Genomic DNA, 57,534 nt, shown 5'->3' on the forward strand with positions numbered 1-57,534 from the left:
TTTGACACGGCGATGACGCACGGGACCACGCCCAGCAGTCCCGGTTTTTGGCAAATCACCTCACACACTTGCGCCCAGACCGCCAAAAGGAGCAAGCTAGCGGTGTGGCGGACGCTGACTGTCCATCAAGTCATGATCATTCGTGACGCACAGTCGCCTCCGTCGTGATCCGGGCCGCGTCGCCGGCCCAGCGGAGTCCCGCCCTCCCACCCCCGCGTGGGCGGGACTCCGCTCCCCTTCCGACGAAGCCGAGGCTGTGATGAGCCAGAGCACCACCCGCGCCTCCAGTGCCCCAGCCACCTGGATGGATCTCGACAACGAACGCATCCGGGCGTTCCGGCCCGATCTCCCCCGGGTCACACCGGACCGGAGCGTCCAGCTCATGAGGCTCCGTAAAGAGCAGGTGGGGCGCCGACTCGCGGCATTGAGGGCCTGCGGCCGTACCCCCCGGATCGTCCTGTATGCCCGTACGGTGAACGGACAGACCCCCGTTCGGTCCCTGACCGCCGCCCGCAGCTTCGCGGAGCGCATGGCCTGGCAGGTCGGCCGCGACCAGGAGTTCACCGACTGCCTCAGCCTGACCGAAGTTGAGGACCGTCTTGGCTGGCTGCGCATGAAGCAGCGGCTCGCGAGCGGATTCCTCGACGGCATCGTGGCCATCACCCGGTCCGACGTCAGTCCGCATCTCAACGTCTATGAGCGCGAGTTGGACTGGCTCACTCTGCACGGCGGCTTCATCGCCCTCGTGCACGCCGAGACCGTCGTGCCGCAGTGAGACCGCCCTCCCCGACACAGAGCCGCTTCGAGGGCCCCGGCCCACCGTCGAGCCCCCGCACGTCCTGACCGAAGCCAGACCCTGCGACCACCGGTCCGCGGGCCACTCGCGTCACCTCTCACCGAAGACTCCCGCCCCGGCCTGCTGCCGGACACACCTGTGCCACAAGGGCGCAGGTCACGGGGCGGGGTTCCACCTTCCCGCCCAGGCACGGCCAGGCGACCGCACGACCAGGCTTCTCGCCCCTCGGCGGAATGACAGCCGTGACCTGGCCGGGAAGCAGAAGAGTGCCTCGCCCCGAAAGGCGACACCCTGCGCAGTCTTCTCATCGCCGCTCAATGTCGAAGGGCACGTTCATGGATCCAGCTGCGCAAAAGGTCAAGGGCATCGGCTTCATCGACCCTCTGCGGGACGGGCTGTGCGAGCAACTGGCAGACCTCGCCCAGCAGTGCATCACCGGTTTCAGCGACGACCGCCCGGTCAGTGCCTCGTTGGTCCGCTCCCGGCTGACGAACGCACTCACCGGCGCGCCCCCTGTGCTCGCGGTCGCCCGCGATGACCGGGGAGTCACCGGCTGGTGTGCCGTGCGCCGCCCGGAACCCGGGGAAGGGCTGGCGCGTCTGTGGGGCCCGGTCGTCGCCCCGGGGGCCCGCCGGGCCGGACTGGGGGCGCGGCTCCTGGACGCCGTGGCCGGCGCAGCCCCCTGGCCGCTGGTGACCACGGATGTGCCGGCCGACCGGCCTGGTGCCGCCGCATTCTTCGCCCGGTCCGGGTGGACGGAGCTGGATACCGTCACCGTGCTGCACGGCACACCGGCCAGGGGCGGCTTCGAAGCCGCTACCGCCGACACGTTGCCGGAGCTGGGGGCGTACGTCACGGACGCCGCCCGGCGGTACGCCGGGCATGAGGAGGCCTTCGCCAAGGCCACCTTGCGGCGATGGCAGGACGATGCCCGGTTCCGGCCGGGGAATCTGCTTCTCGACACCTCGACCGGGTCTCTGCTGCTGGCACTGGCCCAGCACACCGCGGTGAGCAGCGAGCTGTTGCTGGCCGAGGTCTGGGCCGCTGACGCAGATGTCCGCCGGCGGCTGATCACGGCGGCGCACACGATGGCCGCCGACCAGCAGTTGGACACCGTCCGCGCCGTGACCCGGCAGGAGCCGGCCGACTTCGTCGCCTGCGGCATGCACATCACCGGCCGCTGCAGCACCTTTGTCCTTCCCGGCGGGCGCTGACCTTTTCCGGGCGCTCCTTCGAACCGACCCCTGACAGGAGGGCTTCTATGCCCGCATCCGTGAAACCGCCGCTCGTCCACGCGGTCGACGTCGTCGCCGGCGCGGACGAAGCCCGCCGCCTGGTCGGCGAACTCGCCTCCCGGCTCGCCGCCCACCCCGAGGTGCTGGGCATGCGGGAGGAGACGCCGGCGTCGTGGGTGTGCACTCTCACCGGCGGAGGCCGCGGGCGGCTGGCCCTGGCCGCCCCTGCGGAACCGGCGTCGGCCGCCCAGAACACCCACCGTCTCATCACGACCCTCGAGCAGGGCACGCCTGCCGCGGCGGAGACCTTCTTCGCGGCCGCACGGCACCTGCCGTTCACCACCACCGAGATCGCCGCGGCGGTCGACGAACTGCCGCTCACCAGCCGGCTGGCGGGCCGCTGGCCCCACAAGCCTCTGGCCGACGTCGGGGTTCTGCTGACGATCCACCACATGCGGGACTTTCTCGTCCTGGTCGACAGCCTGCTCGCTCTCGGGGTCGACCCGGCGCACATGACCGTGATCGACAAGGAATACCCCTACGCCCACACCCACCGGGTGGACGCGCATCTGGTGCAGCGGTACGGCATCGCCGTGTGGCGCTACCGGAAGCTGGGCGAAGGGATCCGGGACCATATCGGCCGGGTGTCCGCGGCGGGCAAGCGGAGCGTCGTGATGGACGACGGTGGCTACGTCCTGCCCACGGTCCTGCGGGATCTTCCCGACGAGGTGGGGCACTTCGTAGGGTTGGTGGAGCAGACCACGTCCGGCATCCGGAAGGTCGAGGGGCTTGCACTGCCGCTGCCGCTGTTCAGTGTGGCCGAGAGCGACATGAAGGGCATGATCGAGTCCTACGGCATCGCCGACGCGTCGGTCCGCAACACGCTGCGGCTGCTGCCGGATGAGAAGTTCGAGGGGCAGGCCGCCCTGGTCCTCGGTTTCGGACGGATCGGCCGTGAAGTCGCCCGGGTTCTGGCCGGCCGGCGGATGCGGGTCGCGGTGTTCGACGCCGACATCACCCGCCTGGTCGCCGCGCACGAGGAAGGGTTCTTCACCGGCCGGTCCCTTACCGACCTGGTGGTGGCCCACCGGCCGCGCATGGTCATCGGCTGTGTCGGCAGCCGCAGTTTCGGACTGGAGCAGGCCCGCCTGCTGCCCCCGCGATCGTTCCTGGTCAGCACGACCAGCAGGAACTTCGAGTTCGGTCTGGAGGAGCTACGGGCGGGCAGCACCGCTCTCACCGACCGGGGTGTGCTGGGCACCAGCTACCAGCTGGCCGACGGTCCGGAGGTCCTGGTTCTCGGGCACGGGATGCCGATCAACTTCCACTACGCCGAGTCCCTGTCCAACCGCTACGTCGACCTGGTCCTGGCCGGGCTCGCCGTCGGCGCGGTGGCGCTGGCCGGCGGGGACCGGCGGCTGCGTCCCGGCCACAACGTGGCGGCCACCAACGCGATCCTCGCGGAGTCGAACATCGTCGACGACTACTACCGCCTCTACGGCCCCGACGGCGGTGGTGAGCGTGGCTGAGCGGATCTTCACGCTCGGGGACCTCACCGGGGTGGGGTCGGTGTGCGGCTGCCTGTCCTGCCGGCTCGGCGCCGTGTTCGCCGAGCACCTCACCGCCCTGCGCACCGGCTATCCCGGGCCGGTCACCGCACTGGGGCACCGCGGGGCCTCTCCCGGAACGACCGCCGTGCCGCACTTCCTGGCCGTGCGGCTGGGCGAGGAGCTGGCGGACGTCGTGGTGTGGGAGGAGATGCGCCCGGACCAGCTGGCCGCCTGGCTCCCGCCCGCCCCGGCACGGGCCCGGGTGCCGCAGCTGGCCGGGCGCGTGCCGCGTCTGGTCCGTATCCGCCAAGCCGTACGTGCCGGCTCGTTCATCCCTTCGGGGGCGCCAGGCGCTGCTCTGGCCGCAGGCCGTTACCCCTCGTTCCGTTTCCTCGTCGAGCACTGGCCCGATCTCGAGAAGGAGTTCACCCCATGACCCCTGCATCTTCCGACTTCGCCGAGGTGGGCGGCGCGTACGCCGCCTACTCCAACGGCGGCCGCGGCCGGCTGCGCCACGACATCACCGCCCGCCGGGTTCTCGCCGAGCTCGGCGACCGTCCGGCGCGGGTCCTGGACGTCGGCTGCGGCGACGGGGAGATGGTGTGGCGCTTGGCTGCCGCGGGACACCAGGTCACCGGTGTGGAGCGGTCAGCCGGCATGCTCACCGCCGCCGCCGAACGGATCGCCGCCGCCCCGGAGCTCGCCGAGCGGGTGACCCTGGCCGAGGGTGACATCTACGCGCTGCCCTTCGACGACGCCGCGTTCGACGCGGTGGTCTGCCACGGCGTCGTGATGTACCTGCCCGACTCCGTCGCCCCCACCGTGCACCTGGCCCGGCTCGTCGCCAAGGGCGGGCTCCTGAGCATCCTGACGAAGAACCAGCTGGCCGTAGGCGTCCGCGAAGCGCTGCGCGGGCAGTACGAGTCGGCCCAGGCGCAGATCGAGAGCGGCCAGGCCGCGAGCGTGGGCAACCTCGGCATCACCACCCGCGGGGATACTCCCGACCACCTGGACGACCTCGCCCGGGCCAACGGCCTCACCCCGCTGCCCTGGCAGGGCGTGCGGATCTTCCACGACCACTGCCCCAACGACTGGGCGCCCAAGAAGGAGGAGTACCAGGCGGCACTCGCCGTGGAATGGGCCGCCTCCACCCGCAGCCCCTACCGCGAGCTGGGACGCCTGGTCCACACCCTGGCCCGACGCGAGGCCACCACATGACCGGCCGGAGCGCGGTCGAACCGCTCACCATCGGCGCCCTCGCCCGGGAACTGAACGCTCGGGCGGGAACACCGATGCAGGCGCTGCGCTGCTACGAGTCCCTGGCCGCACTGTGGATCCGCTGCTGCGACACCGGACAGCCGGGCGCCGAGGTCCTGCAGGAGAAAACCTGGAACGCGGCCAGGGACCTGGCAGCCGGGAAGGACACGGCGGTCGCCCCGGAGTGCGCGAACATCCCCGCCCGGTCGGCCCACGACGAGTCGTTCGTCCGCTTACCGGCCTCCCTGGCCGTCCAGGGTGTGGAGTGGCCGGACGCGATCGCCCTGACCGACCTGTGGCTGGACACCCGGGAGGGCAACGGCCCGATCCTCGTCGCGGGGGTACGCACCGGCGGAGCGTATCTGGCCCCGCTGGTGGCCGCCCAGCTCGAGAGGTCGGGCCTCGACGTAGAACTGACGAGCGTCCGGCCGGGCGAGAAGTGCCACGCAGGGGGCCGGCGGGTGCTGCTCGTGGACGACCCGCCGCTGACCGGCCGAACCCTGCTCGCTCTGGCTCGGGAAATGTCCGGGCCGGGCGGGGCGGAGGTGCTGGTGCCGGTGTTCGACACCGGTGACGTGCAGGGGCTACGCGACGCGGGCGTCCCGGTGACCGTGCTGCCGCGAGCCCAGTGGCAGTCCACCAGCCGCCTGGAGCCCGACACCCTGTCTGCCTACCTGGCTCAGCACGCCCACTGGCCGGGCACGGACCGGCCCGCGGTCGTGGACGGCGTCGTGCCCGGCAGGGAGAACTCCGCCCGGGCCCCGTGGCCGGGGGTGCGCCGCCGCTCCCCCGCCCGGGCCGCGGTCTTCCTGCGTACGCCCGATGGCGTACAGCGCGCGGTGGCGGGATGGGTGCCGCCGGGGGTTTTCGGGGACGCCGCGCGTGCCGCCGCCACCCGGGTGCGCAGCCCCCTCCCGCCGGCCACGCTCGCCGTGGCACCGGCCCTGGTGGTCAGCGAGGACCTCACCCAAGCCGGGGCGCTCGGCCGCAGACCTGGGCGCGAGCGGTTGGAGGAGGCGGTCGACTACGTAATCGCCCGCGCCCGGCACCTTGCGGTGACGGCCCCTGCCGACGGCGGGTCAGTGCCTCTGCCTTCGGTCCTTCGTACGGTGGCCCGGGAACTGACCGGGGCGGGCGGCGATGGGGCCGCGGTGCGGCTGCATCGGCTGCTGTCCGCTCTCGCCCCGGCGCTGCCCGACAATCGGTGCGAGGCGGAGAAGTGGTTCCTCGACGAGGCGGGGCGGCTCCGCAAGACCGGGCACCTCACGCACGCCTACCGGCGGGACAACGAGCTGCTCACCCCGTTAATCGACCTCGCCGCGCTGAGTGTCGCATTCGGCTGTGGGCTCGACGACGTCGCCGAAAGTGTCGCCCGGCGCGTGCCGGGCGGCGCGCCGTGGAAAGCGGCGCTCGCCGTCGCCCTGCTGTGCTACGGCACCGCACGCGGCGAGCAACTGCCGCGCACCTACAACCCGCATCGTGCGGCAGGGACGGCCGTTGAGGCCTACCGGCTCCAGCGCGGCATGAACCACGCGGCCCGGCTGGCGCTGGATCTCCTGCACGAAACGCCCGGCCACCACCCACTGCGGACCGGTGACGGTGAGGACGGCGGCCCCCGCATCGTGGACCGGTGGCGCGAGCCCCCGGGCGCGCTCGTGGCACCCCGGCTGCCCTTCGGCGGCGCCCCCGACCACCAGGTGGTGCCCGGCCAGAGTCTCGAGGAGCGGGAGCTGACGAAGAAGGCCGTCGCGCAGTGGACCGGCCAGCGGTTCCTCCCGGTGCGCGAGGGCCAGATGCTGCTGCTCGCCCCACTGGGCGCACCGACGTCCTGGATCCGCGCCCAGGAGGACCTGGGGGAGCTCGACCGCCGACTTCCCCGGCCCGGGCTGCTCGCCTGGTGCGGGGTGCCCTGCGTATCCCTGGAGGCGGCCTGATGCTCGTCTTCGACTTCGACGGTGTCCTGCACGACTCCCGCCACCGCGCGTGGCGCTGCTACCAGGACGCCCGCCGCGAAATGGAGCTGTGGGCCCTTCCCGACCTCACCGGCCCCGACGACCTTCCCGTCGTCTACCAGGGGGTGCTCAGTGCCTCCCTGACCCGCTGGATCGACTTCGAGGTCGCCGAACGCTTCTGGAAACGGCACGCCGAACTGGCAGCCCTCACTGCCGAGGCCGAGCCCGCCGGGATCCTCCCCGACCTGGCCGGACTTCTGGCCGACTTGGCCGACGGTCCCGGCTACGCGGTCGTCACCGGAAGCCACCACATCACCGTCCGGACCCTTCTCGACCGCGACCTCGCCGCGCACCAATTGCCCCGGGTACTCCTCTCCCGGGACGACCCGGGCGGGAAGACCGACAAGCTGCGCGCCCTGCGCGAGCACCACGAAGCCACGGTGTACGTCGGCGACACCGGCAGCGACGTCCGCCACGCCCACGCCGCCCAACTGGTCTCGGTCGCCGTCGCCTACGGCTACGCGGACCGCGCCGACCTGCGCGCCGCCGAGCCGGACCACCTGCTGGACACCCCGGCCGACCTGGCCACCTGGTGCCGAGCCCGGACAGGAACCGACGCGACCGCCCCTTCCCGCACCGTCTGACCCCTCTCCACGAACGCGCCCGCCGCCCGGCTACCGCCCCCGGGCCGTCGGGCCCTGCCCGGAAGGACTCCGCATGGACGACAGGCACACAGCAGTGCTGAACCGGCTGGACCGCGCCATCACCACGGCCCGTCCCGGAAGCCGCCCGCTGACCGACACCGACCGGGCCGCCCTCACCCCTCTGCTCATCAGCCCCGACCGGGTGCGGACCTGGCTGGAGAACCACCTGAGCGAGACCCCGGGCCGGGTCCGGGTCACCGGCACCCTGGAGCGGCGCCTGGTGCTGCTGGAGCGCCCCGACACCCGATGGGTCGCCGCCGACCTGTCCGGCAGCAACCACGCCGCCCGGCAGTGGCCGGCATGGACCGGGAGCCACCTGCGGCTGCACACCCCCGGCTCCTGGCTCTCGTACGCCGAGCTGACCGAGACCGCCGTCCACCGGCTCACCCGCCCCGACGTGCACCTGATGGCCCTCTACCACCCCGAGTTCTTTCCGCTGCCGCGCTTCCCCCTGGGGATCAGCGACGTGGCCCGCGCCGCCCGCTCCACGCTGATGGGCACGGTCACTCTGTCCGACATGCAGTTAGGCGTCACCCTGGAGGACCTGCTCAAGCAGCTCACCACCGGGGCGCCGGACATCGTCGGTATCTCGGCGACGTTCGGCCAGCACGACCTGATGCTCCAGCTCCTGGACGCGGCCTTCGCCCTGCCCGCACCGCCGCTGGTGGTGGCCGGCGGAAGCCTCACCGCCCGCAACGAACGGCTACTGCTGGAGCGCTACCCCGCCCTGCTCGTCGCCCGCGGCGGCGGCGAGGCCACCATCGAAGGTGTCCTGGCCCACTGGCACGGCGACATCCCACGCGAAGAGATACCCGGCATCGGCTACACCGGCGCCGCTCGCGGCGGCGGCATAGCCGTCGGCCGGCGCCGCACCGCCAAGCCCGTCGCCCGCGACACCGCCAGCGACATCCTGCCCGAGCTCGACCTGCTGCCGGTCACCTTCGCCCACCATGGTGTGGCCCAGCTCGAGACCAGCCGAGGCTGCACCAACACCTGCTCCTTCTGCCCGCGCGGCCACAAGGGCCTGTGGGCCGGCGCTGCCCCCGGCAAGCTGCCGTGGATCCTCGACGAACTGGGCAAGGTCTTCGACCGCCACCCCGACGTCTCCCGCACTCTCTACCTGGTCGACGAGGAGATCATCGGAGGCGACGGCGACGCCGTCAGCCGGGTCCTGGAGCTCGCGCGCACCCTGCACGAGGCCGGGTTCACCTGGGAGTCCAGCTGCCGCATCGACCAGACGGTACGCGTCGACCAAGACGAGGCGTGGCACGTCGAGCGGGCCCGCATGTGGCGCACCCTGGTCGACCTGGGCCTTCGGCGGATGCTGTTCGGCGTGGAGTCGGGCGTCGACTCGATCCTCACCCGCTTCAACAAGGAGACGACCGCCGAGCAGAACGCCCTGGCGATCCGAACCCTGTCCGCGCTCGACGTCCCCACCCGCTACACCTACATCACCTTCGACCCGCTCATGAGCCTGGACGAACTGAAGGCCACCCATGCCTTCCAGGGACGCACCGATCTGCTGCTGCGCCCCCAGCCCGGCCTGGACCCGGGCGACATCGTCCGCGGCGTACGCGACGAGGAGTGGGTGGCGGCGCACACCACCGGCCGGCCGCTGCACACCGGGATCAGCTACATGCTCGTCAGCATGGAGTGCCTAATCGGCGCCGCCTACACCCGGCAGGCGACCGCCGAAGGTCTCACCGGGCAGCCGGAGCCACTCATGGGCCGCGTCGCCTGCCGCTACCGGGACTGGCGTATCGGTGTCGCCAGCGGGTGGGCGCAGCGGTGGGTGGACCGTCACTTCGCCCTCGACTACACCTTCAAGAGCCTGGAGAAGGTCCTGGACGGCCCGCCCCGGCACGCCGTCCGGCAGGCGCGCGTGGTGCTGAAGGACGCCGCCTACGACGTCCTCGGTGATGTGATCGACGCCATCGAACAGGTCGACGTCGAGCGGCCTCAGCACGAGAGGGCGCTGTCCGCGCGCATGGAGGCGGCGCTTCAGGCGCGGGCCGGATTGCTGCGCGACCGGATGGCCGTCACCGCGGCCGAGGTGGGCCGCCACCTGTCCGGCGAGCATGCGGCCACCCTCGCCCGGGAGCACGGCCGGTGGGCGTCGGCGACGAGGTGGAAGCTGATCAACGCGGGCGAGTCCTGTGCGTGAACTCCCGTCCAAGGCCCGGGCGCCCCGTCACGCCGTTGCGGTCGGGGCGCCCGGCACCCCGTGCTCAGGTGCTGGGTTTCTCCGGGATCGGCACCCAGTTGAACTCCGGGCAGAAGCGGGCGTACGTCGTCAGCTTCCACGTCGCGTACTCGTCGGTGCGGCCCGAGCTGCGCAGCAGATGCTTGACCCAGGTGTGCGCGATGCGCTCCTCCAGCGTCATGGTCGTGTCGATCTGGTCGAGCATCCGGCAGGCGACGGCGTAGTCCTCGACCGTCAGGGCGCTCAGGTCGATCTCGATGCCGTCCAGGGTGAAGGAGAACACCAGCCGCGAGGTGGAGAAGCGGGTCTTGCGCTCGCCCAGGAACGTGGTGTGAGGCGCCAGTGCCTCCCGCAGGCGGTCGCGGTCCTCGACCGGGTAGCCGATGCCCAGGTCCAGGTCGGAGCTCTCCAGGTTCAGCCGGGTGCCGAAGGAGCCGACGTCGCGCGGCTTGTGCCCGGTCCACTCGCTGATCATCGCGGCCGCCTCGGCGCGTACCCGCTCCAGACGGTCGTCGTGGACGCGCATCTGCTCGTAGAAGGCGCGCGCCCGGTCGAACTCGGTGTCGGTGAAGTCGCTGCGGTCGACCCACCGCCGCTCTGCGATCGCGTTCAAGTCAAGTTCGGTGAAGGGAGGTTGTGTCGTCACGCGAGGCACCATACTCACTCCCGGACGCGATTCATCAGTGTTTGCTAGTAATTGAGAGGTAAGAGGTACTTCCTGTGAGTGCTCCGCTTTCCCCCGCACGCCGCACGCTCGCCTGCGGCTTGTCCGTTCATCCGATCGGGATCGGCGCCTGGGCCGTGGGCGGTGCTGACGACAACCTCGGGCTGCCGATGGGCTGGGGCACGGCCGACGACGTCGCCTCCCGTCGCGGCCTGGAGAGGGCCTACGAGCTCGGCGCGAACCTCATCGACACCGCCGACGTGTACGGGCACGGGCACTCCGAGCGGATCATCGGCGACTTCGTCGCCACCGTCCCCCGCGACACCGTGGTGCTGTCCTCCAAGGTCGGCTACCACCGCGGCACCGCCCGGCACGCCTACCTGCCCGCGGCCATGCGCCGCCAGCTCGAGACGAGCTTGGAGAACCTGCGCACCGACCGCCTCGACATCTACTTCTTCCACAACGCCGACTTCGGGCCCGAGGACCGCTACCTGGAGGAAGCCGTCGCCCAGATGCGCGACTTTCAGCGCCAGGGCCTGGTCACCGCCGTCGGGATGCGCGGCCCCCACCGCCACGCCACCGAGCGGGTCACCGTCGCCAAGGACCGGCGCGGCGACAAGTACGCCCGGTTCACCGACCTCGCCGAGCAGATCCGACCCGACTACCTCGCGGCCCGCTTCAACGCCCTGACCCCGCCCCCCGTTGCCGGTCGGCCGGACATCTTCGCCCTCGCCGCCTCCCTCGGCGCCAGTGTCCTGATCAACAAGCCGCTCGCCCAGGGCCTGCTCACCGGCAAGTACGACCCCGACCACCCGCTCGTCTTCACCTCCGGCGACCACCGCCTCCGCAAGGCGTGGTTCACCCCCGGCGCACTGCGGATCATCTCCGACGGCCTGCGCCCGCTCCGTGAGCGCTTCGGCGACAGTCCGGCTGATCTGACCCGCGTCGCGCTCCAGGTGTGCCTGCAGCGAGCCGCGAACGCCGCGGTCCTCGTCGGTTTCACGCGCCCCGAGCAGGTCGAAGCGAACCTGACCGCCGTCGGCACGCCGCTGACCGACGAAGAGCTCGCCTTCGTTCGCGCCACTCTCGGCCGCCTCCAGCAGAACCTGGACGCGAACGGCGAGGTCTTCCTGGACGAGAAGGGCGCCGGCCGATGAGCCCCGCCTCCGAGCAGCTGTCCCTGCTCGCCACCGATGAGCCCGCGCAGCGGCCGGCCACCGACGCCGTGCGGCTGCTGCTGTTCAACGCCCAGCACGCTTCTCCGGAGCGCTCGCGCCGCCAGGCCGCATGGATCGCCGGCCAGGAGGGCGCCGATATCGTCGTCCTCACGGAGGTGTCGTCCACCCAGGGCGGCGACGCCATCGTCGCCGCGCTCACCGAGCGCGGGTACGCCACGGTGATCGCTCCCCAGCCATCCAGGCCCGACTACCGCACGGTCATCGCCTGCCGCACCAGTGCCGTCCGGACCGTCCCCAGCCCGGTCACCGTCACGCCCCATCGCGCCCCGGCGGCCCGCGTCACCGTCGGCGGTCACGACTTCGGCGTGCAGGGCCTGTACGTGCCCTCCCGCGGCCCGAAGGACCAGCGCAACGTCGCCAAGCGCGCCTTCCAGGAGGCGGTCACCGAGAGCCTGCCACGGCTGCTCGCCGCCTTTCCGGACATGCCCGTCATCGTGGCCGGAGACCTCAACGTCATCGACCGCGGCCACCAGCCCCCGCACAAGGTGTTCGGCGAGTGGGAGTACGCCTTCTACGACTCGTTCCAGGCCGCCGGTCTCACCGACGCCTTCCGCCACATCCACCCCGACCAGGTCGCCCACTCCTGGTTCGGGCGCAGCGGAAACGGCTTCCGCTTCGACCACATCTTCGTCTCCGCCTCCCACGCCGAACGCGTCCTGGCCTGCGCCTACCACCTGGAAGCCTGCGAGGAGGGGCTGACCGACCACGCGGTCATGACGCTGCGCCTGGGCCTGCCGTCCACCCCTGGCGAGCCGAGTTCAGCCCGAGCGACGAGGGCTTGCTGACAGCTGGCCGCCGCAGCGACGGAAGGTCGGCGTTTCGGCCAACCTCCCCCGAGTCGCACGTCCTTGCGCGGCAAGGGTCGATGCACTGCGCACGCTCGGAAAACCGCTGAATCACAGGGCGCACAAGGCGTCCGAAAGGAACAGGTGCTCGAAATCATGCGGCGTCGTTGAGCACGGAGACACCACCGCCACGTCCACGAGGGGGAACACATTGACGTCAGTCGAATCCGGCAGCGACGAGACCGCGAGCGGCCCGAGGACCGAGACCACGGACAACATCTCCGACGCCGAGCGGGAGCTGTACGGGGGACGGCTGCGCTACGACCAGTCCTACACCCGCCATGAAGGCCCCCTGACCCGGCTGAAGTTCGGACACATGGCAGCCGCGCTGCCGCACATGGTGGGCATGGTGCTGCGCACCGGCTGGCAGGCTGACCGGCGCGCGCTGATGGGGGTCGTGGCGGCCGAGCTCGGGCAAGGAGTCACCGCCGCGTGGGGACTGGTGGCGGTCAACGGCGTCCTCGCGCAGCTGTTCGCCGCCGGGCCGACCGTGGACAAGCTCCGCGACGCCCTGCCGTCCCTGGTGGCGCTCGCCGTCGCGGCAGTGGCCGGCGCCGTTCTGGCCGCGTGGTCGACGGCCATGTCGGGCCGGCTGGAGCCCCAGGTGGAGCGGGCGGTCTCCGCGCGGTACTACAGGGCCGTCACCCATGTGGAGGTGGAGGCGACCGAGAGGCCGGAGGTCCAGCGGATCCTGGAGGCAGGGAAGTTCGGCACGGACTCGGCCCGCAGCATGCTGCGGCTGTCGGTCGGCGTCGGCAACGTGGTGATCGGTATGGCGGCAGCCGCGGTCGTGCTCGCCGCGCTCCACTGGGCGTTACTCCCGATGCTGCTGGCGATCGCCCTGCCCAAGGGGTGGGGCGCCGTCCGTTCCGCGCGCCGCGACTACCTCTCCCGGATGAACTGGGTCGACCACCGCAGGGCGATCGCGTCCCTGCTCGCCTACCTGACTCGCCCGCACGCCGCCGGTGAGCTCCGCGTACACGCCGCCGGCAGGAAACTGCTCTCCAGCTACGAGGAGATGTCGAGGCAGACGGAAGCCGAGCAGCGTCGCCTGGCCCGCGCCCAGGCATCCACGGACCTGGTCGCGGGCGGATTCGCCGGTATGGCGTCGCTCGCCTGCTACGGGGTGCTGTGGTGGCTGCTGTCGACCGGCGGTCTGCCGCTCGCGGTCGGCGGGACGGCGGTGATCGCCATCCGTACGTCGACGGCGCGGCTGACGTCGCTGGTGCAGCAGGTCAACCGGCTCTACGAGGAGCTGCTGTTCCTCACCGATACCGAGGACGCCATCAAGGTGGCGGGCGAGCACGCGATCCCGCTCACCGGTGCCCCGCTGCCCGCACCGGTGCGGGAGGTGCGGACGGAGGCGGTCTCCTACACCTACCCGGGTGCAGATGGCCCCTCCCTCAAGGGCGTGAGTGTGCGAGTACCGCGGGGCAAGGTAACCGCCTTGGTGGGCGCGAACGGGTCAGGGAAGACCACCCTCACCAAGGTGCTGGCCGGCCTGCTGCTCCCCACGGACGGGACCGTGGACTGGGTGGGCGAGTCAGGCGCCCACGTCGAACTGCGCGAAGCCGACCGCGCCGAGATCTTCGCCCACGTCGGCCTGCTGGCACAGGACTTCCCCCGCTGGGAGATGACGGCGGCCGCGAACGTCGCCATCGGCGCTGGCGACCGTCCCCGGGACATGGACCGCGTCCGCAAGGCCGCCGGTGAAGCGGACGTCCTCGAGCTGGTCGAGGCCCTGCCGCACGGCTGGGCCTCGATCGTGTTCAAGGGCTACGAGCGCGGTGTCCAGCTCTCGGGAGGCCAGTGGCAGAAGCTGGGGACAGCTCGCACTCGCTACCGGCAGGCACCGTTTCTGCTGGTCGACGAGCCGACCAGCGCCCTCGACCCTCACTCGGAGATCGCCGCGTTCGAAGGACTGTGGTCCCTGGCCGAGGACGGGCACGCGGTCGTCCTCGTCACCCACCGGCTCGCGGCGACCATGCACGCCGACCACATCTACGTCCTCGATCAGGGCAGCGTCGTCGAGGACGGCACCCACGAGGACCTCATGGCCATCGAGGGCGGCCGGTATCAGGGGATGTTCACCGCCCAGGCCGCGCAGTACGGGATCGCGCCGACACCCCGCCACCTTCCCGGCCCCCGCGGCGTCCAGCCGTCCGACAGCGAGACGCCGAGCTGATCCACCCGAGCGCCCCCGTTTGCCCGGCTTGACGGCCACCCGCCCCCACCATCGAAGGACGACGCCTATGTCTCCCAGCTTCACCGCGATCCGCAGAACCGTCGAGGCGTATCTCGACCGGCACCCTGGGGAGCGTGACGCCTTGGCCGAACTCCTTGCCGCGGTGAACCGGCCCGTTGAGGCGACCGCCCGGACGGCATTGCCCGGGCGCATCACGTGCAGCGCCGTCGTCATCGACCGGCAGGGCCGGGTCCTGCACATCGGGCACCGTGCCAACGGCGGCCTCATGCTCAACTCCGGAGGCCGCATCGAGCCCGAGGACCGCACGCTGCTGGCCGCTGCACTGCGGAAGGTGTCGGAGGGGGCTGGACTCGGGCCGGGCACCCTGTGCCTGACCCGGCAACTGCTCGGCTCTCCCCTCCACATCACCGTCCACGACATCACCTCGAACGCGGCGGAAGGGGAGCCGGCCGGCTGCCACTACGACTTCTGCTACGCGTTCAACCTCGCCGGCGAGGAGCCGCCGAGGATCGTGTTGCAGGACGAGGAGGTGTCCGGCGCCCGGTGGCTCCCGCAGCCGGAGGTCACCCCGCCGGCCCTGCGAGCGAAACTCCTCGCGGCATGCCTGGACGGCAGGCCGGAGCCGGTGAACGCTTCGGCGCTCATCCACGACGGGCATAACCGGTATCTGCTCCATCTGCGCGACCACAAACCGGGCGAAATCTGGGAGTCCGGAGCTTTTGCCCTTCTTGGCGGCGGTCGCACGCATGACGACGAGAGCCTGGAGGGGACGTTGCTGCGGGAGCTGTCCGAGGAGGTGCCCGGCCTTCGGCTCGAGGACGTGAAGCCCTACGCGGTGGAGGCGGCCAGCAGCATCGACGGCCTCAGCGTCCCGGTCCAGGTTTTCGCCGGCCGGTGGCGCGGCAACCCCGACCGCCTCGCGCTGCATGAGGGTGTGCTGCTGCGCTGGTTCACGGTCGACGAACTGGACCGGCTGCGCCTGAGCCCAGCAGCCCGGGATCTGATTCGCCGACACGCGGCCGAGAACCCCCCGGTCAGCGAACCGGCCCCGGCTCCTCCTGTGTGGGACGGGGGCAGCCAGGTGGTGCTGAACGGAATCGGGGTTCACCTCCACATCGAAGACGCCGAAGGCCGGGTGCTGCTCGGCCTGCGGCACCCCAAGTCGAAGTACGCGGGGAACACATGGCACTACCTCGCCGGGAGGTGCGAGCAGGAGCCCGCCCTCGCCTGCTTGGTCCGCGAGGCCCGGGAAGAGGCAGGACTGGTCATCGACCCCGCGGACGTAGAGCTCGCGCATGTCGTCCACGTCGTCGACGCCCCGGGCAGTCTGCCCTTGATGCAGCTCGTCTTCCGGGCCCGCCGTTGGGAGGGCACCCCCGAGGTCCGCGAGCCCGACAAGTGCCTGACGTGGCAGTGGTGGCCGCAAGATGAGCTCCCGGACCGGCTCGTTTCCTACACTCGCACGGCCATCACCGCGATCGCCGAAGGCCGCCCCTACTCCCAGCTGGGCTGGTGAACAGGGTGAGCACACCCACCGATAGCGGCGCTGGCCAGCGGGCTAGGACCGAACCCACGCACGCGCTGCCCCGGCCTCCGGCGAAGCCGAGGGAGGTGATCCGTGCCGTCCTGCGCTGAAAACCCCTCCATCGCCGGCACGTCACTGTGGAGGCACCGGGACTTCCGCCGGTACCTGACCGGCCAGACCGCGAGCGTGACCGGCAGCTCGATCGCGCAGATGGCACTGCCGGTACTGGCCGTGCTCCACCTGGACGCAACCACCGCCCAGGTCGCCTGGCTGGCGTTCCTCGGACAGCTCCCGCCCGCACTGCTCGCCCTCCACGCCGGCGCGCTCGCCGACCGGCACTCCAAGCGCCGACAGATGATCACCGGCGACCTGGTGAGCGCGACCGTACTCGCCACCGTGCCGGTGGCGGCCGCGCTGGGCACCCTCACCCTCACGCAGCTCATGATCGTCGCCGCGGTGCAAGGGGCGGCGAGCGTGCTCCACGACGCGGCGGCCATCAGCCTGCTGCCCAGCCTCGTCGACCGGTCCCTGATCCAGCGGAGCAACAGCCGGGTCGGCGCACTGTTCGCGGTCGCCGCGAGCGCCGGAAGCCACCTCGGCGCCGCGCTGACCGCGCTGCTCGGCCCCTCCCGGGCCCTCCTCGGGGACGTCGCCTCCTACCTGATCAGCGCCGTGTGCACCGCCCGCATCCAGACCGCCGAACCCGCCCGCGTACGCCCGGAGACCCACCGGCTGCGTGGCGAGATCGGCGAGGGCCTGCGATACGTGCGCGGCGATGACCGGCTGTGGACCCTGACCCTGGTCAACGCCACGACCTCGTTCGCCCTCGGGCTGCTCAACACCCTCTGGGCCCTCTACTTGCTGAGGTCCTTATCGATGAGCGCGACCGCGTTCGGCGTGGTGCTGGGCCTCGGCGCGCTGGGCGCGGCCGCCGGAGCGCTCACCGCACCGGCGTTGGCCCGCCGGTGCGGCCCGGGGCCGATGATGCTGGCCGCGCTCGCGATCACCCCGCTCACCCAGCTCCCGCTGCTGCTCGCCTCCCCCGGCCTTGCCTGGCAGATCACGATCGGTGCGGCGCTCTTCCTGCAGCTCGCCTGCGCCGGCGCCGCTGGGACCACCCAAAGATCCATTCGGCAGATCGTCACCACGGCTGGGATGCAGGCGCGGATGCAGGCGGTAAGCACCTGGCTGACGTCCGGCGCCCGCCCCGTGGCCGCGCTCCTCGCCGGCGCCCTGGGCACGTGGATCGGTGTCCGGCCCGCCCTGACCGCCGGAACCCTCCTGCTGCTGATCCCGCTCGTCGTCCTCGCCCGCTCCCCGATCCGCGCCCTACGGCAGATGCCGGACCCGCCCTCCGCCCCTCTGCCTTCACCGCCCGCAGCCCGGACGTCTACTCCCGCCGTGCCCTCCCCGGCGCGCACGGACGACGCCCGGCACGACCGCGCACATGGAGGCGATGCCTCGTGAACGAAGTGCCGAACTCGGCGGCGACGCCCGCCGCCGCACCACCCGATCTTCTGGAGTGCACCGTGCTGAGCGACCCCACTGCGCCCGCCGCGCCCCTCCTTCCGGCGCAGCCCGCCAGCGACACCTCCGGGGCCGCGGCGGCCCGGGCGGCGATGGTCGCCCGGCTCGAAGACAGCGGAGCGCTCGGCCCGGGACCGGTGCGAGAGGCGCTGCTCGCGCTGCCGCGCCAGATCCTGATGCCCCAGGCGTACGTGCGGCGCAGCGCCCCCGACGAGACGCCGCCGTGCTGGGATCTGCTGGACTTCTCCCGTCCGGCCGACCGGGCGGAGCTGCTGGAGCGGCTGCACAGCGGGAACAGCGTCTCGATCCAGCACGACGGCGAGGCGATCCTCGGCCGCGTTCCCGGGCCGCGCCGCGGCGGCGCGATGACCGCCATGTCGAGCACGATGAGCCTGACCGCGGACCTGCTGCAGCAGCTGGACCTGCGGCCCGGCCAGCGGGTGCTGGACGTGGGAACCGGCGCCGGGGTGAGCGCGGCGGTGGCTTGCTTCGTGTGCGGCGACGAGGGGGTCGTCACCCTCGACATCGACCCGCACGTCACCGAGGCCGCCCGCGAGCACCTGTCCGCCCTCGGCTACCGGCCGGCCACGGTGACCGGGGACGGCACCACCGGATGGACCGCCGCCGGACCGTACGACCGGGTCTTCGTCTCCTTCGCCGTCCGCCACGTCCCGCGGGCCCTGGTGGGGCAGTTGGCACCGGGCGGGCGCGCGCTGATGTCGCTCGGGACGTCGTCGCCCTCGTGGCCGGGCCTGGCCGTGGTCGAACGACGGCAGGACGGGAGACTGGAGGCCCAGCTGCGGGCTGTCGAGTTCGGTCACCGGGCCGGTGCCGGCTTCGACCGGCTGTTTCTGTCCGCCGCGTTCCGCGAGGAGATCGCCACGGCCGACGGGTGGACGCAGCGCAGCCTGCTCGCGCCGCCGGAGGACTCGGCGCGCGGCCTGTGGCTGGCCTTGGACCACCTGTATCCGGGCCTGGTGCGCAACTTCGGCGCCGCAGACCTGACGATCGGCGCGCCCGAGTGCCGGTCGTGGATCCGCGTGCGGGCTGTAGGCCGCTGCCGGTTCGACGTGACGACGTCGGGGCCGCGGGACATCTGGGCGGAGATCCAGGATGTCGCCGGCCGGTGGCGGGCGTCCGGTTCACCGGACGTCTTCCGGATCCACTTCGACACCGACGGCGGCCCGCGGGCCACCAGCCCCAACGGCGCCTTGAACTGGCGGCTTTCCCCTGATGAGACTGGAGATGCACGATGATGCGCCCCGCACAACCGGCCTCTGCGGCGGTCTCGGACGATGCCCTGTTCGGGCCCGAGGCCGCCGGGTACGCCCGCTACCGTCCCGGCGTACCGGATGCCGCGGTCCACCTCCTGGCCGCCACCCAGCACGGTGTGCCCGCCCCCGTCCTGCTGGACCTGGGGCCCGGCACCGGCCAGGTGCCCCGAGCGCTGCTTCCCGTCCTGCGCCGACTGGTTCACATCGACCTGGTCGACGTGAACGTGTCGATGCTGGATGCGGCCCGCGCCGTACTCGAACCGGTCCGCGGAGCGTGCACGGTCGACGTCTTCACCGGCGCCGCGCACACCTTCGCCCCCGCCGCGCCCGGTCGGGCGCCCACCCTGATCACCTGCTGCCGTTCCTTCCACTGGATGGCACGCCCGGAAGTCCTGTCCATGGCCGACCGGGTCGCCGCGCCGCACGCGGTTGTGGCGATCATGGTAGACGGCAGCCTCTGGACCCACGAGGCCGACTGGACGGCCGCCCTGCGGGAGCTGATCCAGAGCTACCTCGGCGAAGACCGGCGCGCGGGCACCCGCGGCACCTACGCCGAACCGAGCGACCGCTCCTACGAAGACGACCTGGCCGACTCGGCGTTCAGCGAGGTGACCGAGCACCACTTCCCCCTCTCCCGCGCCTGGAAGCCCGAGGACGTGATCGGCTACCTGCGCACCACCAGCTTCGCCCGCCCCACCCTGTTCGCCGACCGCCATCACGAGTTCGAGGCCGCCGCTCTCCATCTGCTCCAGAACCATGCCGACGGCGGCGTCCTGAAGGAGGACGCGGTGTTCACCGTGCTGCTCGCGCGCCGCTCCGGCGGCGCTGCGTGAGCGGCGCCCAGCGGCACACCGAGCCGCTCGACGTCCACCTGATCGCCGTACGCGACGGCGCGGATGGGCCGGAGGTACTCCTGTCCCGGCGGGCCGGTGGCGTGTACGCGGCGGGCTGCTGGCATCTCGTGTCCGGGCATCTGGACGGCCCGTGGGAGGACACGGTCGCCGCCTTGGTGCGCGAGGCCAGGGAGGAGTCCGGTGTCGTCATCGACCCGGCCGATGTCCGGGCGGCTGTCACTGTGCACCACCGCTCCCCCGTCGGCGATGCCCGGATCGGGATGTTCTTCGAGGTGCGGCGGTGGAAGGGCGCCCCGGGGGTTATGGAGCCCCAGGTGTGCGACGCCATGGGGTGGTTTTCCTTCGACGCCCTGCCGGAGCCGATGGTGGCGTACTGCCGGGCCGGGTTGGATGCCTACCGAGCCGGCGCGCGGATGGCCGTGCACTTCCAGGAGCCCGGCGACCCGATCGCCTACGACCGGTCCGTCGACCGGCTGGTCCTGGTCCCCGAACCCGCCGCACGCGGAACGGCCCCGGAGCAGGCGGTGCGAGCGTTCGCCGAGCAGGCGGTCGGCCGGATCACCGCGTGGACGGACGTGTCCTGGGCGAGAAAGGAAAGCCGCGTGTGGCGGGCGACCGGCGCCGAGGGCGGCGAGTGGTACGTCAAGATTCACCAGAACGACCGCTTCCACCAGCGGGAAGTGGACGCCCTGCGCAGCTGGGTCCCCGGCATCGGGGCGGCCGCTCCCCGGCTGGTAGCCGTCGACCCCGCGCTGCGGGCCGTCGTGCTCACCGCGGTGGGCGGCCGAACCCTGCACGGCGCTGTCCACCCGCCCGAACAGCAGCGCCTCATCTTCCACCGTATCGGGCAGCTTGCCGCTTCCATCCACCGCAGCACTCCACCCCGGCCGGCCGCCGACAGTCTGCCGGTGGCGAAGTTGGAGCGGCACCTGGCCGGTGCCCTGCCTCGTCTCGCGCCCGGCGACGAGAAGTTCATCCGCGCCACCGCCGAGCGGGCTGCCGGCCTGGCCCCCTTGGAGACCGTGGTTACACACGGTGACTTTCAGTACCGCAATCTGCGCTGGGACGAGAAGGCCGACACCCTCTACGTGATCGACTTCGAGCGGTCGGAACCCGGCCCGGCCGTGCGGGACTTCGTGCGGCTCTCCGATGCCTGGCACGGGCGGCCCGACCTCTTCCAGGCACTGATGGACGGCTACGGCCGCCGATTCACGCCTGAGGAAGAGGCCCAGTTCACGGTCTTGTCCGTCCTGGATGCCGTCTCCGGCATCGCCTACGGGGATCCCGAGCTGGTGGAGCGCGGCCTGCGCACCCTGGCCCGGCTGCGCACCGCGCAGCGCCCCTGACCCACCCCATCCACCACGAGGAGCAGCACGTTGACGTACACAGAGCGCGACGAGTGGGAGCAGCACTACGGCGAGGGGAAGGGTTGGCGCCGGCTCGGTGAGCGCGAGCAGCAACTCCTCGCCGAGCACGCCCCGGTTCCCGAGGGCGGGGGCCGGGCCCTGGACGTGGGCTGCGGGACCGGGGAGCTGGCCACCCACCTGGCCGGCGTCGGCTACACCGTGGACGCCGTCGACTTCACGGACAGGGCGATCACCCGGGCCCGCGAGGAACACGCTGGTATCGACGGCGTGCGCTGGCTGCGGCTGGATATCGAGCGCGACGACCCGGCTCCGTTGCACGCCGAGGGGTACGACCTGATCACGATGCGGCTGGCGTATCCGTTCATGAGGGACCGCGGCCGGATCGTTCACGGGCTGGGCGAGCGGCTGCGCGACGGCGGCGCGCTCGTCGTCATCACCCCGACCGTCGAGAACACCCCGTCGGAGCGGCGCGGAATCGCCCTGGATGAGGACGAGCTCACGCTGCTCGGCGCCGGCTGGGAGACGGTGGAGCGGCTGGACGCGGACGGGCTGGCCTTCCTGGTTCTGCGCGGGCCGTGCCACCTCGACACCCGGGCCGTCGAGAAGCGGCCGACCACCGGCCACGCTCTGACCGGCGCCCTCGCCGTCGTCACCGACGACGCCGGCCGGGTCCTGCTGGGCCGCTCCCGCCTCGGCATGCTGGAGCTGCCCGGCGGCAAGACGACCGGCCCTGAGGACTTCGCCGCCGCAGCGGTGCGTGAACTCGCCGAGGAGACCGGCCTGGTCGCCGAACCGAGCGACGCGCACGTGGTGACGATGCTCGTCGACGACAGCCACAGCATCCCGAGGCTCACGGCCGTCGTCCGCATCACCACGTGGACGGGAACCCTGAGCAACCCCGAGGCGCACAAGTTCGACCGCTGGGAGTTCTACGACCTGCACGCCCTCGCCTGCGCCGGAGACGTCTTCGCCCCTGCCGCGCTCGCGATCGACAGCGTGTGGCCCGGCGTCATCCCCAACCTGCCGCCCGTGGTGTCCTATCCGCTCGCTGCCGAGCGGCCGCCCGCGCCGGGTGAACCGGATGAGGCCGTCCGGCTGCGCCAGGAGATGGCCCAGACGGTGATCGACGGCGGCTGGGCCCCGTCCGAAGCCGTCCGCGATGCGCTGCGGACCGTGCCCCGCCACCGGTTCGCCCCGGAAGCGAGCCTGGCGGCCGCGTACGACGGCGGCGACCGGGCCGTCATCACCCGGCGCGACGGCACCGGGAGGGCTATCAGCTCGGTGTCCGCGGCCTGGCTCCAGGCCGACATGATGGAGAGCCTGCGTCTTCGGCCGGGTGCGATCGTGTTCGAGGCGGGGTCCGGCGGCTACAACGCGGAGCTCATCGCCCACGCCGCCGACGGTCGGGTGGTGAGCGTGGACATCGACCCGTGGGTCGTCCGCCGTACGCGCGCCTTCCTCGCGGAGGCCGGCAGCGGCCGTGTCACTGCTGTCGAAGCAGACGCAGCCCTCGGTGCGCCCGCCCATCTCGTGCCGCGCGGCGGGTTCGACGGCAGCGTGATCACCTACAACTGCTGGGACATTTCCCCGGCTTGGCGCGATCAGTTGGCCGAGGGCGGGCGCCTGGTCATGCCGCTGGAGATGGGCGGCTACACCCGGGCGATCGAGTTCGAGCGGCGCGGCGAGGTGCTGCACGCCCGCCACTTCACCTACTGCGGCTTCGTCCGCGACCAAGGGCAGCAGGCCCGCCCGGCCCCTTCCGCCCCCCTGCTCGACGGAGCGCTGGCCCTGCGCTTCGACGACGGCCCCGCCGCCGACACGCAGGGCCTGGACGAGGCGCTGCGCGGGAGGCGGCACGAGATCGCGACCGGAGTGACCATGAGGGCTGCAAACTCCTACTTCGGCTCCCTTCAGCTGCTCGCGGCCACCACGTTGTCGGGCTTCTGCCGACTGGCTGCCCACCAGGAGTCAGCCGAGGCTGTGACCGGCATCGCGAAGGACCGCGACGCCCCCGCGATCCTCGGTGATGCCTCGCTGGCCTACCTCATCCATGTCCAGACCAAGGACGGCGATCGCCGGGAAGACAAGGAGTGGGAGTGGATGGCGTACGCCTTCGGCGAGCAGGGGCCCGAGCTCGCCGAGCGGCTGGTAGCCACGGTTCTGGACTGGGACCGGCACATCCGCGCCGAGGCCAACGACGAGCACTCCGATCCCGTCCTGACGGTCCACCCGGCCGGCACACCCGACGACGCCCTGCCCGCGGGCGGCGTCCTGGACAGGGTGAACTGCCGCTTGGTGTTCCGGTGGCCGGGGCGTGACGTGCTGCTTCCCAGCCCCGTTGAGCGTCCTGCGGCCGACGTCGTGGTGGAAGGGGTCTGACGGTGGAACAAGCCGTACGGCAGCCGGTGTTCATGGCCCCGGTGGAGCGCGAGGACCGGGACCGGATGCGGCGCGCCCACGCGGCCGCCGCCCGGCAGTTCCAGGTGGCTGCCTCGGGGCCGGAGATGTGGGGGTGGCAGGGCCGCACCCTGGGGCGCCGGGCCGGAGACTGCTGGCTGCGCATCGTCTCCGCCGAGGCGGGGAAGGCAGGCGGACGACTGTGGGAGGGGACCGCGACCGCGGACACGCGCGTGCCCCGTTCGGTGCCGCGGCCGAGGCTTCGCGGCGTTCTCGACTGGACCGCGCCGGCCGTCGCCTACCGGGCGGAGCTCACCGAGTACGTCTCCATCCCTGCGCTCACCAGCGGCACGCCCGCGCTCGACCAGGACATCGCTCTGCCCGACTCGTGGTGGTCGGAGCTGAGGTCCGCGCTCGGGACGCTCGCAACGGTGCCCACCGACCGGGAATCGGTACGGCAGAACTGGGTCGACCGGAACTTCCACCGCTTCCTCGGCATCGACCCCGTCCTTATCCGCGAGACGACGACCGGACACGCTGATCTGCACTGGGCGAACCTCACCGGCGCGCCCCTGGTGGTGATGGACTGGGAGAACTGGGGGCGGCTACCCGTGGGCTACGACCTAGGTCTGCTTCACGCGTACTCGCTGGCCGCGCCGGCGACCGCTGCCCGGATCCGTCGCGAGTTCGCTTACGTCCTGGCCACGGACGCCGGCCGGACCGGGGAGCTCATCGCCCTCGGGCAGCTCCTCCAAGCGTGCTCCCGGGGCGTCCATCCTCTCCTCGCCCCGCTCATCGCCCGCCACGCCGAGCACCTGACCGGCACCCCGGTTCCCGCACCCTGACCACAACACGGCCCTGACGGCCTGGAGGAACCCATGTCCCGACCGCGCGTCGACGTCGTCGTCCTGACCATGAACGACCGCCCTGCCCAGGAAGCAGCCGCGCAGGCGACACTTCGTGCCCAGAGCGGCGTCGACGTGCGGGTGGTGGTGGTCGGTAACGGCTGCAAGCCCGAGGTCGTGCCACCTGGTGCGCTCACCGTGTGCCTGCCCGAGAACATCGGCATCCCCGGCGGTCGCAACGCCGGCGCCGCCGCGCTGCACGAGGTGGGCGATCCGGCCGAGTGGCTGTACTTCCTCGACAACGACGCCCGCTTCCCCCGCCCCGACGTCCTGGCCCGGCTCGTCGCCGAGGCCGAGCGGCATCCAGAAGCCGCCTGGGTACAGCCTCGGCTGACCGGCCCGGACGATGTGAGCACGCCACGCCGCTGGGTCCCCCGGCTACGCGCCTCCACCCCGGGGCGGCCGGGGAAGGTCGCCTCGATGACCGAAGGCGTCGTCCTGATCCGGCGCGACGCCTTCGACGCGGTAGGCGGATGGGAAGATCAACTCTTCCTGTATCACGAGGGGCTTGACCTGGCCTGGCGGCTGTACGAGGCGGGCTGGAGCGGCTGGTACGCGGCCGCGATCCGCATGCACCACCCTCTCACCGAACCCGCCCGCCACGCGCTGTACCACCGACTCGCGGCCCGCAACCGGATCTGGATCGCCCACCGCAACCTCCCCGCGCCGCTCCTCCCCGTCTACCTGAGCGCGTGGACCACGATCACCCTGGCCCGGGCCATGCGCGTCGGCGGACTGGGCCAGACCCTGCGCGGCATGCGCGAGGGATGGACGACCCGGCGTACGCAGCGGCGGCGCCCGATGAGCTGGCGCACCGTCTACCGCCTCACCGCCGCCGGACGACCGCCGATCATCTGACCCCTTTGCCCATCCGTCACATCAAGGAGTCCTCTTCGCCATGAACCAGCCGTCGCTGCCTTCGCTGATGGGGGTGTTCGCCCATCCCGATGACGAGAGTCTGCTGGCCGGCGGTGTGCTCGCCCAGCACCACGCCGCGGGCGCCCGCACCACCGTCGTCACCGCCACCTGGGCGCCGACGAGTCACCGAGCCCCCGAACTCACGAACGCCCTGAACGTCTTGGGCGCCGGGGCCCCGCGGCTGCTCGGCTACGCCGACGCCCGCAATCCCGCCTCCGCCCCCGACGGTGCCGTACGTCTCGTCGACGCGCCCCTCGACGAAGCCGTCGGCCGTCTCGTCGCACACATCCGCGAAGTCCGGCCCGACCTCGTCATCGGCCACGATGCCCTGGGCCAACTCACCGGGCACCCGGATCACCGGCGCGCCCACCAGATCACTCTCCTCGCCGTCGAGGCCGCCGGCCTGCCGCACCTGTATCCCGACGCCGGGGAGCCCTGGCAGCCTGCCGCTCTGTACGCGGCTACCCACTCGGAATCCGGGATGGGCCGGCTCGGCCCGCTCCTTCAGAGCGTGGGCAAGACGCTCCTCGCGGTGCCGGACGCGTACGTGACCACCACCGTCGACGTCTCACCGTGGGCCTCGGTGAAGTGGCAGGCGATCTGCGCCCACCGAAGCGAAGTCGCCCGCGAGCGTCCCCTGCCCGGACTGCTCGCCCGCCTGCCCGCCCCAGAACGCAACCAGATCATCAGCACCGAGTACTTCACCCGGCTCTCCCCCGGCCCCGCGCCGAGCGACCCACACCAGCTCGTCGCCTGACCGGCCCACCGTTCGCAAGGTCCCGCCCGCACGATCGGAGACGAAATGACCACCACGCCCTCCCCTGACGCCTCAACCGGTACGCTGATGACCGACGAGGAGTACGGGGCCTTACGCGCCTCGGCCGCCCTCTGGGCCGGAACGTCTGTGCTGATCACCGACCGACGCGGCCGAGTCCTGATCCAGCACGTCGACTACCGCCCGACCTGCCTCCTGCCGGGCGGCGCCGTTGACGCGCACGAGTCCCCGGCCCGGGCGCCGCGCGGGAACTGCGCGAGGAACTCGGCGTCACGATGACTATCGACCGCGGGCTCGCCGTGGACTGGGTCAGCGCTGCGGCGTGGTGTCGGCCCGGTCGTCCGGGCCAGCCCTTGCCCCCCTGTACCGCGTCGCGTCGTCCCGCGGCCTCACCACCGGCGACGTCGCAGTCCTCGAGTTTTGGCTGCGGACCACTTGAGGTTCCACGGTGACCCACATGATCTGACGACTGCTCTGGTCCCCGTTGCCATACCGACTGCTCCCCCACACCGATGTCCACCTGCCACAGCTACTGGATCAGACTCTCAAACTGGATGCGCATGGGGGCGGGGGTCCGGGTTTATGAACACGGAAGAGCTACCGGTCATGCCGCAGCACGCCGTGGCTACTGGCACCCCAAGCCGCGTCTGCGGAAGTCGTCTGATCCCCTTGAGCCGCCGTAAGCGCGTGGACGACCACGCACGGGGATAGCTGTCCGGCTGACCGCCGCCCCTTTGAGGCAGATTCTTGCTACGCGAGTGATCACCGGCCCGGAAGGGCCGGTCGGTCCGCGAGTTCCTCGGCTTCGTCTTCCTTGTGGGAACGGGTGTCCGGACGGTAACCGGACAGCGTCCGGTGAGGTTCCGCCAACGTTTGCCGACGCGCTGCGATCCGGGCGTGTGATCGGCTGCACTGTTCCCCGGCCCCTTGGGGGGCTGCCAGAACAGTGCAGGAGACGAAGGCGGGCGGGAGCGGGAATTCGCATGATGACGATCAACGTGGGGGTGTTGCTCGCGGTCATCGTGGTGATGCGGCTGCGCCGCAGGACTCAGGCCAGGAGCCGCGTCGAGGAACGGAACACCGCCTTCTTCGTCCTGGCTCTGGGCATCGTGATCGCGCCGACCCCGCTGGGCCAGGGCATTTTCGATGTGATTCAGCAGTTGGTGAGCGGCATCTCGCAGGCCGGGACATGAGCCCACGCCCCCGGCCGGGCGCTCGCCGTTCCCCCGCCCCGCGCCGGCGCCGTACTTCTCCCGTCTCTCGACGTCGGCCCACGCCGAGGCGTCGTGCGGCGTCCCGCCGACAGAGGCGGGCCTCCGGCTGGGAGCAGGCCGGTCTGCTGCTCCTGGTGCTCGCCGTGGTGTGGAGTCTGGTCGTCGGCGCGCTGCGGTGGCTGGCCGCGCACCCCTGGGTGCCGGCCGTGCTCCTGCTGAGCGCGGCGGTGGCCGGCGGGGTGTGGGTGCACCGGCGCCGGGAGGCTGCCGCCTGGGACCGGGTGCGGGAGCGGGGACTGCGCTACGCGATGCCGCAGATCGATGCTCTCCACCACCGGCAGTTCGAGGAAGCCGTACGGGATCTGATGCGTCGCGACGGCTGCCCCCGGGCGGTCCAGGTCGGAGGGGCCGGCGACAACGGTGCAGACGTGAAGGCCACCGATCCCTTCGGCCGCCTGTGGGTGATCCAATGTAAGCACCGCGCCGCTGGACTGGCCGGGTCCGCGGTCGGGACCCCGGACCTGCACGTCCTCAACGGCACCGGCCGCCCCGTCCACAACGGCGACGTTGTCGTGCTGGTCACCAACGGCCGCTTCACGGACAAAGCCGTGGCGTTCGCCCGCTCGCAACGACTCCACCTGGTCGACCGCCACCTGCTCGCGCACTGGGCCGCGGGGTCCACTCCTCTGTGGGAACTCCTGGGGACGGTTCCCTCTCCTCGCTGTCCAGCCTCCGGATCTTGATCCTCGCCGAGCACGGCCTGCCAAGCGGCGGCACGGACAGAGCGACTAGTGCCGTCTGACTACCTCAACGCTCCATCCCACGATCCAGCCCGGGGCGGGTGGTGATGAGCGTGGTCAGTGTCCGCCTGTTCGCTCCTTCGTCGTATCGCAGATCGATGGCTTGCCGTGACAGGCGGTTCATGCGCTGAAGCACCTGGCCGCAGGCTTCGGATGTCCCGGCGGAGTTGCCTGCGGTGAAGCCGAACATGTCGGGATACCGATCTTCGTCGGCGGTCATGAAGACGGAGTCGGTGACAGTGGGTGTGGCGTCATCTCCACGGGGCGGGGTCGTGGAGGAGGAGACGGTGCGGGGAAGGAGCACCCGGGTCGCGGTGCCGGTGGTAGCCAAGGTGAGTCCGAACCAGCGGGTGAGCTGGTCGGGCCAGATGTGCGCTTTGAGTTCGCGGCCTGCGGTGGTCCTCAGCGCCCAGGGGCGCCCGGTGAGGAGGGCGTCGGTCACGCGCTGGTCCTGGGTGGGGTGGGGTGGTTCGCCGGCTTGGAGGTGTGAGCGGGCGAGGTCTGTGAAGTGAAGGGCGTGGAGGAGCCCGAGGCCCACGGCGGCCGCGGCGGGCCATGGGAGGAGGTCGAGTGTGCCTGCCGTGTTGGGGCGGGCGAAGCAGCAGTCGTTGGCGAGGAGTCCCGCACCGGCTGAAGCCAGGGTGAGGGCGCTTGTGGTCTTGCCTGCTCCAGAGTTGCCCACGGCGAGCAGGGCCCGGCCGTCGGGCAGTACGACGGCGGAGGCGTGGAGCAGCGCCCATCCGTCGGCGAGAAGTTGGGAGCGCAGCATTTCGCGGGCGAAGCGGGTGGTGGCGATGGCCAGGGGGGTGGGCCGGCCGGGGTGGGTGGTCTCGATGGCCTGTTGGCTGCTGATGTGTAGGTGCTGCTGGGCGGGGTTGTACCGGAAGGCGAGCGGCGGGCCGGCCAGAGTGTGCGCGGTGACGGTTTTGTCGGGGTGGTGGGTGTATCCGATGGGTTCGCGTGCGAAGACGGCATGGTGCGCGTGGGTGGCGGGCCGGTGGTGGTCGCCGTTGGTAATGGTGAGCAGGGGTCCGTTGTGGGTGGTGTTGCTGTTGGCCGGTGTGGTCTTCCAGTAGGGGCCGAAGTACGTGGTGGCCCAGTGAATGACGTCGGAGGTGTCGGAGCGGATGGTGAGGCTCTGCTGTCCGGCGGTGAGGGAGATGGTGTGCGTCACGGCGTGGCCTTCCGGTGGGCCCCCGGCAGGGGCCGGGGGCGGGTTGGCTGCGGCTACGCGCTGGTCCGGGAGGTATCCGGGTGGGTGAGAGCGTCTGGTGCCCGCTCGCGCAGGACTTCGGCGAGCCGCGCGATGCGGCGCAGCGGTTCGAGGTCGGGGGCGGGTGGGGCGGCTTCTGCGAACAGGGCTGCGGCCGCGTGGTGTACGGAGGTTCTGAGCGGGGAGTCGGTGAGGACTTCGTCGTGGATGACGGCGCCGTCGCGTGCTGCGGTGAGTCGGTGGTGGCGGCGTTCGAGTTGCCAGCCGCCGGGTGCGGTGACGGGTTCGAGGTGCAGGGTGAAGCGGGTTCGTCCGGCGTGGACGGTGACGTGCCGGTAGCGGTCGTCGGCCGCGCGTAGTCCCTGGCGCCACGGGGGCCGGGGTGCGGGTGCGGTGTCGTCGGCCTGCCCGGGGCCGAGGATCGAGGAGGTCAGCTCCAGCCGCAGCGTGCCTGGGGCGCCGGGGCGGGGGAGGTCGGTTCGCTCGGTCAGGGCGGCGACGAACAGGGCTGGGTCGTAGGCCGGCTCGGTCGTGGTGGTGGCCGGGTCCGAGGCCAGGTAGTGCTTCCATGCCGGGGCGGGCAGGATGCCGCGGATGACCGCGAGCATGTGCAGCCATTCGTAGCCCAGTACGCCGTAGTCGCGGTCGATGAAGCGCCCCGAGGCGCTGTCGGGGCGCCGGTCCTTGGTGAAGAGCACCGTGACCTTGTCGATGGGCGCGCCGGGTTCCAGTGCGGCGATGAGGGCGGTGAACGCCGGCAGGGTGGTGGAGTGCCGGTACTGGTCGTTGACGATGATCCGGGCGGCGGGGTGGTCGGTGAGCAGGCGGCTGAAGGTGTCGATCTCGTGTCCGCGGCAGGCCGGTTTCTCCATCAGGACGCGGGCGGCCGGGTTGTGCCGGAGGATCGCGCGCAGGACGTCCAGGTGCTCGGCGGTGGGGCAGCACACCGACCACAGGTCGATGCCCGCGGCCACCGCCTCGGGCAGTTCGCTGACCTGGTGGGGGAAGGTCCGCAGGGACGCGGGGAGGTCTTGGTGCTTGGGGTCGATGACGGCCGGGGTGGCGCCCAGGGCGGTGAGGATCTCGGTGTGCAGGCGCCCGGCGACGCCGTATCCGACGATCGCGGCCCGCTCCAGTCGGCCACGGGCAGCGCGGCGCGGGGAGGGCACGGCGGGCAACTGGGTGGCGCCGGTGCCTGGTGCGGCGTACAGGTCGTAGTACGCCTCCCACAGGCCGGCGTCCGTGATGGCGGTGTCGGCCGGGGCGGTGTGCAGTCCGGGGGGAATGCGTCCGGGGTCGGCGCACAGGGCGGCGGCGGCGACGAGGGTGGCGGCCCGGTAGGCGTCGTAGCCCTGGCTGGGGATGGAGTCGGCTTCGAAGAGGTTCATCGAGCGTCCGTTGCCCAGCAGGGTGACCGTCCTCTCGCCGGGCAGGGCGAAGCGCATGCCCACCCCGGGGATGTCGTTGGCGCCCGTGCGGTGTGAGGCGTTCTCGGTCAGGGCGGAGAAGTCGCGGGTGGCGAAGGGCGCGAGGAGCACGCCGTCGGGAAGGGCGTTCAGGTCGGTGTCGCTCAGCGCGATCTCGCCGGTGGTGCCGATGATGAGGAACGGCCGGGTGGCGGCGAGGGCGTCGGCGGCAGTGCGGTAAGTGGTGAAGCCGTGCTCGGCGGCGTCGATGAGGGCCGGGAGGTCGGTGTCGACGATATCGACGCGGCAGCCCAGATCGCGTAACTGGGCGGCGAGGCGGGAGCCGAGGGTGCCGTAGCCCAGCAGCAGGACCTGCCGGCCGATGATCTTGCGGTCCGGGAGCAGGGCGCGCAGCCGGCGCAGGCAGGAGTCGGCGATCTCCCGGTACCCCAGGCGGGACTTGACCTGGGAGCGGGCCATGTTCAGCACGGGGATCGCCAGCTGGCCGGCGGCGGCGATCCGCTTGATGCCGCTGACGGTCAGCTCCAGCGCGGCGTCCACCGCGCGGGGCGCGCCGACGGCTCCGTAGCCGCGGGCCAGCAGGCCGCCGTCGTCGACGACCAGCACCCGTCGGCCGGCCGCGTGCGCGGCGTCCAGGAACGCGTCGATATCCGCTCCGACGCGGGCGAGTTCGCCCCGGTGCGCGTCGGGGTCGTTGACGGCCGTGTTGTCCAGGACGTCGCTGCGGTACCCGCGCGCGGTGAACGTGGCGTGGACACGGTCCCGGTTCCACGTCTGGTCGCCCTTGTCCAGGGCGAAGATCCACTCAGGGGGAATCCCGGCCCGCTCCATCGCCAGGACGAATCCGGTGCTGTGCTCCAGGTAGTGGTCGCGGAAGAGCAGCGCCCAGTTGCCGAACGCCGGCTGCTCGGTGCTGTAGCGCTCCAGCAGTGGCATGGCGGCCCGGATGCCGTCCAGTTCACTCTCGGTGTAGGGCAGGGTGCGCGCGGCCAGGGCGTCGTGGAGCTCGCCGGCGAGCCGGCTTGCGCCGGGTTCGGGGCCGGGGTCGATCAGGATGTCCACGGCGGCCGGCGGCGGAATCTGGAAGCCCAGCGTGTGCGGCGCTTGCGGTGGCAGGCTCTTCCACCGCACCGTGACCAGCAGGTGGGCAGTGACCGGGTCGGTGAGCCGGAGCGTTCCAGATCCCTCGTCGAGTGCGCAGTGCAGCTGGCGGCGCTCCGCGAGCGCGGCGGCGGCTGTGGTGATCGTCTCGGCGCTGATCGGTCCGCGCAGGACCACCCACTGGCCGGCGGCTATGGCCGTCGTGGACATCGGCTACTCCTTCATTCGTGGACCGCCCGGAGGCGGTTTGTCAGCGGTGCTGGGCTGCCCGGGCCAGGGCGCTTTCGACCTCGCCGAGGCCCGCCAGTAGTCGCTGGGCCGCGGCGTGCCGCAGGAGCCAGAACTGGTCCAGGTCCTCCTGGAGGAGGCCGGGCTTGAGGTAGTGCTGCTTGACCCCGTACAGGCTGGTCATCAGCTGCAGCAGCGCCACCCGGGCGCAGGCGGTGACGTCGCCCGCCGGCACGAGCGGGTTGGTTTCCAGGTAGGCGCCGACCAGGTTCACGCCCGCCGCGATCCAGTCCTCGTCGAGAACGACTGTGCGCGGGTCGAACGCGATCCGGCCCAGCTCGTAGGCGACCAGGAACGGGTCGGGGGGCAGGAAGTCCAGTACGGCGGTCAGCTCGTCGCCCTTGAACAGCAGGTTGACCGCCGAGTAGTCGCCGTGCAGAACCTGCGTCGTCAGCGGCGGAAGGCCGTCCAGGAGCTCGGGGATGCGGTGCAGCACCGCGCGCCGCTCGGTCAGGGTCCGCAGCGCCTGCTCGTCGAACGCGTCACGCTGGGCGCGCTCCCCGGCGATGCCCAGCAGCTTGACGGCGGTGGCCTCCAGCTTGTCGATGTCCGGGCGCAGCCACTTCTCCAGCTTCGCCGACGGGCCGGACCCGGCCGGGTGGTCGGCGAACGCGGTGTGGATACGGCCCAGCGTGGTTCCGGCGGCCCGCTGCTGGGCGGGGTTGAGACCGTCTTCGACGACCGCGCCGGGCACCCATTCCCACACCGAGACGGCGATGCCGTCCTGCCTCACGACGGTGTCGCCGCTGGCCGAAGGGCGCACCGAGGCGACCGGAACCTGGTGAATACCGGCCAGTTGCGTCTGATCGACCGCGGCCTGTTCGGCGCTCAGGTCCGAGTCGCTGCCCTGGTAGTGCTTCACGAACAGCACCTGGTCACCCACCCGGGCCCGGTAGTTGACGGTCACCTGGCCGACCGGCAGCCGCTCCAGTACGGCGCCGGGCAGGCCGTAGGCGCTGGCGAGCACCGCGGTGAGATCAGGCTGCGATTTCGGTTCCACGACAACCCCTCCTTGTGACGTGTAGTGATCGAGTGGACACCCTATGGCCTTGGTGGGGGTGGTTTGGAACGCTGCGCCCACCACCGGTCGGCCTCCCGGTACCGGTCCAAGCACGCCTGCGTGGTGCGGGGTTGACCGGTCCACTCGACGGCGACCTCGAAGTCCTGTCCGCTGCCGATCCGGTCCCGGGCCCGTTGCGCCACCAGTGCGCGGCCGGGCGCGTCTCGGCCGCTTCCGTCGTCGGACAGGTGCAGCACCCGAGAGAGATCGAGCACCCGCTCCAGGCCCGCCTCCCCCGTGCTGCCTGCTGAGAAAAGGGCGGCGGCGAGCTGGGCGGTGTCGGCCAGCGCGCGTATCTGTGGCCGGCGTTCCAGCAACGTCTCCAGGGCGTCCAGGGCGGCGGGCGCGAGCCAGCCGGGGTGGTGGAGCTCCACCAGCAGCGGCAGCCGGACCTGCGGCAGCTCGCCGGTGAGCATGGCCGCCAGCAGCGGCCCCCGGGGCACGGTGCGCCCCAGCAGCCGCACCCAGCGGGCACCGATCGCGGCCCCCGCGGCTGCCAGGAGATCCAGCTCGGTCCGGGCCCGGGCCCGCTCGGGGACGGGCGGGGCGAACAGGTCGGCCAGGTCCAGGTCGGCCGTCACCCCGGTGACTGGCACGCATACCTCCCCGCACCGGCGCCAGTGCGCGAGGACCTGCGGTGACTGCCGGGCCAGGTCGAACCCGCGCGGCCCGCCCCGCAGATGCACGAACGGAACATTCTGCGCTCCGGCCCATTCCAGCAGCTCCGGCACGTCCAGTCCGCGTACGCCGATGCTGTACAGCCCGACACCGGCCGCACTCACGCCGACCTCCAGTCCAGCAGCAGGACGGGTTCGGCCGGGCGGCCCGGGGCGTCGAGCAGGGCGAACAGTTCCGGGGCCTTGTCGCCAGGCACCGTCCTGCACCAGAACGTGGCCAGGGCCGGATCGAGATGCCCGGTGAGCCAGTGACAGGCCGTGGTGAACGCGGCCTGGTACGCACCCTCGGCACCAGGGGCCAACTCGTGCATGCCCACCACGCTCCAGCCGCCCCGGTGCACCTGGAGCGCACCGAGTGCGTCGCCGTCGGCGGGAGTGCCGAGCAGACCGAGAATGCCGCCGGGCGCGGTCAACGTGGCCGCGCTCGCCGGGGCGCCGGCTGCGTCGATGACCAACCGGCCCCGCCCGGCGTCCTTGGACGGTACGCGGATGACGCCCGGAGCCCGGCCGATCGCGGCGTGCCGACGCGCGGTCACCACCCGGATGCCGGTGGCGCCGCGGCGGGACAGCTCCAGCACGCAGCCGAGCGCGACCGGCCCCGAGCCGACGACGACCACGTCGCTCAGGTCGTCGGTGGGCACCCGGTCCAGGCCCAGGCAGGCCATCTGCTGGAACCGGGCCAGCGCCACCAGCCCCGGATCCATCCCCGCTGGTGCGGTCACCGCCCCGGGACAGGCCGGATCGAAGGCGGCACCGTGCGGAACCGGGGCCAGCACCCAGCCCCCCGAATCGTCGGCCCGGCCGAGCGTCATGTATCCGGCCTCACGGTCTGGGCCCCCCAGATGCCGCCGCTCGGTTCCCGGGCTGATCACACTGAACCTGCCCACCACCATCCCCACCTCCGGCGCGGCCCCCGCGAGAAGGCGCGCCCGCCCGCCCCCGACATGGATCCGCGCTCCGGTGTACCGGCGCACCGGCTTCTTCCCATGCATCAGCGATCCTCCATCGTCGACGTCGGTGGGGCGGTACCGGCCAGGTCTTCGATCCGGCGGGCGATCGCGTGCGGTGCTCCCCACACCGTGTGCAGTGCGAGGGCGCCGGCCAGCGCCCGCACTCGCTCTTGGCGCCGTGCGGCGGCAGGGTCGTTCTCGAGCTGGCGCAGAACCACCGGGCTGTCATCGAGCAGGCGCTCCAGCAGGTGTCCACTGGCCCGCCACCACACCGTGGCAGCCGTGTGCGTGTCCAGTACCTCAACCACTCCCTGGCGGGCGTGACGGTCGCCGTCCACGTCCACCACGGCCGCCACCGTCACGGGTTGGATCTCGGCCGGCGCCCTCTGCACGCTTGCCACGTGCCCCAGGTCCACCCGGTCTCCCGCAGACCATGGCAGGACCAGCTCGGGGAACCAGCGCCGTGTCGGAGCACGACGGGCGAGGAACGCGGTGGTGCCGCCCAGGACCCGGGGCGCCGGGCGGGCATCGGAGACGTCGAGGAGCGTCACATCCCCGGCGAGGACCTGCCAGCCCCGGCGCGCCAGGGCCAGGGCGACCAGGGTCTTGCCCGCCCCATGGCCGCCGAGCAGCAGCACGCTCCGGCCGTCGGACGGACGGCGCAGGGCGACCGCGTGCAGGCACAGCGCCCCGTGGTCCACATGCAGCAGGTGCAGATGAGCGTTCAGGACCCGCCGCGCGTCCTTGGCCGACATCCCGCGCGGCAGCACACCAACAGCCGGTCCGCCGCCGGGCCGCAGCCCGCCGGGCAGAACCCCGGGCAGGTGCGGGGCGATCGTCTCCCACTGGGCTACCAGGGCCGAATCCGCCTCCACGCGAAGGCCTCGCCCGGCGCTTCGCACCTCGTAGGTATGCCGGTCCGTCCAGGTCACCGGCCCCGCCCCACTCGCGGGATGATCCCCTCGAGGCCCTGCCACACCGGCGCCGACGGCAGATGCCCCACCGCCACCCGCACGACCGCAGCCGGCACACCGGCCAGAAGCCCTTCGGCCGGTGGCGCTGCGGCGGCTTGGTCCGCCAGCCGCGGCCCGCCCATCAGCCCCAGCGGGTCGCTGACGTACAGAAGTTGCTGCGGGACGCGGGCGGCCCGGGCCACGGCCCGCTCCAGCACCTCCGTGCCCGAACGAGCACATGTCCCGGCGGCGTCGCCGTCCACCATCACCACGGCGCCCAGAGGAACGGGCGGCGAGTAGCCGATGCCCAGTGCCGCACGGTGCTGGGCCGGGGTGAACAGGACCCGGTAGCGTTCCACCCCGGCCACGACCGTGCGCTCACGCCGTCCGACGGCGGTGTCATGAAGGAGCTGGGCGGGCACCGCGACGCGGGTCGGCCATCCCATCACCGTGCCGTCCGGGCCGATCAGCACCAGGTCGTCCGCCATGAACAGCGCCCCCAGCTCCCGGACCGCCCGGTGCGCAAGGGTGGACTTCCCGCCGTGACGCCCCGCAAGGAACACCAGCGCGCGGCCCTCGACGGCGACCGCTGAGGCATGCAGCATCCGCCACCCCGCCGCCAGCAGCCTCGACGCGAAGAACACCCGGGCCAGGTAGTCCGCCCACCTCAGCCCCACCGCGTCACCCGCTGCCACCACCAGCCGCGTCACCCGCCGCCGCGCATCGACCTCGATCCCGGCGGGCGGCTGGCCCGGCCGGTAGGCGGCCGCCAGGCGCATCACACCCCCAGTGGCCTCCAGCATCGTCAGGCGGCGCCCGCCATAAGGCAGCTCAAGGACCATCTGGCCCCCGGGCAGCTGACCTTCGTTGTCAGCGCCCGGGCGCTGCTCCTGCACCTGGAGCGTCCACTGTGACACCGCGTGCGACGGAGCGACAGCGCAGGCCGGCACCACCATTTCCAGCACGGACCGGAGCATCGCGGATGCCGGCGCTTCGACACGCAGCCGGAGATCACGGAACTGGACAACCTCGTGCACCTCGTGCGTCTTTGACCGCGAGGTCTGCTCTTCGGGCGCCCCACACGGCATCTCCACCACCATGAGCTTCATCCCTCTCCCGGCGAGAGCATGTGCGCGCGGACGATCCACACGGCCACGGCCGGAACACCGCCGCTCGATTACAGAGCAACAGGCCCCGGCCGCAACAGCGTTCGAGTGTCATCTCCCTGTCATCCCCTCCGGCGAACACGCCTCCGCGAGCCCGGCCCGGGTGCTTCCATGGAGTGATGGACGAACCGATCCGGCACCCGCTGACATACGCACGGTGGCTGCGCGGATTCTCACAGGCGGAGCTCGCCAGACGAGTGAAGGAAGCCGCCCGGCGCCGCGACCGCCGGGCCGGGACCAGCCGGCAACGCGTCTCCCTGTGGGAGAAGGGCGTCACGCCGGACGACTTCTCGCAACAACTCCTCTCCGACGTCTTCGACGTCCCGCACGACCAAGTGGCGGCTCTGGGCTGGCCGCACTGGCTGCCCGGACAGGAGACACCCGTACCCCTCGGGTCAGGCCTGACCATCCCCGTCCTGAGAAAGGCCGCACAGATGGCTGTCGACCGCCGTACCTTCCTCGCCTACACACCGGCTGCCCTGGGCGCTTTCGCACACCAGTGGGCCACGATCGACCCGGCACTGGCCGTCGGCTCCCTTGAAGGACGCCCGGTGGACCCGGCGCTCGTCGACTGGCTGGAGACCGCCGCTCACGGCCTGAACAACCTGCCCACCGCCCACCGCCAGCACACCGGCCCCCTTCTCGACGCGCATCTGAGGACCGTCGTCGACCTCCTCGACCACGGCAGTTACAGCCACGCCATCGAACTTCGCCTCCACTCCCTGGCGGCCGCTCTCAGCCAGACCCTCGGCTGGCACCACTTCGACCACGAACACCACGCCGCCGCCACCCGCTACTGGCACGCAACCGTCCACGCCGCGCACCAGGCCGGCGACATGAATCTGGGCGCCGGGGCACTTTCTGACATCGCCTACCAGAGCATCTGGCTCGGCAAGCCCCACGCCGCCGCGCAGAGCCTGGAACACGCCCTGACGCGCACCACCAACCCGACCGCCAAGGCTCTGCTCCTCCTCCGCAAAGCACGGGCACACGCGATGCTCCGTGAAGCCCGCGCCTGCTACCGCGACCTCGCGCAAGCTGAGATGTTTCTGAACTCCGCCTCCGACGCACCCCCCGAATGGTGCTCATGGATGGGTTTTGCGGACGTCGCGGTGGATACCGGCAGGTGCCTGATCGAGCTAGGGGAACCCGCCCTGGCCCACGCCCAGATCCGTCAAGGGATTGCTCTGCTTCCCTCAGCCCGCGCGAAGACGAAAAGCGTGTTCCTCGGCTATGAGGCGCAGAGCCTCCTCGCCCAGGGCGACATCGCTCAGGCCGCTCAGCTGGCACATCAATCCTTCGGCCTCGCTCAGCAGATCGGAGCCTCACGCTGCATCCAACAGATCCGTGACCTGACCACCGGGTTCACCCCGTACGCATCGGAACAGGGAGTTGATCGCCTGCTGCACGACGTCACACTGGCGGGTCGAGACCCTGGCAAGGCGAAACAGCAGGCCCAGAGTTCCTGATCAACTGCCCAACCGGAAGGACGGAAGCCGACTGCGGTGAAGGCCTGACAGATCATCGGTGAACGGGGAAGATCAGACGCTATGAGCAGCGAAGCGAGGGCTGAGGATGCCCCGATCTACAGCCGACTGGTCAGGGAGCGCGGTGACGTCCTGACCGAGACGAGGAACGTGGCCGATCAAGTACTGCGTCAAGCGCGCGATGCGCTGGACTGGAGCGGGGTTCGGCCTGCCCAGCGGCAGGATGCGGATCGAGCCGCGTTCTCCGCGTTCCGCTGACGGCGGATCACGTCTCCTCGTGCCCCTCGGCCCGGTTCCCCCCTGCCATCCCGCCGCGTAGCGCACCGCTCGTACGGGGCAGCGACCTCCCGTGACCGGCCTGACCCCATACCGCAGCGCTGGAACCGCCCCGGCCATCAGCCCGACCGGTGCGCCCCCGGGCACGGGGAGACCGGAACCCACTTCGTGCTGGATCTCGGACCTCGTCGCTTCGGGGTGGCGGTCGCGGCGGTCCCGCTGCTTGCGTGGCGCAGGGGCGGCGGCCGGCACGCCGACACAGCCCCAGCCCGGTATGTTCCCTGAGCACGTCGAGGAGCGGTGTCGGCTCGGCAACCGTGCACACCGGCTCGTTCTCCAGCAGCAGCCGTACTCCGGCCCGCTCGGCGGCCTGGAGAGCATACGGAAGCAGCGGGTCGTCGAGGAACGACTCCGTCTGCTCGCCCACGGCCAGGTGCGAGAACTCCCGGACGCGGTCGGTGCCCAGGATGCCCGCCACCGCCAAGACGCGGTCCACCCACCGCTCACGGTCCTCGGCGGGCACCTGGGTGGGGAAACCGAAGCTGTCGACCTTGCCCGGCGTGGCACCACTTCCACAGCGGGGAGGCCAACGCCGCGACCCGCAGGCCCCGTTCGTCGGCCAGCTCCGTCGTATCCGTCGTCCGCCATACGACGCCTCCCTCGCACCCTTGCCGTGCGGTGGACCTTGCTGATCAACACCCTTTTCCCCCGTTTGAGGGATATCGTCCCGGCCAAGGGCATCCACATTCCGTCATCTCTCAGCACCAGGGCCGCCCCGCCAATCAGAGGTCTCCGACTCGACGTAGCATCACGCAGTGTGACGTCACCATTACAGGGGCTCTCGATTGTCGTGACTCTCTCAGCGCCGCTGGCCCTCATACCTTCCTTCCCCTCCGTCCCTACGGAGCGACCGAGTCGCGCCGCGGTGGCCCCGGCTCCCTGCATCAGCGGAGAGCGTGAACGCCGGGGCGAGTCCTCCGTCGACGACGGCGAGATCCGCTGGACGGACAAGACCCGCTATGACGGATCCCGCAAACACGCCCTGAAGGCGTGGCAGTACTCCGGTGCGAAGATCAAGCTGCGCCCCGACAGCGCTAGCACCGTCAACGACCTGGAGTTCCGCGACTACAAGGGCGGCACTGCCGATCGGGCGGCGGTGGCCCAGTACGTACGCGACTCCGGAACAGCGGCCACCGACTACATCCGTTTCAACCGGGACAAGATGAGCGGTCGCAGCCGCGCCTTCATGAACTCCGCCGCCGCTCACGAACTCGGCCACGCCCTCGGCCTGTGCCACAAGGGCAGCCGGGTCTTGTCGCTGATGTGGACCGACATCGCGTCGCCGCCCATTACCTCCCCCCAGGCCGTCGACAAGGCCAACTACAGCAACCTGTGGAGATAGTCGTGCGCAAGAGGTACTGGATCATCACCGCGGCCGTGGGCCTCGTCCTCGCAGCGAGCACCGGCACCTACGTCCTCGTCGACGACGGCGAGGTCAGCGTCTCCTCCCTGTGCACTCCGCCGACCGACACCCCCGAGTACGTCGCCGCCTACGCCCCCACCGTCGTCATCGGTACCGTCACCGGCCCCACCCGCTACATCCCCGACGCCGGCGACCCCAGCACCGGCGTACAGGAAGCCACCCTCACCGTCGAGAAGACCCTCAAAGGCCCCCAGCAGCGCGATCTCGACCTCTCCCAGTCCGTCACCCGCACCGCCCAGGGCACCTACACGACCGCCGAGCTCCTCTACCAGCCCCTGGTAACCGGGCAACGCTACGCCGTCGCGGTCCTCGACCGGGCCGAGAACGGAGGCCGATGGGTCTGGGGCGCGGAGCGGGCACCGGACGAGACCGCCGACGAACGGTGGGCCTCCGCGGTCGCGGCCAAGGCGATCCTGCCGAGCGCCGCCTGCGACGACACCCGCATCATCACCTCGACACCAGGCCCGGCATAGGGGAGCCGACCCCACGCCGCCAGGAACGCGGGTTCGGCGAAACACCGCGTGGCCCACTCCGACCCGACAAACTGGCTAGGCTCTCATCACCCGGCAACGGGCGCCCGCAGGCCGCGGTCACCGGCCCCCAGAACACATCGCCTCCAGAAAGACGCATCTCCATGACCGCGCCCTTGCTGCTCGTCGACGGCCACCACCTCCTCCACCGCGCCTGGCACGGCTTCCCGGCCCGCATCACCACCCGTGACGGCCACACCGACCGAACAGGCGTCTTCGGATTCGCAGCGCTACTGCGCAAGACTCAGGCACAGCACGCCGGGCAATTCGAAATCTGCGTGGTGTTCGACGCCGAGGACGGCTCGCAAGCCCGCATCGCCCAGGACGCCGCCTACAAGGCCCAACGGCCAGCCTCCGCGCCCGGACTGATCGACTCGCTCAGGTTGGTCAAGGACGCCCTCAACTACACCGGGGTCCGCTGGATCGAGCACACCGGCTGCGAAGCGGACGACGTCATCGCCACCCTGACCGCCCGGGCCCGCGACCGCGGGCGCGCCGTCGACATCCTGACGACCGACAAGGACTTCATCCAGCTCCTGGCTGATCCCAGCGTCCGCCTGCTGAACACCGGCCTCGCCCTGGAACGCCGCTATACCGCCGGCGAGCACATCCTCCCCCGCTTCGGCGTCCTCGCCGAGCAGTGGCCGGACTACCGGGCTCTGACCGGTGACCCCGCCGACAACATCCCCGGGGCCCGCGGCGTCGGCCCCAAGACGGCCGCTCGCCTGCTGACCGACCGGCGCCGGCTGGAGAGCATCCCGACCGGTGAACTGCGCGCCGCCTGGACGGTGCAGTGGCCGCAGATCCTGCGGTGGAGGGAGATGATCAAGCTGGATGCAAAGGTCGACATCCCGGACGGTGTGCTCACCGGGCGATCCACCCCTCATCTGCCCACGGCTGCTCGTGTGCTGGACGTCCTGGACCTGTGGTGATGCGGGTTGTGCGGTGGGGGCGTTGGAACGGGGGCGGTCGCGGAAGGCAGCGGGTCTGCCAGGTGCCCGTGCTCGTCAGCCGTCCCGCTCTGGGGCATCGGTGAGTTCCAGAACGACGGATTCGCGATGCGGGGAGGCTGCGTTGATGCGGGTGGTGTGCCGGGCTGCGCGCAGGCCCATGCCGGTGAGGTCGTCGGTGGTGTGGAGGGCGCAGAGGAGCGCGGCGGCGGTCTGGAGGGTGAGCGCGGTGTTGGGGCGGTAGCCGAGGAGGGCGGCCGCCTCGGGATCGTGGCGGGCGGCGGTGTGGGCGTGGGTGAGGACCAGGGCGGGGTCGGTGACGACGAGGTCGTCGACCTGGACGCGCTGGACGTGGACGCCCGGGTCCAGAGGGCGGCGCGGAACGATCTGCTCCGGTACGGCGGGCAGGAGGCTGGGGTGGGGACGGCGGGGCATTGAGGTCTCCTCTGTGCGTACGGTGGCAACGACGGTGCCGCTGAGTGGAGGGGGTGGGGGTTGTGGATGTGGTGATCGGTCGCCCGGTGGTTGTGCGGGGTGAGCATCGGGTAAGCACGGACGAGCTCGTGAGGGATCTGGAGCGGCGGTATCTGCGGGTGAAGATCGCCTCGTGGACGCGCATGTTGAAGAACACGGGGGTCGTGCGGCGGCCGTGGTCGGCGCCGCTGGCGGAGACGGCGCGCCGGAGAGGTGTGGGGGTGCGCTCACGGGCCGCGTACGAGGCGTCCCGCGACCGGGCCGTGAAGGTCGCGCAGGGCGCCATGGGGCAGGCGGGGCTGAGCCCGAGGGACGTGGATGTGCTGATCACGACGCACACCACGAGCTGGACGATTCCGGGGATGGACGTGGACCTGGTGGGGCGGCTGGGGTTGCGGCCGGACGTGGAGCGGATCGGTCTGGCGACCGCGGCGTGCGTCGGCGGCGGACACGCGCTCGTGCACGCGGCCCGAGCCCTGCGGCGCGGCCGCATGGGCGGGCGGGCACTGGTGGTGGCGGCCGAGGACCTGTCCACGCTCTACCGTCCGGGGCCCAAGCTGCCGACCATGCAGGACGTCCTCTACGGCGGCCTTTTCGGGGATGCAGCGGCGGCGGTGGTCGTTGCCGCCGTCGAGGAGGCGAGCGCGGGTGACGTGGTGGTGGAGGACGTGTGGGAGCTGGTCCTGCCGGACAGCTCCGACGCGTACTGGGGTGTGGTTCATGAGGAAGGGGTCACTTTCGACTCGGGAAAGGCGGCGACCGAGGCGCCGGCGCGGGCGGTGCCCTACCTGACGGGGTGGCTGGCCGGGCGGCCGGTGGCGTGGGCGGCGGTGCATCCGGGCGGGCCGGGGATCATCTCCGGGACCCTGACCGGCCTGGGTCTCGACCCTGAGATGGCCGGCAAGCACGCCCGGGACTCGCTCGCGGGCGGGAATCTGGGCGGGGTGGCGCTGCTGGACGTGCTGGCGCGGACCATGGCCGGCGATGCGGCCGCGGGGCCAGGTGTCGCGGTGGCTTACGGGCCCGGTTTCACCGCCGCCGGACTGTACGTGCGGGTGGTGCCCGGAGCCGGATTTGAACCGGCACACCTCAGGGGCAGCGAGGTTTAAGCTCGCCGTGTCTGCGTTCCACCATCCGGGCGGGCGGGCGGTCAGGAGGCCGGCGGGCCCAGGCGTAGCTGGGTCAGAACGTGTCCGCGGGCTAGGCCGGGCATGGTCAGGGACCACATGGCGGTGACCTGTTGGTGCAGGGTCTGCCGTTCCGCAAGGGCGAGCGCGAGCAGCTGTACGCCGCTGTAGCAGCCGACAAGCGTTCGGGAGGCCTCCTCCGGAGTGACGTGGTCCTGGAGCTCGCCGGCGGCGCGGGCGGCTTCGAGCACGGCGGTGACGGCGCCCAGAGGGGCCGCGTAGCTCTTGGCGGTCTGATAGGGGCCCGGCTCGATGCTGAGGCGCACGGCGGCCCGCAGGACGGGGTCTTGAAGGATGCTGGCGGTGTAGTGGTGGCTGATGTCGATCAGCGCCTGAAGCCAGAACTGTGGGGCCGGGCCCGAAGCCGCCTGGTCGGCGACCTCGTCGAAGAACGCGCGCTGACGGTCCAGGATCGCGTCGCCGAGCTGCTCTTTGCGCTGGAAGTGGTGGTAGAGGGCGCCGCGACTGGCTCCGGCCTGGCGCAGGATCTCCGGGGTCGTCGCGGCGGCGTACCCGTCGCGGTCGATCACGACTCCGGCGGCCTCGACGAGCCGCCGGACCATCTGCTCACGGCGGTCGCCGTTCTCCCTGCGCTCCTGCATCGCCGTGACGCCTCCCTCGTTCCCGTCCGACGCTACCCAAGGGCTTGACTGCATGCTCTCGGGACGCAGCCCTGTGTCAGGCATCGGCGCACTCCAGCCCCTCCGGCGACGAGACCGCCCACCGCTGTGCCAGAAAGGGGCGGCGGACCAGGGCCCAGACGCACTTTCCGCCGCAGGCGCGCGGGGCCCATCCGTGGTCGTAGGCGATCGCGTCGACCAGAAGTAGTCCGCGGCCTCCGTCCTCGTCGAGGGGGGCAGCGACTGGGGCGTCAGGCAGCGGCAGGTCGCTGGCGTCGGTGACCGCCAGAGCGACGTGGCCCGCCGGGTCGACCACCAGCTCGACCTCGATGTCGTCGTCCGCCCCGGCTGCCGCGTCGGCGGCGACTGCATTCGTCACCAGCTCGGAGACGACGAGCACGACCGAGTCGCGCACGTCGACAGGCAGCAGGGGGGCCGCCCACCGGCGTGCGGCCTCAACGGACGCAGGTACCGGCGGCAGATGCAGACACGTCACGGGCTCCTCCTTCGTTCGAGCACTTGAAACAGGCAGGTCTGCCTGTTTGTCACGTCTAGAGAACGCCCGCGGCGGACCTGAGCGGAAGGGCCAGCCCTGGCCCCGGGCCAAGATTGGCCCGGTCGCAAATGTCGGGAATGGGTACCGTGTGCACTAGCCGTACACCTGGAGGTACGCATGCGTGACGCCGCTCCCGACCTGCCCACCCTCCTCAAGAAGTGGCGGGCCCGCCGCTCCCTGGCCGACCTGCCGGACAGGGACCCCGCGCACGGCGACGGTCCGGTCACCCAGACGGTGATGGCCGAGGAGCTCGGGATCAGCGAGCACCACTACCGGCGGCTCGAAACCGGCCGGCGACCCATGCCCAGCGATGTCATCGCCGAGATCTCACGGTTGCTCACCCTCCACCCGGACGAGCAGCTGGCCCTCTACCGATGGGCCGGCCGGCCCACCCCGCCCCTGCTCTCCCCCGTCGCCCCCGAGGTCCCCGACGACCTCAGAGACCACATCGACCGGCTCCCCTTCGGCGCGATCCTGGAGTCCGGCGACTTCTCGATCATCGCCTTCAACCGCCGGGCCGCCAGAATGTGCCCCTGGACCGCACGGCCCGGTGCGAACGTCATGGTCGACCTGCTCCTGCCCGGGCCCGCCCGTGACCAGTGCGCACAGTGGGAGGAACACTGGGCCCCACCCCTGCTCGCGCAGCTGCGCCAGGGGGCGCTGGCCAACGACTCACTGCGGTCGATCGTGGACCGGGTCTGCGAAGACCCGCAGGTCAAGGAACTCTGGCACCAAACCGCAGACCTGCGCCGCCACGCCTACGGCACGACGCGGCCCATGTACTTAGAAGGCTCACGGCAGCAGCCGGCCTGGATTCGGATCATGGGGTGGCAGCCCCTGCACGAACCCGGTCTGCGCGTCATCACCGGAGAACCGGCTACCGCCCCCGCCCATCCGACCTCCGGAGCCGCTGGCGATGTCTCACCGGCCGAACGGGGCTGACGCGACTGGGGGCCCGCACAACCCGGCGCGCCGATGGATCCTGGGCAAAACTCATTACCGTCGTCGAAGTACGGCATCAGCGGCAGAGCCTGCTCGACGAGCATGCAGGTGACGGCTGCGCTTGCGAACATGCGCCTTCTCCCTCCCGGCCGTCAACGGCGGTACGGCCCCTTCAGCGGTGATCATCCAGGAGTCCGGCGGTTCAGCGCACCAAGCAGGGTGCAATTCGGCCGTCGAGGAGTTGGCCCCGACCACCGGCCCCTTTCAGGAGTTGCTTGCTCAGCGCTCGATTGATCTGTGGGTTCCGTCCGGTGACGTAGGACTGGATCCGGGCGTATCCGGCCCTGGTGTAGAGGGCGAGGGCGTCTCGGTTGTCGACTCCCGTCTCCAGGATCGCCTTGGTCATGCGGTGTTGACGGGCGTCTTCCTCAAGGGCGTTCAACATCTGATGTCCGAGGCCGTGGCCGCGGGCGGCAGGGGATACGTACATGCGTTTGATCTCCGCAGTTCCTGGGCTGGCAGTGCGCCAGCCGCCGCACGCGAGGGGTATGCCGTCCGGGCTGGTGGCGATAAGGAACCTCCCGTGCGGTGGCCGGAACTCGTGGGGCGGTGTAGCGGCGGGGTCGTCAGCGGTTCCGTAGATCGCGGCCTGTTCGCGATACAGGGCGTCGGTGAGTCCTCGCGCGGCAGGGGAGTCATAGACCGCGGTGACGATGGTCCAGGCCGGTGCCGCGATCGGAAGCAGGTCAGTCATACGGTCGATAGTGCCGTGTTGAGGGCTGCGAGCGCATCATCGTGTCCGGCGGCGCGGAGTTGCTTGCCGGCCTTGGTGCGCACGGTGGCCAGGAGCGTGCGGCACCGTATGGACTGCACGTTGGGGACGTGGTGGGCAAGGGCGTTGACCCAGTGTGCGGTGGTTTCGGTGTCGCGGGTACCGATGCTGGCGCGGACCAGGTGGATGCCGTGGAGGATGCCGGAGCGACGGTATCCGCTGTCGGGCCCCTGTGCGGCGATGGGAGCGAGGAGCTCTGCTGCCTCGCGCAGCAGGACGGAGCGTCGCCCGGGGATGTGTGCGGCGAGATCCACGAGGGCCTGGCCGGATTCCGCGTCGACCTGTTGAGGGGTGAGGTAGTACAGGGACGGCGAGTCGTCGCTCCGGCGTAACTCGATCAGCTTCCGGGTGCGGTCGGTGGCGCGGCGGAAGCCGTCGAGGTCACCGGCGCTGGCATGGGCGGTGGCGAGACGCCCCCAGGCTCGGGCCTGAACGAGCGGTGCGGACTTGGCGGCGTGCTCGACGGCTGCATGGGCGAAGCGCAGCGCAAGAGGCGGGCTGCCGGCGGCGGCGTGCTGGTAGGCGAGCATGCCCAGGGCGTTGGAGACGGTGGCGGCCTCGTCGGCGGCGCGGGCGATGCGGATGGCGAGGAGCTGGTAGCGGTGGGCTGCAGGGGCGAGCCCGGCGTCGAAGCTCATCCATCCGGCGAGCTGTGCGGTTCCGGCCGCGTGCTGGAGGAGGCGGTTTCCCGTGGCGGCGGAATACTGGCCGGTATGGAGGAGGAAGAGTGCCTCGTGCAGGGAGATCCGCGCCTGACGCTGGCTGAGGGTGCCGCCTCCGGTTCGGTCATCGAGCCGGCGCAGGGCGGCGAGTTGCTCGGAGAGCATGTCGACGTACTCGGGGGCGACGTGGTCGCCGTGACCGCGGCGTGGTGCGGGGGCGACGGGGGCCTGCCGGGTGGCGTCCCAGACGGCCGCAGTGAGCCGTTCCTCGTCGGCGGGTTGGACGAGTGCGGGTTCGTGGTCGCCGTTGGTCCATTGTGCTGCGGTACGAAGGATGTTCTCCAGGGGCAGGGGGCCGAGGAGTTCAGTCGTTTCCGATGGGTGATCGGTTGGTGTCTCGCGGCCCCACAGCTGGGCGGAGAAGTAGCGGCGGCCGGCGGCCTTGGACAGGACGACGGCCACGATGTCCCGTACAGCGGCGGAGCGGGGGGCGTACCCGTCCAGCCACTTGTAGCCGGCGGTGAGGCTCACTTCCGGCAGGCCCATCGCGTTGAGCCGGGGGTTGATGGCCTTCGCCAGGTCACGCGCCGACCAGCGCGCGTCCGTGAGTGCTTGGGCGAGCTCGGCGTTGGGCTGGCGGGAGAAGGTGCGGTCAGTCGCCACAGGAGGACGGTACGTCACCTGTTGTAGCAATGGGGCGACTTCACGGGACTTCACACTTCACTGCTTGTACTTCACGGAGTTCACGCCGTGGCCCCTGGCGACGGGCCTGGTGCGGTGGTGGGTTGGAGGGTGCGAGAACCTCCGGCGGGCATGGTGCGGTGAACCAAGACGTCGTCATCGGGCCTCGCTGCTGTCCCTTCCACGACTTCAAGGTGGCGCTGTGATTCCTCCGTATGTTGCTTCCCTTCGTGCCGCGGTCGGCCCGGATCATCTGCTGTGGCTTCCGGGGGTGAACGCGGTCGTGCAGCGCGAGGACGGGCAGGTGCTGCTCCATCGCCGCTCCGACACCGGTGAGTGGTCGCTGCTGAGCGGAATTCTGGAGCCCGGTGAGTCTCCGGCGGCCGGCGTCGTGCGTGAGGTGCGTGAGGAGGCCGGTCTGCGGGTGGTGCCGGAGCGCCTGGCGGCGGTCACCGTCTCGCCGCGCGTCCGGCACCCCAACGGGGACCTGGCGCAGTACCTGGAACACCTCTTCCTGTGCCGGCTCGCGGTGGACGGTCAGGAGGCACGCGCGGCGGACGACGAGACGTTGGAGGTCGGCTGGTTCGCCATGGACGCTCTGCCGGCGATGCGGAAGAGCGTCCACGAGCGCCTCGGGCTGGCCTTGGCCGGGCAGCCGGAGGCATGGTTCACGCCGGCCGGGTGACGGTATGGCGTACGACTTCGAAAGCCTCGGCCGCCGGGAACCCGATCTGCGCCCCGCGGACCCGGGCGGCTTCCATGACCGCCCGGATGGAGCGGGTGTGCGGCCAGGGCCGCATCTCCGAGGCGTACACCTGCAGGGCCTGCTCCTTCACCGCGATGGCGCGTTCGCTCAAGGGCTGGAACCAGGTGGGGCGGAACGGAACGCCGGTGCCCCACTCGGTCGCGGAGCGGACTTCCCAGGCCAGCACGGTACTGACGGACACGCCGGGCTGGGGCCGGGTCGCGGCCGCGGTGGCCTCGGCGGTGATCCGGTGGTCGAGTGAGAGATCGCTCGCGCTGTGCGTGTAGACGACCTGCGGTGCGGTGCGGGCGATGGCCGCCTCGATGGTCCGCGTGATCTCCAGGCGCGGCAGGGTGTCGAAGCGGTTGTCGGGGAAGTCGGCGATCTCGGCCGACGCCCCGTAGAGGGCTGCTGCCCGTGTGACGCAGTCGGCACGGTGGGCGCGCACGTCGTCCTGTCCCGTGCCGGGGCGGCTGGTGGCGCTGGCGCTGAGGACCAGGAGGTGGATGCGGTCTCCGGCGTGCGCGTGTTCGGCCAGTGTTCCTCCGGCTCCGAGGACTTCGTCGTCGGCGTGGGCCGCGACGGCCAGAACGCTGTGTGGGATCGGGTTCACGGTGCTGGGGCTCCTGACAGGGGTCGGGTTGCGGATGTGCCCGGCGTACGGCGCCGGGTTTCAGAAGGTGAACGGACAAGGAGAGTGGTTGCGGTGGAGACGAAGGGCTTTCCCGGTGTTGAACTGCGTGTCGGCCGGGCGCGGATCGGGGAGGGTGTCCGGATCGGTGAGGGCACGGTCATCGTCGCGGATCAGCTGGTGCTCAAGGACGGTGCGGTCATCGGTGCGGGGTGCGATCTTCGTTCCGCGCACCTGGAGTTGGGCGCCGGAGCCCATGTCGGGTACGGGGCCCGGTGGTTGGTGGCGGACGCGGTCCGGCTGGGTGCCGGAAGTGTGGTGGACGCGGACTCGGAGGTGGTGTGCCGGGAGTGGTCGGTGGGTGAGGGTTGCTACCTCGGGCACCGGCTGCGGGTGGGCGCGGGCGCGTCGATGGAGGAACGGTCGACGCTCCGGATCGGGGACCGGTGCCAGATCGCTCCGGACGTGGTGGTCAATCCGACGGAGCCGGTCGTCATCGGCGATGAGGTGGGGATCAGCGCCCAGGTGGCGATCTGGACGCACGGCTACCACGCGGGGCACCCGGTCCGGGACGGTCACGGGGCGGCGTTCGCGGGCGTCGAGGTGCAGGACGGGGCCTGGCTGGGTGTGCGGGCGATGGTGCTGCCCGGCGTCCGGGTCGGGGCGGGGACGGTTGTGGCGGCGATGGGCCTGGTGAACCGGTCGCTGCCCCCCGGGGTTCTGGCGGCCGGGGTGCCCGCCCGGGTGAAGCGCGCCTTGCAGCCGCAGGCCCTGGACGTGGCGGGCCGGCGTGAGGCGGTGGCCGTTCTGGTGGAGGACTGGATGGCCCGGCTGCGGTTCAAGGGCCTGATGGTGGAGCCGGCCGGCCTCGGTGAAGGCGGGGGGTGGTCGGTGGCCCGTGCCGGTGCACGGTGGGAGGTGGCCTTGCGAACCGGACCCGGCCAGGGCCCTGGGGTGGTGGAGGTGCGGCGCGCGGGGGCGGGGGCGGTCTTCGACTTCGCGGAGCCGCTGGCGGTACGGGGGACACTGGACGAGCTCGGCCATGACCTGCGGGACTTCCTGCGCCGGGCGACGTGGCTGTTCCCGTATGCGGGCAACAGCAGGGGGCTGGTGCCGGAGCGGTTCGCCCGGCTTCTGGACTGACTGGCGCCCGGACCAGGCCGGGCGGGTTGGGGTCATCGGCGGGCTTCGAGGTAGGCGATGAGGTCGGGGGTGACACGGGCGGCTGCGGCGGCACCGGCCATGCACTGGCGCAGCTGGGTCACGGTGCGCGGACCGATGACCGGGACCACGCGGGGAGCGGCGGCCCGGAGGTAGGCCAGGGCCAGACCGTGCGGGGTCATACGGAGCAGCGCCGCGGCCTCGTGGAGCCGGGCTCGGCGTGCTCGTCCGGTGGGGGTGTCGTAGGTGGTGGCGTGGTGTTGGGCGTGCCGCCCGGAGTGGTGGGCGCTGAGGTAGCCGGCGGCCAGCGTCCGGTAGGGGGTCATGGTCATCCCCTGCTCGGCGGCGCGGTGCAGGTGGGGTGGGTCGGCTTCGACGAGCCAGGGTTCGGGCGCCGGCCTCGCGCGCGGGATCAAGCTCCACAGGGGTGCGGTGACGTCGGGGACGGTCAGGTTCGCGGTCCGGGCGTGGGCGGCCCATCGGGCGAGCCGGGTGGTGGTCCAGTTGGACGCTCCGAGGCCCGATGCGTACCCCGCGCGCACGGTCCGGTTGGCGGCGTCGGCGATCTCGTCGAGGGGGACGGAGGGGTCGTCGCGGTGCAGGACGAGGGTGAAGCCCGTGCCGAGTTGGTCGGCGCTGCGCCGGGCTTGGTCGAGGATCGTGTTCGGGCGCAGGTCGCCGAGGTGGGGCTGGTCGGGGTTCAGGCCGGTCTTGGTGATGACGTGGACGTCGCTGACGCCGGTGGTGCGCAGCCAGGTGGCGATCAGCTGCTCGGCGTGGAAGGTGCCGTTGGTGTGGGGCCCGTAGGTCGGGGCGGTGTCCAGGAGGCGCCCGCCGCATTGGTAGTAGGTGTCGAGGAGTTCGAGGGCCCGGCCGGCGGGGAGGGCGGGGGTGGTGAACTCGAAGGTGCCCAGGGCCGCCGGCCCGCTGCTGGTGCTCAGCGGCGGGCGGGCGGCGTCCGGGGTGGGGGCGGTGGTCATCGTGGGGTGCCGGTCAGGGTCCAGGTGCGGGCGCGTTCCTGGAGGGTGTCGCTCAGGGCCTGGTCGAGCGGGCGGTGCTCGATGGGCCCGTAGGTGCGGGTGAACAGGGTGGTGTCGGCGGTGAAGGAGCTGATCTCGTTGGGCCGGGCCGCAGTGTGGTTGATGGGCCCCCGGCCTGCCCGGCCGGTGGCGCGCAGGACGGCGTCGGCGAGCTCGTTGATCGTGACGGACCGCCCGGAGCCGCAGTTGACGACGGGCAGCAGGGCGGGGGCGTTGATGATGCGGGTGAGCATGGTGACCGCGTCGTCGATGTGCGTCAGGTCCCGGGCCTGGGTGCCGTCACCCTCGATGGTGAGCGGCCGCCCCGTGGTGGCGGCGTCGAGGAACGCGGGCACGACGGCGTCCGCGTCCTCGTGGGGGCCGTAGGTGTTGAAGAAGCGCACGATGCCGAGCTGGCGGCCGCGCTCCAGGCACGGCCGGTAGATATCGGCGAGGTGCTCGGTGGACACCTTCGCCGCCGCGTACGGGGAGCGGGGCGCGTGGGGGGCGTGCTCGGCGAGCGGACCGGTCTGCTGGCCGTAGACCTCGCAGGAGGAGGCGAGCAGGAGACGCCGGGCGGTGGAGGCGGTGAAGCTGTGGATGAGGTGCCGGTCGACGGCCGTGTTGTGCTCGAACGCTCCGACCTCGAAGGAGCGGGGTACGGACTTGTGCGCGGCCAGGTGCACAACGGTGTCGGTGGCATCCAGGTCGCGGGGGGTCAGGGAGCGGACGTCGCGGGCCTGGAGGCCGTCGGGGCAGGGGCGCGGGGAGATGACCGACAGGTCGTCCACCGCGGTGACGGTGTGGCCGCCGGTGCGCAGGGCGTGGGTGAGTGCGGAGCCGATGAAGCCGGCGGCTCCGGTGATCAGAAGCTTCACAGTACGGTGTCCTTGGTGACGGGGGCGGCGGGCGGCAGGGTGTCGAGGAAGGCGGTGAAGCCGCCCACGCCCTGGTAGCGGTGGGCGGCCAGGCCCAGGGTTCGGGCAGCGGCGACGACCTCGGGGATGTCGTCGATCAGGACGAGGTGTTCGCGCGGCACGCCGTGGGCGGCGGCGACGCGGTCGAAGAACTCCGGGGTCGGCTTGGTGACGCCCATCTCGTGGGAGCAGTGGACGGTGTCCAGGACGGGGAGGTGCTCGGCGTAGAGCTCTCGCCAGAAGTCGGCGTGGAGGATGTTGGTGTTGGAGACGCCGACGATGCGCAGGAAGCGGTCGCGGACCGCGGCGCTACCCAGCAGGCTGAGGAGGTCGGTGTTGGCGTGGTCGTAGATGGCGTTCCATCCGGCGGCGAGCTGGTGGTCGCTCAGGTCGAGGGCGAGCAGGTGGCGCAGGTGGTCGAGGTAGGCGGCGGGGGTGATCTCACCGCGTTCGAAGGCGTCGAACGGGGCGTCGATCTGCCAGCGTTCGCGCAGTTCTCCGGCCTCCTGACCGGATGCCTGGGCCCAGGCGTCGAGGGCGAACAGGAAGCTGTAGGTGAAGAACACCCCTCCCATGTCGATGAGAAGGACGGGCTGGGGCGGTTCAGGCCGGGGCATGGGCGGGCTCCTTCAGGGCGGAGGAGGTGGTGGTAGTGGGTGGTGATGTCCTGGCGGCGCGGCTTGCCGGTGCTGGTGACCAGACCGAGCGCGTCCCAGGAGTCGCGGACGACACGGACGGCGTGCAGGTCGGACCAGGGGATCTCGCCATGCCGGCGGGCGGTCTCGGCGGCCGCGAGAAGTTCGCTCTCGAGTGCGGTGACGTGCCCGGGGGGCCAGGCGGCGGTGGCGGGGGCGCAGACAAGGGCGACAGCCCGGGGCAGGCCGTGCCCCAGCAGACAGGCGCCGGTCACAAGAGGGTGGGCCAGCAGGTGTGCTTCCACCGGCTCGGGGCAGATCACCTCACCCCGTGAGGTCTTGAACGCCGACGCCAGACGCCCGGCGAGCTGGACCTCGCCGTCATCGGTGACGCGGGCCAGGTCACCGGTGCTCAGCCACCGGTCCCGGCCGGTGACCGGTCTCAGCAGGGGCCAGCGCTGGACGTATCCGGCGGCCAGGTTCGGCCCACGCAGCTGGAGCTCCCCGTCGCCGGTGATGCGGTGCTCAATGTTCAGGGGCCGTCCCAGGCCGGGCCGGGACGCGTCGCTCTGGTGGAAGGCGGGGGCGGTGGTCTCCGTCATGCCGTACGCGCCGACGATCCGCAGTCCCGTGCGGGTGCGGAGCTCGGCGGCGACGCCGCGGTCCAGGGCGGCTCCGCCGTTGACGGCCGTGGCCACCCCTCCCAGCGCCGAGCGCAGACCCCGGCCCGTCTCGTCGTTCCGGCTCGCCTCGGCGAGCCGGGAGAAGATCTGGGGGACGCCGAGCAGCGTGTCCGGGCGGTGCGCGGCCACGTCTGCGGTGATCCGCTCGGGCGTGGAGACCACGACGGTCGCGCCGTGCAGGCACATCAGGGTGTGCCCCATGATCCGCTGGGCCACGTGGGAGACCGGCAGATAGGACATGGTCCGGGACGGTGGCACGGCCCACTGCCGGGTCCAGGCCCGCACCCCGCGCACCAGCGCGGCCTCGCTCAGGGCGACGGCCCGGGGCGTGCCGGTGGTGCCGGAGGTGAACACCACGGCGCCGGTCTGCTCCAGCCGGGCCCCGGCCCACCGGCGGGCGACCGCCCGCCACTGCGCGGGAGTTCCGCCGGGCCGGCAGCCCGGCTCGTCGATCAGGTGCACCGCCGTGCGGTGCCGCATCGCCGTCTGCGTGAGCGGTTCCGCGCCCCGGCCGGTGGTGTCGATCACCGCGGCCGGGTCGACGACCCGCCAGACCGATTCCAGCTGGGCGGAGGTGAGGTCGGGTACGACGGCGGGCACACCGCCGGCCAGGAGGACCGCCAGGTCGGCGATGCTGAACAGCCCGTCCGCTCCGGTACGCAGGAGCACCACGCGTCCGGCGATGTCACCACGGGCGCGGAGCTGCTGGGCGACGCTCAGGGCACGGCCGAGGACCTGGTCGAACGACCACATCGTGCCGTCCAGGTTCACGATGGCCGCCCGGTCGCCGTTGTGGCGCAGGAAGCTCTCAAGGAGTCGCTCGGTCATCACAGGTCCTTCGCCGCGGTGGAGGTCAGCTCGAACGCGCCGGCCAGCTGGCGGCCGCGGTCGGCGACGAGGGCGTGCCGGGAGATGACCACGGCGTCGCGCCAGCAGGACTCCAGCCCGTTGGCCCGGTGGATGGCGGCGCTGCCGGCGGCGTCGAACAGGTCGCGGCACGCGTGCTCGGCGGCCTCGGCCATCTGGCAGCAGGCCGACCGGAGCAGGGCCCGCTCCCCGGGCGGCACCTCGCCCTCAAGGGCAGCGGCCCACGCGCGGGCGGTCGCGGTCTCCAGCAGCGCCACCGCCGCCGACACCCGCCCGGAGGCGCGCGCGAACGCACCCTGGACGTGGCCCTGTTGGGCGAGGGTGCCGGAGGTGTGCCGGGTGCGGGTGCCTTCGGCCAGGGTGGCGAACGCGCTCAGCGCCCGCTCGGCGGTCGCCTGCGCCACCGCGGCAATGCACCCGGCCATCAGCCCGTAGAGCGGGTACCGGAAGAGCGGGGTGTCCGTGCGCGGCGGGTCCGTGAGGGCGATGCTGTGGGCGACCGGAACGCTGGTGGCGCAGGTGACGACGGTGTGGGAGGCGCTGCCGCGCAGGCCCAGCGCGTCCCAGTCCTCCTCCACCTCCAGGTCTTCGCGGGGCACGAGCCACCAGCGGGTGACGGTGCCCTGGTCGATGGTGTGGGGGGCGGCGAGAGCGGCCAGCGTCATCGCGGGTGCACCGGTGACCAGCGGCCACCGCCCCGACAGCCGTACGCGATCACCGTGCGGGACAACGGTCCCTGCGGGCATCGACGATCCGGCGATGACCGGGCTGCGGCCTGCCAGCGTGCGCGCCGTGTCAGGGTCCAGGCGGGCCAGGAACGCCCCGGCCGGAGCGTGGATCGCCGCGACCCACCCGGCGGCGGGGTCCGCGAGCGCGACCTGGCGCACCGCGTCGAGGATCTGCTGAACCGGCCATTCCAGCCCGCCGCAGTGGGCGGGCAGCGCGACGCGCGGGAGCACGGACTGCTCCAGCGCCGCCCAGACCAACGGGTGCAAAGTGCCGTGCCGCTCACCGTGCTCGCGGTGTTCCGCGGCGCTACGGGCGAGTTCCCCAACGGCCGTACGGTCAGCCGGTGCAGAACGCATCTGGACAGTCGTCATCACATCTCCAGTCGGGCGAAAAGGAAGGGGGGCGGTTGGTCGGAGTGAGCCGTGGTTGCGGCTGGTCAGCTCGCGGCCGGCTCCGGCTGGGTGAGCAGGTCGCGCAGCGCGGCGCCGACCTCGTCGATGAGCTCCCGCGACAGCCAGCCGGGCCCGACACGGTCAGCAAGCCGGGTGCCCGCGGTACCGGTCAGATGACAGGCGAGGGCTGCCGCGTCCACGGCGGGCAGAGCTTGGGCGAGGAGCCCGGCGGCGGCTCCGGCGAGGATGTCGCCGGTTCCGTGGCGGGCGAGCCCTGGGTGTCCGGCAGGAACATCCCAGGTGCGCACGCCGTCACTGATCAGGTCGGTTGTGCCCTTGGCGACCACCACAGCACCGGTCTGACGGGTCAGTGCCGTCAGCGCGGCCGGACCCAGGCCCTGTCCTCGGCCCGGAGCCGGTGCGGACGCAGGGAGGAGAGCCTGCGCCTCATGCCGGTTGAGCAGGACCAGGTCCGGCCCCAACGCCCGGATGCGTCGCAGGCCCGACTCGCCGCCGCCGAGAGACCCGTCGACCACCAGGGCCGCAGACCGGTCCCCGTCGCGGACGTCGGCGAGCGCGGCAAGGACCTCCCCGGCCCGGGGGCTGCCGCCCAGACCCGGCCCGACCAGCCAGACCACCCGCCCATGAGCCCCCGACGCGGTCAGCGTCGCACCCATCCGGGCGGACACCTCCGCGACCAGGCCGACAGCCGCAGCGCCCAGCTCAGGGCCCGTCGTGGCGATCAGATACGCTTCCAGCGCGGCCTGCCGGGCGGCCGCCCCCGGCGGGGCCGCGATCCGTACCCCGTGTACGCCAGTGCGTCGGGCGGCCAGGGCGGCCAGGAACGGCGGTGCCGCATACGTACGGGATCCGCCGATCACGAGCACCAGCCCGCCATCGCCCTTGACCCCGCCTTCCGCCGTCCGCGCGGCCCGCGCTGCCGCCGACCGTGCCCACCGGGCGTCCACCCGGGTCACCGGCGCCGAGCCGTGCGCGAACCGCCCGCGCACGACGCTCCCACTCGCTAGGCTCGAACTCCGCACCAACCCGGCCTGGTTCGGCTCACCAGCCGCGGCCGCATCGAGGAGAACCCCGTGACCGCACCCGTCCGCACCTGGCCCCAGCTCCTCGCGACGCTCCTGCGCGGCGACGACCTGACCGCGGACGACACCCGGTGGGCAATGAGCGAGGTCATGGACGACTCCCACGAGCCGGTCGCCTTCGCCGGGTTCCTCGTCGCGCTGCGCGCCAAAGGCGAAACCGCCAGCGAGATCAGCGGGCTCCTCGGCGCGCTCATGGACCGCGTCACACCGCTGCCCGTCGACGGGAGCCAGGTCGTCGACATCGTCGGCACCGGAGGCGACGGCGCGCACACGGTCAACATCTCCACCATGTCCGCCATCGTCACCGCCGCCGCCGGAGCTCCCGTCGTGAAGAACGGCGGCCGCTCCGTCTCCAGCAAGAGCGGCTCCGCAGACGTCCTCGAAGCCCTCGGCCTGCCCCTCTACCTCAGCCCCGAACACGTCGCCCGGTGCGTCACCGAACTCGGCCTCGGCTTCACCTTCGCCCCCGCCTTCCACCAAGGACTGCGCCACGCCTCCCCCGTCAGGCGCACCCTCGGCGTCCCCACCGCGATCAACTACCTCGCCCCGCTGACCAACCCCGCACACCCCGGCGCCGCCCTGGTCGGCTGCTCCAACCCCCAACTCGCCCCCGTACTGGCCACCGTGCTCGCCGAGCGGGGCGCGAGCGCCCTCGTCGTACGCGGACACGACGGACTCGACGAGATCACCACCGCCGCCCCCACCGACGTGTGGACCACCGACGCGCACGGCGCGGTACGAACCACGACCGTCGACACGCTGCGCTTCGGTCTCGGCCGGCCCCAAGAGGATGCGCTGCGCGGCGGTGACGCCACCTACAACGCCAAGGCCGTCCACACCGTGCTCAGCGGCGCACCTGGCGCGGGCCGCGACGCCGTCCTGGCCAACGCTGCCGGAGCCCTGGCCGCCCACAGCGGCCTCGCCGACACGA

52 protein-coding genes, 1 tRNA gene and 1 pseudogene (1 of these 54 only partly in view) are annotated in these 57,534 nt (G+C 71.8%); 33 read left to right on the plus strand and 21 right to left on the minus strand.

Annotated elements, in window-relative coordinates:
* Positions 1-259: 259 nt before the first annotated feature.
* From PSQ21_RS36150 to PSQ21_RS36185, 8 genes are all read left to right on the plus strand, one after another.
* Entirely contained in the window at positions 260-775 is a 516-nt protein-coding gene (locus PSQ21_RS36150) for a hypothetical protein (RefSeq protein ID WP_274036459.1), read from the plus strand.
* Positions 776-1,131: 356 nt separating this feature from the next.
* Positions 1,132-2,010, plus strand: a complete 879-nt coding sequence (locus PSQ21_RS36155) for a GNAT family N-acetyltransferase (RefSeq protein WP_274036461.1) — start codon at positions 1,132-1,134, stop codon at positions 2,008-2,010.
* 47 nt (positions 2,011-2,057) lie between these two features.
* Positions 2,058-3,560: a hypothetical protein gene (locus PSQ21_RS36160; protein ID WP_274036462.1), complete on the plus strand. Its 1,503-nt coding sequence runs from the start codon at positions 2,058-2,060 to the stop codon at positions 3,558-3,560.
* On the plus strand, positions 3,553-4,017 hold the full coding sequence (locus PSQ21_RS36165) for a hypothetical protein (protein ID WP_274036463.1): 465 nt from the start codon (positions 3,553-3,555) through the stop codon (positions 4,015-4,017). The genes PSQ21_RS36160 and PSQ21_RS36165 overlap by 8 nt, the downstream gene beginning before the upstream one ends.
* The gene (locus tag PSQ21_RS36170) at positions 4,014-4,799 is read left to right on the plus strand and encodes a class I SAM-dependent methyltransferase (RefSeq protein ID WP_274036464.1); all 786 of its coding nucleotides are present in this window, start codon (positions 4,014-4,016) and stop codon (positions 4,797-4,799) included. The genes PSQ21_RS36165 and PSQ21_RS36170 overlap by 4 nt, the downstream gene beginning before the upstream one ends.
* A complete protein-coding gene (locus PSQ21_RS36175; protein WP_274036466.1) occupies positions 4,796-6,772 on the plus strand; it encodes a phosphoribosyltransferase in 1,977 nt (658 codons plus the stop codon). The genes PSQ21_RS36170 and PSQ21_RS36175 overlap by 4 nt, the downstream gene beginning before the upstream one ends.
* Complete coding sequence (locus PSQ21_RS36180) at positions 6,772-7,434, plus strand: HAD family hydrolase (protein ID WP_274036467.1); 663 nt, start codon at positions 6,772-6,774, stop codon at positions 7,432-7,434. The genes PSQ21_RS36175 and PSQ21_RS36180 overlap by 1 nt, the downstream gene beginning before the upstream one ends.
* A gap of 73 nt (positions 7,435-7,507) precedes the next feature.
* Positions 7,508-9,658, plus strand: coding sequence for a B12-binding domain-containing radical SAM protein (locus tag PSQ21_RS36185; RefSeq protein WP_274036468.1), 2,151 nt, complete (start codon positions 7,508-7,510; stop codon positions 9,656-9,658).
* A gap of 64 nt (positions 9,659-9,722) precedes the next feature.
* On the opposite strand, the gene PSQ21_RS36190 is transcribed toward PSQ21_RS36185, so the two are convergent.
* Positions 9,723-10,343 carry a hypothetical protein gene (locus PSQ21_RS36190; RefSeq protein WP_274036470.1) on the minus strand — a complete coding sequence of 207 codons (621 nt, stop codon included), beginning with the start codon at positions 10,341-10,343 and terminating at the stop codon, positions 9,723-9,725.
* 119 nt (positions 10,344-10,462) lie between these two features.
* On the opposite strand from PSQ21_RS36190, the gene PSQ21_RS36195 reads away from it, so the two are divergent.
* The 15 genes from PSQ21_RS36195 to PSQ21_RS36265 all read left to right on the plus strand — a co-directional run bounded on the left by PSQ21_RS36195 (position 10,463) and on the right by PSQ21_RS36265 (position 28,149).
* Positions 10,463-11,518 (plus strand): aldo/keto reductase, encoded by a 1,056-nt coding sequence (locus tag PSQ21_RS36195; protein WP_274036472.1) that lies wholly within the window; start codon positions 10,463-10,465, stop codon positions 11,516-11,518.
* Complete coding sequence (locus tag PSQ21_RS36200) at positions 11,515-12,384, plus strand: endonuclease/exonuclease/phosphatase family protein (protein WP_274036474.1); 870 nt, start codon at positions 11,515-11,517, stop codon at positions 12,382-12,384. Before PSQ21_RS36195 ends, PSQ21_RS36200 begins: the two co-directional genes overlap by 4 nt.
* Positions 12,385-12,661: 277 nt before the next feature.
* Positions 12,662-14,629: an ATP-binding cassette domain-containing protein gene (locus PSQ21_RS36205; RefSeq protein WP_274036686.1), complete on the plus strand. Its 1,968-nt coding sequence runs from the start codon at positions 12,662-12,664 to the stop codon at positions 14,627-14,629.
* 67 nt (positions 14,630-14,696) lie between these two features.
* Entirely contained in the window at positions 14,697-16,166 is a 1,470-nt protein-coding gene (locus PSQ21_RS36210) for an NUDIX hydrolase (RefSeq protein ID WP_274036476.1), read from the plus strand.
* A 102-nt stretch (positions 16,167-16,268) separates the two neighbouring features.
* Positions 16,269-17,642, plus strand: coding sequence for an MFS transporter (locus PSQ21_RS36215; protein WP_274036477.1), 1,374 nt, complete (start codon positions 16,269-16,271; stop codon positions 17,640-17,642).
* Positions 17,639-18,958: a methyltransferase domain-containing protein gene (locus PSQ21_RS36220; protein WP_274036478.1), complete on the plus strand. Its 1,320-nt coding sequence runs from the start codon at positions 17,639-17,641 to the stop codon at positions 18,956-18,958. Before PSQ21_RS36215 ends, PSQ21_RS36220 begins: the two co-directional genes overlap by 4 nt.
* Positions 18,955-19,809 (plus strand): class I SAM-dependent methyltransferase, encoded by an 855-nt coding sequence (locus tag PSQ21_RS36225; protein ID WP_274036479.1) that lies wholly within the window; start codon positions 18,955-18,957, stop codon positions 19,807-19,809. The genes PSQ21_RS36220 and PSQ21_RS36225 overlap by 4 nt, the downstream gene beginning before the upstream one ends.
* Positions 19,806-21,176, plus strand: coding sequence for a phosphotransferase (locus PSQ21_RS36230; protein WP_274036480.1), 1,371 nt, complete (start codon positions 19,806-19,808; stop codon positions 21,174-21,176). Before PSQ21_RS36225 ends, PSQ21_RS36230 begins: the two co-directional genes overlap by 4 nt.
* Positions 21,177-21,206: 30 nt before the next feature.
* Positions 21,207-23,576, plus strand: coding sequence for a methyltransferase, FxLD system (fxlM, locus tag PSQ21_RS36235; protein ID WP_274036481.1), 2,370 nt, complete (start codon positions 21,207-21,209; stop codon positions 23,574-23,576).
* A 2-nt stretch (positions 23,577-23,578) separates the two neighbouring features.
* On the plus strand, positions 23,579-24,439 hold the full coding sequence (locus tag PSQ21_RS36240) for a hypothetical protein (RefSeq protein ID WP_274036482.1): 861 nt from the start codon (positions 23,579-23,581) through the stop codon (positions 24,437-24,439).
* 33 nt (positions 24,440-24,472) lie between these two features.
* Positions 24,473-25,357: a glycosyltransferase family 2 protein gene (locus tag PSQ21_RS36245; protein WP_274036483.1), complete on the plus strand. Its 885-nt coding sequence runs from the start codon at positions 24,473-24,475 to the stop codon at positions 25,355-25,357.
* A gap of 40 nt (positions 25,358-25,397) precedes the next feature.
* Positions 25,398-26,174, plus strand: coding sequence for a PIG-L deacetylase family protein (locus PSQ21_RS36250; RefSeq protein WP_274036484.1), 777 nt, complete (start codon positions 25,398-25,400; stop codon positions 26,172-26,174).
* 45 nt (positions 26,175-26,219) lie between these two features.
* Positions 26,220-26,471, plus strand: a complete 252-nt coding sequence (locus tag PSQ21_RS36255) for a hypothetical protein (RefSeq protein WP_274036485.1) — start codon at positions 26,220-26,222, stop codon at positions 26,469-26,471.
* 704 nt (positions 26,472-27,175) lie between these two features.
* Positions 27,176-27,385 carry a hypothetical protein gene (locus tag PSQ21_RS36260; protein ID WP_274036486.1) on the plus strand — a complete coding sequence of 70 codons (210 nt, stop codon included), beginning with the start codon at positions 27,176-27,178 and terminating at the stop codon, positions 27,383-27,385.
* Between the two features lie 146 nt (positions 27,386-27,531).
* Entirely contained in the window at positions 27,532-28,149 is a 618-nt protein-coding gene (locus tag PSQ21_RS36265; RefSeq protein WP_443334439.1) for a restriction endonuclease, read from the plus strand.
* 64 nt (positions 28,150-28,213) lie between these two features.
* Here the strand turns inward: PSQ21_RS36265 and PSQ21_RS36270 are convergent, their stop codons facing one another.
* Genes PSQ21_RS36270 through PSQ21_RS36300 form a run of 7 tightly spaced genes read right to left on the minus strand, consistent with a single transcriptional unit; the run spans position 28,214 to position 36,840 of the window.
* Complete coding sequence (locus tag PSQ21_RS36270) at positions 28,214-29,380, minus strand: hypothetical protein (protein WP_274036488.1); 1,167 nt, start codon at positions 29,378-29,380, stop codon at positions 28,214-28,216.
* Positions 29,381-29,433: 53 nt separating this feature from the next.
* Positions 29,434-32,157: a Gfo/Idh/MocA family oxidoreductase gene (locus PSQ21_RS36275; RefSeq protein WP_274036489.1), complete on the minus strand. Its 2,724-nt coding sequence runs from the start codon at positions 32,155-32,157 to the stop codon at positions 29,434-29,436.
* A 40-nt stretch (positions 32,158-32,197) separates the two neighbouring features.
* Positions 32,198-33,235, minus strand: a complete 1,038-nt coding sequence (locus PSQ21_RS36280; RefSeq protein ID WP_274036490.1) for a phosphotransferase enzyme family protein — start codon at positions 33,233-33,235, stop codon at positions 32,198-32,200.
* A gap of 41 nt (positions 33,236-33,276) precedes the next feature.
* Positions 33,277-34,077: an AP endonuclease gene (locus PSQ21_RS36285; protein ID WP_274036491.1), complete on the minus strand. Its 801-nt coding sequence runs from the start codon at positions 34,075-34,077 to the stop codon at positions 33,277-33,279.
* Positions 34,074-34,964: a hypothetical protein gene (locus PSQ21_RS36290; protein WP_274036492.1), complete on the minus strand. Its 891-nt coding sequence runs from the start codon at positions 34,962-34,964 to the stop codon at positions 34,074-34,076. The genes PSQ21_RS36285 and PSQ21_RS36290 overlap by 4 nt, the downstream gene beginning before the upstream one ends.
* Positions 34,964-35,797 (minus strand): hypothetical protein, encoded by an 834-nt coding sequence (locus tag PSQ21_RS36295; RefSeq protein WP_274036493.1) that lies wholly within the window; start codon positions 35,795-35,797, stop codon positions 34,964-34,966. Before PSQ21_RS36295 ends, PSQ21_RS36290 begins: the two co-directional genes overlap by 1 nt.
* A gap of 53 nt (positions 35,798-35,850) precedes the next feature.
* Complete coding sequence (locus PSQ21_RS36300) at positions 35,851-36,840, minus strand: hypothetical protein (RefSeq protein ID WP_274036494.1); 990 nt, start codon at positions 36,838-36,840, stop codon at positions 35,851-35,853.
* A gap of 320 nt (positions 36,841-37,160) precedes the next feature.
* On the opposite strand from PSQ21_RS36300, the gene PSQ21_RS36305 reads away from it, so the two are divergent.
* The 5 genes from PSQ21_RS36305 to PSQ21_RS36325 all read left to right on the plus strand — a co-directional run bounded on the left by PSQ21_RS36305 (position 37,161) and on the right by PSQ21_RS36325 (position 41,749).
* A complete protein-coding gene (locus tag PSQ21_RS36305; RefSeq protein WP_274036495.1) occupies positions 37,161-38,510 on the plus strand; it encodes a helix-turn-helix transcriptional regulator in 1,350 nt (449 codons plus the stop codon).
* Between the two features lie 81 nt (positions 38,511-38,591).
* Positions 38,592-38,786, plus strand: a complete 195-nt coding sequence (locus tag PSQ21_RS36310; RefSeq protein ID WP_274036496.1) for a hypothetical protein — start codon at positions 38,592-38,594, stop codon at positions 38,784-38,786.
* Between the two features lie 943 nt (positions 38,787-39,729).
* Positions 39,730-40,206: a hypothetical protein gene (locus PSQ21_RS36315; protein ID WP_274036497.1), complete on the plus strand. Its 477-nt coding sequence runs from the start codon at positions 39,730-39,732 to the stop codon at positions 40,204-40,206.
* Positions 40,207-40,208: 2 nt separating this feature from the next.
* Entirely contained in the window at positions 40,209-40,760 is a 552-nt protein-coding gene (locus tag PSQ21_RS36320) for a hypothetical protein (protein WP_274036498.1), read from the plus strand.
* A gap of 161 nt (positions 40,761-40,921) precedes the next feature.
* Positions 40,922-41,749: a 5'-3' exonuclease gene (locus PSQ21_RS36325; protein ID WP_274036499.1), complete on the plus strand. Its 828-nt coding sequence runs from the start codon at positions 40,922-40,924 to the stop codon at positions 41,747-41,749.
* A 75-nt stretch (positions 41,750-41,824) separates the two neighbouring features.
* Here the strand turns inward: PSQ21_RS36325 and PSQ21_RS36330 are convergent, their stop codons facing one another.
* Positions 41,825-42,202: a hypothetical protein gene (locus PSQ21_RS36330; protein WP_274036500.1), complete on the minus strand. Its 378-nt coding sequence runs from the start codon at positions 42,200-42,202 to the stop codon at positions 41,825-41,827.
* 182 nt (positions 42,203-42,384) lie between these two features.
* On the opposite strand from PSQ21_RS36330, the pseudogene PSQ21_RS37930 reads away from it, so the two are divergent.
* Positions 42,385-42,873 (plus strand): annotated as a pseudogene (locus tag PSQ21_RS37930) (PhlD); the annotation flags it as partial.
* A gap of 424 nt (positions 42,874-43,297) precedes the next feature.
* Here PSQ21_RS37930 and PSQ21_RS36335 read toward each other — a convergent pair.
* From PSQ21_RS36335 to PSQ21_RS36345, 3 genes are all read right to left on the minus strand, one after another.
* Positions 43,298-43,381, minus strand: a tRNA-Leu gene (locus tag PSQ21_RS36335).
* A 10-nt stretch (positions 43,382-43,391) separates the two neighbouring features.
* Entirely contained in the window at positions 43,392-44,030 is a 639-nt protein-coding gene (locus tag PSQ21_RS36340) for a ScbR family autoregulator-binding transcription factor (RefSeq protein ID WP_274036501.1), read from the minus strand.
* A 76-nt stretch (positions 44,031-44,106) separates the two neighbouring features.
* Positions 44,107-44,544, minus strand: a complete 438-nt coding sequence (locus PSQ21_RS36345; RefSeq protein ID WP_274036502.1) for an ATP-binding protein — start codon at positions 44,542-44,544, stop codon at positions 44,107-44,109.
* 177 nt (positions 44,545-44,721) lie between these two features.
* On the opposite strand from PSQ21_RS36345, the gene PSQ21_RS36350 reads away from it, so the two are divergent.
* Entirely contained in the window at positions 44,722-45,546 is an 825-nt protein-coding gene (locus PSQ21_RS36350; RefSeq protein ID WP_274036503.1) for a helix-turn-helix domain-containing protein, read from the plus strand.
* 202 nt (positions 45,547-45,748) lie between these two features.
* Here the strand turns inward: PSQ21_RS36350 and PSQ21_RS36355 are convergent, their stop codons facing one another.
* The gene (locus PSQ21_RS36355) at positions 45,749-46,300 is read right to left on the minus strand and encodes a GNAT family N-acetyltransferase (protein ID WP_274036504.1); all 552 of its coding nucleotides are present in this window, start codon (positions 46,298-46,300) and stop codon (positions 45,749-45,751) included.
* Positions 46,297-47,703, minus strand: coding sequence for a hypothetical protein (locus tag PSQ21_RS36360; protein WP_274036505.1), 1,407 nt, complete (start codon positions 47,701-47,703; stop codon positions 46,297-46,299). The genes PSQ21_RS36355 and PSQ21_RS36360 overlap by 4 nt, the downstream gene beginning before the upstream one ends.
* A gap of 220 nt (positions 47,704-47,923) precedes the next feature.
* On the opposite strand from PSQ21_RS36360, the gene PSQ21_RS36365 reads away from it, so the two are divergent.
* On the plus strand, positions 47,924-48,406 hold the full coding sequence (locus PSQ21_RS36365) for an NUDIX hydrolase (protein ID WP_274036506.1): 483 nt from the start codon (positions 47,924-47,926) through the stop codon (positions 48,404-48,406).
* Here PSQ21_RS36365 and PSQ21_RS36370 read toward each other — a convergent pair.
* Positions 48,390-49,079, minus strand: a complete 690-nt coding sequence (locus tag PSQ21_RS36370) for a PIG-L deacetylase family protein (RefSeq protein ID WP_274036507.1) — start codon at positions 49,077-49,079, stop codon at positions 48,390-48,392. The two genes, PSQ21_RS36365 and PSQ21_RS36370, sit on opposite strands and share 17 nt — an antisense overlap.
* A gap of 93 nt (positions 49,080-49,172) precedes the next feature.
* Here PSQ21_RS36370 and PSQ21_RS36375 point away from each other — a divergent pair, with 93 nt between their 5' ends.
* A complete protein-coding gene (locus PSQ21_RS36375; RefSeq protein ID WP_274036508.1) occupies positions 49,173-50,240 on the plus strand; it encodes an acyltransferase in 1,068 nt (355 codons plus the stop codon).
* Positions 50,241-50,272: 32 nt separating this feature from the next.
* On the opposite strand, the gene PSQ21_RS36380 is transcribed toward PSQ21_RS36375, so the two are convergent.
* The 6 genes from PSQ21_RS36380 to PSQ21_RS36405 form a co-directional block, all read right to left on the minus strand.
* A complete protein-coding gene (locus tag PSQ21_RS36380; RefSeq protein ID WP_274036509.1) occupies positions 50,273-51,238 on the minus strand; it encodes an aldo/keto reductase in 966 nt (321 codons plus the stop codon).
* Complete coding sequence (locus tag PSQ21_RS36385) at positions 51,235-52,155, minus strand: NAD-dependent epimerase/dehydratase family protein (RefSeq protein ID WP_274036510.1); 921 nt, start codon at positions 52,153-52,155, stop codon at positions 51,235-51,237. Before PSQ21_RS36385 ends, PSQ21_RS36380 begins: the two co-directional genes overlap by 4 nt.
* Positions 52,152-52,373 (minus strand): HAD-IA family hydrolase, encoded by a 222-nt coding sequence (locus PSQ21_RS36390; RefSeq protein WP_274036687.1) that lies wholly within the window; start codon positions 52,371-52,373, stop codon positions 52,152-52,154. Before PSQ21_RS36390 ends, PSQ21_RS36385 begins: the two co-directional genes overlap by 4 nt.
* Positions 52,374-52,579: 206 nt before the next feature.
* Positions 52,580-54,340: an AMP-binding protein gene (locus tag PSQ21_RS36395; RefSeq protein ID WP_274036511.1), complete on the minus strand. Its 1,761-nt coding sequence runs from the start codon at positions 54,338-54,340 to the stop codon at positions 52,580-52,582.
* Positions 54,340-55,479, minus strand: a complete 1,140-nt coding sequence (locus PSQ21_RS36400; protein ID WP_274036512.1) for a hypothetical protein — start codon at positions 55,477-55,479, stop codon at positions 54,340-54,342. The genes PSQ21_RS36395 and PSQ21_RS36400 overlap by 1 nt, the downstream gene beginning before the upstream one ends.
* Before the next feature lie 65 nt (positions 55,480-55,544).
* Positions 55,545-56,510 (minus strand): NAD(P)H-hydrate dehydratase, encoded by a 966-nt coding sequence (locus PSQ21_RS36405; protein WP_274036513.1) that lies wholly within the window; start codon positions 56,508-56,510, stop codon positions 55,545-55,547.
* 84 nt (positions 56,511-56,594) lie between these two features.
* Between PSQ21_RS36405 and trpD the strand changes: the two genes are divergently transcribed.
* On the plus strand, positions 56,595-57,534 hold the 5' portion of the coding sequence (trpD, locus tag PSQ21_RS36410; protein ID WP_274036514.1) for an anthranilate phosphoribosyltransferase. 122 nt of this gene lie beyond the right edge of the window; only the first 940 of its 1,062 coding nucleotides appear in the window; its start codon is at positions 56,595-56,597; the stop codon falls past the right edge of the window.

The organism is Streptomyces sp. MMBL 11-1 (genome assembly GCF_028622875.1).
Lineage (GTDB): Bacteria > Actinomycetota > Actinomycetes > Streptomycetales > Streptomycetaceae > Streptomyces.

Excerpts from the sequence above, each read along its gene's own strand:
- PSQ21_RS36310 (WP_274036496.1), top strand. The coding sequence starts at position 38,592 with ATGAGCAGCGAAGCGAGGGCTGAGGATGCCCCGATCTACAGCCGACTG.
- PSQ21_RS36170 (WP_274036464.1), top strand. The coding sequence starts at position 4,014 with ATGACCCCTGCATCTTCCGACTTCGCCGAGGTGGGCGGCGCGTACGCC.
- PSQ21_RS36155 (WP_274036461.1), top strand. The coding sequence starts at position 1,132 with ATGGATCCAGCTGCGCAAAAGGTCAAGGGCATCGGCTTCATCGACCCT.
- PSQ21_RS36340 (WP_274036501.1), bottom strand. The coding sequence starts at position 44,030 with ATGCAGGAGCGCAGGGAGAACGGCGACCGCCGTGAGCAGATGGTCCGG.
- PSQ21_RS36210 (WP_274036476.1), top strand. The coding sequence starts at position 14,697 with ATGTCTCCCAGCTTCACCGCGATCCGCAGAACCGTCGAGGCGTATCTC.
- PSQ21_RS36180 (WP_274036467.1), top strand. The coding sequence starts at position 6,772 with ATGCTCGTCTTCGACTTCGACGGTGTCCTGCACGACTCCCGCCACCGC.
- PSQ21_RS36255 (WP_274036485.1), top strand. The coding sequence starts at position 26,220 with ATGACCACCACGCCCTCCCCTGACGCCTCAACCGGTACGCTGATGACC.
- PSQ21_RS36150 (WP_274036459.1), top strand. The coding sequence starts at position 260 with ATGAGCCAGAGCACCACCCGCGCCTCCAGTGCCCCAGCCACCTGGATG.
- PSQ21_RS36290 (WP_274036492.1), bottom strand. The coding sequence starts at position 34,964 with ATGCATGGGAAGAAGCCGGTGCGCCGGTACACCGGAGCGCGGATCCAT.
- PSQ21_RS36185 (WP_274036468.1), top strand. The coding sequence starts at position 7,508 with ATGGACGACAGGCACACAGCAGTGCTGAACCGGCTGGACCGCGCCATC.
- PSQ21_RS36350 (WP_274036503.1), top strand. The coding sequence starts at position 44,722 with ATGCGTGACGCCGCTCCCGACCTGCCCACCCTCCTCAAGAAGTGGCGG.
- PSQ21_RS36355 (WP_274036504.1), bottom strand. The coding sequence starts at position 46,300 with ATGACTGACCTGCTTCCGATCGCGGCACCGGCCTGGACCATCGTCACC.
- PSQ21_RS36250 (WP_274036484.1), top strand. The coding sequence starts at position 25,398 with ATGAACCAGCCGTCGCTGCCTTCGCTGATGGGGGTGTTCGCCCATCCC.
- PSQ21_RS36395 (WP_274036511.1), bottom strand. The coding sequence starts at position 54,340 with ATGACCGAGCGACTCCTTGAGAGCTTCCTGCGCCACAACGGCGACCGG.
- PSQ21_RS36260 (WP_274036486.1), top strand. The coding sequence starts at position 27,176 with ATGATGACGATCAACGTGGGGGTGTTGCTCGCGGTCATCGTGGTGATG.
- PSQ21_RS36175 (WP_274036466.1), top strand. The coding sequence starts at position 4,796 with ATGACCGGCCGGAGCGCGGTCGAACCGCTCACCATCGGCGCCCTCGCC.
- PSQ21_RS36390 (WP_274036687.1), bottom strand. The coding sequence starts at position 52,373 with ATGGGCGTCACCAAGCCGACCCCGGAGTTCTTCGACCGCGTCGCCGCC.
- PSQ21_RS36305 (WP_274036495.1), top strand. The coding sequence starts at position 37,161 with ATGGACGAACCGATCCGGCACCCGCTGACATACGCACGGTGGCTGCGC.
- PSQ21_RS36400 (WP_274036512.1), bottom strand. The coding sequence starts at position 55,479 with ATGACGACTGTCCAGATGCGTTCTGCACCGGCTGACCGTACGGCCGTT.
- PSQ21_RS36200 (WP_274036474.1), top strand. The coding sequence starts at position 11,515 with ATGAGCCCCGCCTCCGAGCAGCTGTCCCTGCTCGCCACCGATGAGCCC.
- PSQ21_RS36275 (WP_274036489.1), bottom strand. The coding sequence starts at position 32,157 with ATGTCCACGACGGCCATAGCCGCCGGCCAGTGGGTGGTCCTGCGCGGA.
- PSQ21_RS36245 (WP_274036483.1), top strand. The coding sequence starts at position 24,473 with ATGTCCCGACCGCGCGTCGACGTCGTCGTCCTGACCATGAACGACCGC.
- PSQ21_RS36160 (WP_274036462.1), top strand. The coding sequence starts at position 2,058 with ATGCCCGCATCCGTGAAACCGCCGCTCGTCCACGCGGTCGACGTCGTC.
- PSQ21_RS36325 (WP_274036499.1), top strand. The coding sequence starts at position 40,922 with ATGACCGCGCCCTTGCTGCTCGTCGACGGCCACCACCTCCTCCACCGC.
- PSQ21_RS36380 (WP_274036509.1), bottom strand. The coding sequence starts at position 51,238 with ATGACCACCGCCCCCACCCCGGACGCCGCCCGCCCGCCGCTGAGCACC.
- PSQ21_RS36225 (WP_274036479.1), top strand. The coding sequence starts at position 18,955 with ATGATGCGCCCCGCACAACCGGCCTCTGCGGCGGTCTCGGACGATGCC.
- PSQ21_RS36330 (WP_274036500.1), bottom strand. The coding sequence starts at position 42,202 with ATGCCCCGCCGTCCCCACCCCAGCCTCCTGCCCGCCGTACCGGAGCAG.